The sequence below is a fragment of the Aeribacillus sp. FSL K6-2848 genome (genome assembly GCF_038004325.1).
Lineage (GTDB): Bacteria > Bacillota > Bacilli > Bacillales > Aeribacillaceae > Aeribacillus > Aeribacillus composti.
Window position 1 is genome coordinate 550,343 of record NZ_JBBOQQ010000001.1, and the last position, 57,671, is coordinate 608,013.

The 57,671-nt window shown below is 39.0% G+C and carries 56 protein-coding genes and 2 pseudogenes (1 of these 58 cut by a window edge); 41 read left to right on the plus strand and 17 right to left on the minus strand.

Annotated elements, in window-relative coordinates; genetic code table 11:
* Positions 1-382: 382 nt before the first annotated feature.
* The 3 genes from NSS70_RS02795 to NSS70_RS02805 all read left to right on the plus strand — a co-directional run bounded on the left by NSS70_RS02795 (position 383) and on the right by NSS70_RS02805 (position 1,765).
* Complete coding sequence (locus NSS70_RS02795) at positions 383-1,054, plus strand: ABC transporter ATP-binding protein (RefSeq protein ID WP_063387893.1); 672 nt, start codon at positions 383-385, stop codon at positions 1,052-1,054.
* Positions 1,051-1,212, plus strand: a complete 162-nt coding sequence (locus NSS70_RS02800) for a hypothetical protein (RefSeq protein ID WP_162877049.1) — start codon at positions 1,051-1,053, stop codon at positions 1,210-1,212. The genes NSS70_RS02795 and NSS70_RS02800 overlap by 4 nt, the downstream gene beginning before the upstream one ends.
* A gap of 244 nt (positions 1,213-1,456) precedes the next feature.
* Positions 1,457-1,765 (plus strand): hypothetical protein, encoded by a 309-nt coding sequence (locus tag NSS70_RS02805; protein ID WP_340807269.1) that lies wholly within the window; start codon positions 1,457-1,459, stop codon positions 1,763-1,765.
* Positions 1,766-2,261: 496 nt separating this feature from the next.
* Here the strand turns inward: NSS70_RS02805 and NSS70_RS02810 are convergent, their stop codons facing one another.
* A complete protein-coding gene (locus NSS70_RS02810; protein WP_340880896.1) occupies positions 2,262-3,197 on the minus strand; it encodes a DMT family transporter in 936 nt (311 codons plus the stop codon).
* A gap of 125 nt (positions 3,198-3,322) precedes the next feature.
* Between NSS70_RS02810 and pdxR the strand changes: the two genes are divergently transcribed.
* On the plus strand, positions 3,323-4,777 hold the full coding sequence (pdxR, locus tag NSS70_RS02815) for a MocR-like pyridoxine biosynthesis transcription factor PdxR (protein ID WP_340880897.1): 1,455 nt from the start codon (positions 3,323-3,325) through the stop codon (positions 4,775-4,777).
* A gap of 55 nt (positions 4,778-4,832) precedes the next feature.
* Here pdxR and NSS70_RS02820 read toward each other — a convergent pair whose 3' ends face one another.
* Complete coding sequence (locus tag NSS70_RS02820; RefSeq protein WP_063387889.1) at positions 4,833-5,735, minus strand: AEC family transporter; 903 nt, start codon at positions 5,733-5,735, stop codon at positions 4,833-4,835.
* 653 nt (positions 5,736-6,388) lie between these two features.
* Between NSS70_RS02820 and NSS70_RS02825 the strand changes: the two are divergent.
* Together NSS70_RS02825 and NSS70_RS02830 are read left to right on the plus strand one after the other, a co-directional pair.
* Positions 6,389-6,846: pseudogene (locus NSS70_RS02825) on the plus strand (XdhC family protein).
* Positions 6,847-7,061: 215 nt separating this feature from the next.
* A complete protein-coding gene (locus tag NSS70_RS02830; RefSeq protein ID WP_340880898.1) occupies positions 7,062-8,048 on the plus strand; it encodes a xanthine dehydrogenase family protein molybdopterin-binding subunit in 987 nt (328 codons plus the stop codon).
* Here NSS70_RS02830 and NSS70_RS02835 read toward each other — a convergent pair.
* The 8 genes and pseudogenes from NSS70_RS02835 to NSS70_RS02870 all read right to left on the minus strand — a co-directional run bounded on the left by NSS70_RS02835 (position 8,036) and on the right by NSS70_RS02870 (position 14,344).
* Positions 8,036-8,176 (minus strand): hypothetical protein, encoded by a 141-nt coding sequence (locus tag NSS70_RS02835; protein WP_212967284.1) that lies wholly within the window; start codon positions 8,174-8,176, stop codon positions 8,036-8,038. The genes NSS70_RS02830 and NSS70_RS02835 overlap by 13 nt on opposite strands.
* Before the next feature lie 38 nt (positions 8,177-8,214).
* Positions 8,215-8,695: pseudogene (locus NSS70_RS02840) on the minus strand (transposase); the annotation flags it as partial.
* A 22-nt stretch (positions 8,696-8,717) separates the two neighbouring features.
* Entirely contained in the window at positions 8,718-9,587 is an 870-nt protein-coding gene (vanY, locus tag NSS70_RS02845) for a VanY-A/VanY-F/VanY-M family D-Ala-D-Ala carboxypeptidase (protein WP_339198620.1), read from the minus strand.
* A gap of 89 nt (positions 9,588-9,676) precedes the next feature.
* Entirely contained in the window at positions 9,677-10,813 is a 1,137-nt protein-coding gene (locus NSS70_RS02850) for a sensor histidine kinase (RefSeq protein WP_306068156.1), read from the minus strand.
* Positions 10,806-11,501: a vancomycin resistance response regulator transcription factor, VanR-F/VanR-M family gene (gene vanR, locus NSS70_RS02855; protein WP_212967287.1), complete on the minus strand. Its 696-nt coding sequence runs from the start codon at positions 11,499-11,501 to the stop codon at positions 10,806-10,808. Before vanR ends, NSS70_RS02850 begins: the two co-directional genes overlap by 8 nt.
* 254 nt (positions 11,502-11,755) lie before the next feature.
* Positions 11,756-12,517: a metallophosphoesterase gene (locus tag NSS70_RS02860; RefSeq protein ID WP_339198627.1), complete on the minus strand. Its 762-nt coding sequence runs from the start codon at positions 12,515-12,517 to the stop codon at positions 11,756-11,758.
* A 266-nt stretch (positions 12,518-12,783) separates the two neighbouring features.
* Complete coding sequence (locus NSS70_RS02865; RefSeq protein ID WP_339198630.1) at positions 12,784-13,947, minus strand: MFS transporter; 1,164 nt, start codon at positions 13,945-13,947, stop codon at positions 12,784-12,786.
* A gap of 94 nt (positions 13,948-14,041) precedes the next feature.
* A complete protein-coding gene (locus tag NSS70_RS02870; RefSeq protein WP_339199948.1) occupies positions 14,042-14,344 on the minus strand; it encodes an ArsR/SmtB family transcription factor in 303 nt (100 codons plus the stop codon).
* 241 nt (positions 14,345-14,585) lie between these two features.
* On the opposite strand from NSS70_RS02870, the gene NSS70_RS02875 reads away from it, so the two are divergent.
* The 18 genes from NSS70_RS02875 (at position 14,586) to NSS70_RS02960 (ending at position 33,928) form a co-directional block, all read left to right on the plus strand.
* Positions 14,586-16,055 carry a xanthine dehydrogenase family protein molybdopterin-binding subunit gene (locus NSS70_RS02875; RefSeq protein WP_339198634.1) on the plus strand — a complete coding sequence of 490 codons (1,470 nt, stop codon included), beginning with the start codon at positions 14,586-14,588 and terminating at the stop codon, positions 16,053-16,055.
* Positions 16,042-16,854: an N-acyl homoserine lactonase family protein gene (locus tag NSS70_RS02880; RefSeq protein ID WP_339198637.1), complete on the plus strand. Its 813-nt coding sequence runs from the start codon at positions 16,042-16,044 to the stop codon at positions 16,852-16,854. The genes NSS70_RS02875 and NSS70_RS02880 overlap by 14 nt, the downstream gene beginning before the upstream one ends.
* Positions 16,844-17,230: a VOC family protein gene (locus NSS70_RS02885; protein WP_339198640.1), complete on the plus strand. Its 387-nt coding sequence runs from the start codon at positions 16,844-16,846 to the stop codon at positions 17,228-17,230. Before NSS70_RS02880 ends, NSS70_RS02885 begins: the two co-directional genes overlap by 11 nt.
* Positions 17,231-17,250: 20 nt before the next feature.
* Positions 17,251-18,192: an FAD binding domain-containing protein gene (locus NSS70_RS02890; RefSeq protein ID WP_340880899.1), complete on the plus strand. Its 942-nt coding sequence runs from the start codon at positions 17,251-17,253 to the stop codon at positions 18,190-18,192.
* A 604-nt stretch (positions 18,193-18,796) separates the two neighbouring features.
* Positions 18,797-19,297, plus strand: a complete 501-nt coding sequence (locus NSS70_RS02895; protein ID WP_063386354.1) for a (2Fe-2S)-binding protein — start codon at positions 18,797-18,799, stop codon at positions 19,295-19,297.
* Positions 19,298-19,773: 476 nt separating this feature from the next.
* Positions 19,774-20,772 carry a thiamine pyrophosphate-dependent dehydrogenase E1 component subunit alpha gene (locus NSS70_RS02900; protein WP_144597185.1) on the plus strand — a complete coding sequence of 333 codons (999 nt, stop codon included), beginning with the start codon at positions 19,774-19,776 and terminating at the stop codon, positions 20,770-20,772.
* Positions 20,759-21,763 carry an alpha-ketoacid dehydrogenase subunit beta gene (locus NSS70_RS02905; protein WP_340880901.1) on the plus strand — a complete coding sequence of 335 codons (1,005 nt, stop codon included), beginning with the start codon at positions 20,759-20,761 and terminating at the stop codon, positions 21,761-21,763. Before NSS70_RS02900 ends, NSS70_RS02905 begins: the two co-directional genes overlap by 14 nt.
* A 100-nt stretch (positions 21,764-21,863) precedes the next feature.
* The gene (locus NSS70_RS02910) at positions 21,864-23,075 is read left to right on the plus strand and encodes a dihydrolipoamide acetyltransferase family protein (protein WP_063386353.1); all 1,212 of its coding nucleotides are present in this window, start codon (positions 21,864-21,866) and stop codon (positions 23,073-23,075) included.
* Between the two features lie 517 nt (positions 23,076-23,592).
* Entirely contained in the window at positions 23,593-24,615 is a 1,023-nt protein-coding gene (gene moaA, locus NSS70_RS02915) for a GTP 3',8-cyclase MoaA (RefSeq protein WP_066246949.1), read from the plus strand.
* Positions 24,616-24,761: 146 nt separating this feature from the next.
* Complete coding sequence (locus NSS70_RS02920; protein ID WP_340880903.1) at positions 24,762-26,027, plus strand: molybdopterin molybdotransferase MoeA; 1,266 nt, start codon at positions 24,762-24,764, stop codon at positions 26,025-26,027.
* A gap of 24 nt (positions 26,028-26,051) precedes the next feature.
* Complete coding sequence (locus NSS70_RS02925) at positions 26,052-26,675, plus strand: nucleotidyltransferase family protein (protein ID WP_327856928.1); 624 nt, start codon at positions 26,052-26,054, stop codon at positions 26,673-26,675.
* Positions 26,676-27,597: 922 nt separating this feature from the next.
* Positions 27,598-28,542 carry a metal ABC transporter solute-binding protein, Zn/Mn family gene (locus NSS70_RS02930; RefSeq protein WP_066246945.1) on the plus strand — a complete coding sequence of 315 codons (945 nt, stop codon included), beginning with the start codon at positions 27,598-27,600 and terminating at the stop codon, positions 28,540-28,542.
* A 1-nt stretch (position 28,543) separates the two neighbouring features.
* Positions 28,544-29,305 carry a metal ABC transporter ATP-binding protein gene (locus NSS70_RS02935; protein ID WP_063386349.1) on the plus strand — a complete coding sequence of 254 codons (762 nt, stop codon included), beginning with the start codon at positions 28,544-28,546 and terminating at the stop codon, positions 29,303-29,305.
* Positions 29,283-30,203 carry a metal ABC transporter permease gene (locus NSS70_RS02940; RefSeq protein ID WP_340880905.1) on the plus strand — a complete coding sequence of 307 codons (921 nt, stop codon included), beginning with the start codon at positions 29,283-29,285 and terminating at the stop codon, positions 30,201-30,203. Before NSS70_RS02935 ends, NSS70_RS02940 begins: the two co-directional genes overlap by 23 nt.
* Before the next feature lie 2 nt (positions 30,204-30,205).
* A complete protein-coding gene (locus NSS70_RS02945; protein ID WP_063386347.1) occupies positions 30,206-31,093 on the plus strand; it encodes a metal ABC transporter permease in 888 nt (295 codons plus the stop codon).
* Between the two features lie 112 nt (positions 31,094-31,205).
* Positions 31,206-31,643, plus strand: coding sequence for a transcriptional regulator MntR (gene mntR, locus NSS70_RS02950; protein WP_063386346.1), 438 nt, complete (start codon positions 31,206-31,208; stop codon positions 31,641-31,643).
* Between the two features lie 232 nt (positions 31,644-31,875).
* On the plus strand, positions 31,876-33,285 hold the full coding sequence (locus NSS70_RS02955) for a processed acidic surface protein (RefSeq protein WP_340880906.1): 1,410 nt from the start codon (positions 31,876-31,878) through the stop codon (positions 33,283-33,285).
* 1 nt (position 33,286) lies between these two features.
* Entirely contained in the window at positions 33,287-33,928 is a 642-nt protein-coding gene (locus tag NSS70_RS02960; RefSeq protein ID WP_340880907.1) for a class D sortase, read from the plus strand.
* 220 nt (positions 33,929-34,148) lie between these two features.
* On the opposite strand, the gene NSS70_RS02965 is transcribed toward NSS70_RS02960, so the two are convergent.
* Positions 34,149-35,525 carry an amino acid permease gene (locus tag NSS70_RS02965; protein WP_340882461.1) on the minus strand — a complete coding sequence of 459 codons (1,377 nt, stop codon included), beginning with the start codon at positions 35,523-35,525 and terminating at the stop codon, positions 34,149-34,151.
* Between the two features lie 285 nt (positions 35,526-35,810).
* Entirely contained in the window at positions 35,811-37,061 is a 1,251-nt protein-coding gene (locus NSS70_RS02970; RefSeq protein WP_340733408.1) for an IS4 family transposase, read from the minus strand.
* A 553-nt stretch (positions 37,062-37,614) separates the two neighbouring features.
* Between NSS70_RS02970 and NSS70_RS02975 the strand changes: the two genes are divergently transcribed.
* The 5 genes from NSS70_RS02975 (at position 37,615) to NSS70_RS02995 (ending at position 43,286) form a co-directional block, all read left to right on the plus strand.
* Complete coding sequence (locus NSS70_RS02975) at positions 37,615-40,044, plus strand: PBP1A family penicillin-binding protein (protein WP_340880908.1); 2,430 nt, start codon at positions 37,615-37,617, stop codon at positions 40,042-40,044.
* A 425-nt stretch (positions 40,045-40,469) separates the two neighbouring features.
* A complete protein-coding gene (locus NSS70_RS02980; RefSeq protein ID WP_339210942.1) occupies positions 40,470-41,054 on the plus strand; it encodes a CalY family protein in 585 nt (194 codons plus the stop codon).
* A gap of 66 nt (positions 41,055-41,120) precedes the next feature.
* Positions 41,121-41,990, plus strand: coding sequence for an amyloid fiber anchoring/assembly protein TapA (gene tapA, locus NSS70_RS02985; protein WP_144597196.1), 870 nt, complete (start codon positions 41,121-41,123; stop codon positions 41,988-41,990).
* A 63-nt stretch (positions 41,991-42,053) separates the two neighbouring features.
* The gene (sipW, locus tag NSS70_RS02990; protein ID WP_094245061.1) at positions 42,054-42,641 is read left to right on the plus strand and encodes a signal peptidase I SipW; all 588 of its coding nucleotides are present in this window, start codon (positions 42,054-42,056) and stop codon (positions 42,639-42,641) included.
* A gap of 12 nt (positions 42,642-42,653) precedes the next feature.
* Positions 42,654-43,286 carry an LPXTG cell wall anchor domain-containing protein gene (locus tag NSS70_RS02995; RefSeq protein ID WP_094245062.1) on the plus strand — a complete coding sequence of 211 codons (633 nt, stop codon included), beginning with the start codon at positions 42,654-42,656 and terminating at the stop codon, positions 43,284-43,286.
* Between the two features lie 229 nt (positions 43,287-43,515).
* On the opposite strand, the gene NSS70_RS03000 is transcribed toward NSS70_RS02995, so the two are convergent.
* The 5 genes from NSS70_RS03000 to NSS70_RS03015 form a co-directional block, all read right to left on the minus strand.
* The gene (locus NSS70_RS03000) at positions 43,516-43,863 is read right to left on the minus strand and encodes a helix-turn-helix domain-containing protein (RefSeq protein WP_094246424.1); all 348 of its coding nucleotides are present in this window, start codon (positions 43,861-43,863) and stop codon (positions 43,516-43,518) included.
* A gap of 87 nt (positions 43,864-43,950) precedes the next feature.
* Positions 43,951-44,145: a transposase gene (locus NSS70_RS03005; protein ID WP_094246425.1), complete on the minus strand. Its 195-nt coding sequence runs from the start codon at positions 44,143-44,145 to the stop codon at positions 43,951-43,953.
* Between the two features lie 163 nt (positions 44,146-44,308).
* On the minus strand, positions 44,309-44,623 hold the full coding sequence (locus NSS70_RS03010; RefSeq protein WP_144597200.1) for a transposase: 315 nt from the start codon (positions 44,621-44,623) through the stop codon (positions 44,309-44,311).
* Between the two features lie 174 nt (positions 44,624-44,797).
* Positions 44,798-44,914 (minus strand): transposase family protein, encoded by a 117-nt coding sequence (locus NSS70_RS20750; RefSeq protein WP_144597273.1) that lies wholly within the window; start codon positions 44,912-44,914, stop codon positions 44,798-44,800.
* A gap of 741 nt (positions 44,915-45,655) precedes the next feature.
* Positions 45,656-46,003 carry a hypothetical protein gene (locus NSS70_RS03015; RefSeq protein WP_063386339.1) on the minus strand — a complete coding sequence of 116 codons (348 nt, stop codon included), beginning with the start codon at positions 46,001-46,003 and terminating at the stop codon, positions 45,656-45,658.
* Positions 46,004-46,336: 333 nt separating this feature from the next.
* Between NSS70_RS03015 and NSS70_RS03020 the strand changes: the two genes are divergently transcribed.
* The 12 genes from NSS70_RS03020 to NSS70_RS03075 all read left to right on the plus strand — a co-directional run.
* Positions 46,337-47,584 carry an NAD(P)H-dependent oxidoreductase gene (locus NSS70_RS03020; RefSeq protein WP_340789546.1) on the plus strand — a complete coding sequence of 416 codons (1,248 nt, stop codon included), beginning with the start codon at positions 46,337-46,339 and terminating at the stop codon, positions 47,582-47,584.
* A 36-nt stretch (positions 47,585-47,620) separates the two neighbouring features.
* Positions 47,621-48,046 carry a transcriptional regulator GutM gene (locus NSS70_RS03025; protein ID WP_339198660.1) on the plus strand — a complete coding sequence of 142 codons (426 nt, stop codon included), beginning with the start codon at positions 47,621-47,623 and terminating at the stop codon, positions 48,044-48,046.
* A 25-nt stretch (positions 48,047-48,071) separates the two neighbouring features.
* A complete protein-coding gene (gene srlA / locus NSS70_RS03030; RefSeq protein WP_066246929.1) occupies positions 48,072-48,599 on the plus strand; it encodes a PTS glucitol/sorbitol transporter subunit IIC in 528 nt (175 codons plus the stop codon).
* Positions 48,600-48,650: 51 nt separating this feature from the next.
* Positions 48,651-49,685 carry a PTS glucitol/sorbitol transporter subunit IIB gene (gene srlE, locus NSS70_RS03035; protein WP_327848374.1) on the plus strand — a complete coding sequence of 345 codons (1,035 nt, stop codon included), beginning with the start codon at positions 48,651-48,653 and terminating at the stop codon, positions 49,683-49,685.
* A 28-nt stretch (positions 49,686-49,713) separates the two neighbouring features.
* Positions 49,714-50,073, plus strand: a complete 360-nt coding sequence (locus NSS70_RS03040) for a PTS glucitol/sorbitol transporter subunit IIA (RefSeq protein WP_063386335.1) — start codon at positions 49,714-49,716, stop codon at positions 50,071-50,073.
* 88 nt (positions 50,074-50,161) lie between these two features.
* Positions 50,162-51,064, plus strand: coding sequence for a sugar-binding transcriptional regulator (locus tag NSS70_RS03045; RefSeq protein WP_339194163.1), 903 nt, complete (start codon positions 50,162-50,164; stop codon positions 51,062-51,064).
* Between the two features lie 345 nt (positions 51,065-51,409).
* Complete coding sequence (pdhA, locus tag NSS70_RS03050) at positions 51,410-52,390, plus strand: pyruvate dehydrogenase (acetyl-transferring) E1 component subunit alpha (RefSeq protein ID WP_340880909.1); 981 nt, start codon at positions 51,410-51,412, stop codon at positions 52,388-52,390.
* Between the two features lie 20 nt (positions 52,391-52,410).
* A complete protein-coding gene (locus NSS70_RS03055; RefSeq protein ID WP_063386333.1) occupies positions 52,411-53,394 on the plus strand; it encodes an alpha-ketoacid dehydrogenase subunit beta in 984 nt (327 codons plus the stop codon).
* 16 nt (positions 53,395-53,410) lie between these two features.
* Positions 53,411-54,742: a dihydrolipoamide acetyltransferase family protein gene (locus tag NSS70_RS03060; protein WP_340880911.1), complete on the plus strand. Its 1,332-nt coding sequence runs from the start codon at positions 53,411-53,413 to the stop codon at positions 54,740-54,742.
* A 14-nt stretch (positions 54,743-54,756) separates the two neighbouring features.
* On the plus strand, positions 54,757-56,139 hold the full coding sequence (lpdA, locus tag NSS70_RS03065) for a dihydrolipoyl dehydrogenase (protein ID WP_340880912.1): 1,383 nt from the start codon (positions 54,757-54,759) through the stop codon (positions 56,137-56,139).
* A gap of 230 nt (positions 56,140-56,369) precedes the next feature.
* Entirely contained in the window at positions 56,370-56,837 is a 468-nt protein-coding gene (locus tag NSS70_RS03070) for a PTS sugar transporter subunit IIA (protein WP_340789556.1), read from the plus strand.
* A gap of 53 nt (positions 56,838-56,890) precedes the next feature.
* On the plus strand, positions 56,891-57,671 hold the 5' portion of the coding sequence (locus tag NSS70_RS03075; protein WP_066246919.1) for a PTS galactitol transporter subunit IIC. The gene runs 605 nt beyond the window's last position; the window shows 781 of its 1,386 coding nt (coding positions 1-781); the start codon lies at positions 56,891-56,893; the stop codon falls past the right edge of the window.

Sequence of the window (57,671 nt, forward strand, 5' to 3'; positions counted from 1 at the left end):
CGCAATGAGTGCATTCCAAATTTACAACTAGGAAACAATTTTTCTTTCGCAGTTATTTTTATGTTAGAGAGCTATCAATGTTTGGAATTGGTTCGTTGACTTGATGGAAGATGACCGCAGTCACTTTGTTTTACAACGATTCTCATAGGGAAATCACGACTTATATGACCGCTGTCATGTAGGACTTACCTTTTTCTCACACAGTGCTTGAAATACCGGGACTATTTATTTTTTCAGTCAAAAGTACTTATCCCTTTATCTGATATTTCTGCTTTATTACGGAATAGTTTCTTACGCTAAAAGGAAGCAGAATAGGAGCTGTGGCGTATTGTCTCGCTTTATTGGATTATAAACTGTTTGTTGATTATTGGAGGATTTCTATATGGTTAAGCTTCAAGTTTCACAACTGGCTTTTCAGTATGAACAAACTGCAGAAAAAGGAGCATTGCTGGAAAATGTTTCTTTTCAATTACATGCAGGAGACCGAGCATGTATCATCGGAAAAAATGGCAGCGGCAAATCAACTTTGCTAAGGCTAATAGCGGGATTAATCCAACCGGATTCAGGAAATATTTTACTAAATGAAAAGTATAAGCCTGGAACAGATCGTTTTAAAGAAGCAATGGCCTATATTCCTGATAAACCACTTGTTTATGATGCATTAACTGGATTTGAAAATAAGGAGCTTATTCTTTCACTTTGGAGGATCAAAAAAGAAAAAAGAGCTGCATATGAAGAAAAATTCCAAGAGCTTTGTGAACAGTTTGATCTGACACATGCTTTGCAAAAGCCGGTCAAACATTACTCTCTAGGCATGAAATATAAACTATTCCTTATTAGTATGTTAGCAAGATCACCTGAGTTGATTATTTTGGATGAACCTTTTACTTCATTAGACGAGGCCTCACAAAAGCAGTCAATCATGATGCTGAAAGAAGCGTTCAAGGAACAATGCATTTTATTTACAAGTCACCAGCGATATATTTATGCCGAATTAGGCAGCCGATTTTTTCTGCTTGAAAACAGACAGCTAAAGGAGATGAACCTCATATGAAAACTTATTCTCTCATTATGATCGCAATCAGTTTAGTCATGATTTTGGCAGTATTTGTGCTGAAAATAACAGCATTGCTTGTCGGAAAAATTCTTCTAGCCGTTGCTGCTGCTTTTTTGGTCTCCTCACTGATTCGTTTAATAAGTCTCAAAAAATAAAACCTGTCCGACAGACAGCTTTTCGGAAATTCGTACAGAAACAGGTGAAGTTTTTTGAAGGCACTGCGGATTGCCTCCCGGATTCAACAGTGAAATCTTACAGAACTAAAGCAGATGGCAGCATCGAGGAAAAGAAATTGTTCGTTAAATAATCAAACAGAGGGGAAGAGAGAAAAACATTTTTGTTTTAAAATATTAAAACCAGGTACATAATGAAGAAAAGATGTTAAAGGGGCGTGAATACATGAAAAAAATCGTTGCCCTGACAATTTTTATTTTTATAAGTATTACCTGTTTATACATTTCCAGTGATCGTTCCAGTCATACTATAAATGCTGTACACGAAATTAGCGCCATCGATCATTTGGCAGAAAATTTTGCTCCAATTGATGGACCAGATATAGGAAAAGACTCTTGGTTTGATATTGCCAGTTACATTTTTATAGCGTTAAGCACCACTTATTTCTGCTATTGCTTTGTGCAATCTTTCAAAAGACGGTTTTTGCTGAATCCCGTCTTTTACGAATCGAATTATGTGGTCTCACCTGCTTGAATGAATCATAAACAAATCATTCAAAGGAGGATGAGTACCATGATTTGGTTACGTATGTTATTGACAGCATTTTTTTCAATTACAGCTCTCTCTTTATTGTCTTATCAAGGATTTGAAATTTTCAACGCGTTTATTGACTTTTTTAGAAAAAATTAATGGATTGAAGAGGGTTAAAAAGAACTCTCCTTTCCTATCAGCTTGCGGAGAAAGAAGTATTTTTTCTCTGCAAGCTTTTTTATTGTTGATAATAGCCCACTGTACACATAGATAAGTCGTCGTTCTTTCATTTGCCGCAACGTGGCCGATCTGAAAAAAATCAAGTAATGGGTAAATTTAAAACATATTAAGGGAGCTGTGCAAAGGAATCCGGCCAGCTTGTCCTCTGAATGAGAGAGGCAAGCTGGCCTCATTTTTTTAAATCGCTATGGATGAAATGGCACACTGAAAATTTTTGTCGCAGGGATTTAACGGCTTTTTTTAAAATATTCCAGAGTTTTCAATCAAAATTTTTTGAAGCGGTCCTGTGAAACAGCGCTCCCTTTTTCCAATACTCATAAAAAGTTGATCGATTAGTTAAAAATACACCAAATAAAATCAAGAAGGCGCCGATCAGCGTAATGGGTTTCATGATTTCATTTAATATTATGTAGCCGGCGATTAGCGCGACAAGAGGCGAAATGTAAAGCCAAGTTGACGGAAAAACCGGATTTGTTTTTGAAACAAGCCAATAATACAGCCCGTGGCCGACGATGGAGCCGATGATGATTAAATAGAGCAGTGATAACACCGTTTCATAGCTTGCCAGCAGCAGCCATTTGCCTTGTTCGCCCGTTAAAAAGGATACGGCCAATAAGAAAATGCCGCCGTAAAACATTTGTACGGCATTTGAAAGAAATGGCGAGATATCCGGATGTTTGCTTGTAAACATTTTTGCCCGAACTGTCCCAAGTCCATAAAACCACTCGCTTAATATGATCATAAAGCAAGCCAAAACCCACATGCCGGAGACAGACAAAGAGAACCCCGGTGAAGAGATCAGAAAGACGCCTATTAAAGCAGCCGCCATCCCTGCTAATTGTTCTTTTTTGATCGGTTGTTTATTCTCTCTTGCCTGATGGAGCAGCACCATCATCGGGCCTGTTGCAGATAATACAGCAGCTAGTCCGGACGGGATGAATTGCTCAGCCCAATATAATGAAGCAAAAGTGATAAAAGTTAAGCAAAAACCGTTAAACATGAGCGAAGAGGAAAATAAAACGGTTTTCAATCGATAGTTCCGCATTTTAAAGACGGCCATCATAATCACCCCAGCGGCAAAAAAACGCATTCCCGCTGAAAAAAACGGCGGTGCCCCTGCTTCAATTCCGATTTTGATAGCTAAAAAAGTTGTTCCAAAAATTAAGCATATAAAACAGTAATTCAAAATAACCACGACGAATAACTCCTTTTTGTTAAGTTTTTTGATATTATAACGACAACGGTATATAACAGTACAATGCACTGTATAACAGTTATGCGCTTTTATCTTTTGTCTTTTATGTAATGGGAGGGGAGACAATGCAATTATCGATTAATAAAAAATTAGGCACCCCATATTATGAACAAATCAGCAGGCAAATCGAAGAACGGATTCAATCGGGCATGCTTCTTCACGGTGAAAGGCTTCCTTCTTTAAGATCGTTAGCAAATGAACTTAATGTAAGCTTTCTGACGGTGCAAAAAGCCTACAAACTGCTGGAATTGAAAGGATATATACAGATTCAGCAAGGTAAAGGTGTTTTTGTTGCAGCGGGAAAGAAAAAATCATATGAAAAGCACTCTGAATCTTTCGGCTGGCAGCATCAGATGAAGATGAATGGAACAAGATCACAATATCTCGCCTATCGTGAAAAAGAGATTTATGACTTTTCCCAAGCAGTCGTTTATCCAAGGCTGCTTCCATCTCACTTCCTTGTTCAAGAAATGAAAAAAATATTGGAGCAGCATCCCCTTGTGTTGTCGACATATGGTCCTATTGAAGGAGATGAAGAATTAAGGTATGAAATTGCCAATTACTTATTTAACTTCCATCACTTATCTGTTAAACACGACAAAATGATCATTACAAGCGGTGCACAGCAAGGAATTGACTTAGTGGCGCAAACTTTGTTAAGTCCAGGGGATGTTGTGATGGTTGAAAGCCCTTGTTATGGTGCGGCCATTGATGTGTTTGTCAATAAAGGATTTCAAGTCGTATCGATTGGAGTAGATGAAGAGGGATTGAAAGTAGATGAATTGGAGGATAAATTGCAGGTGCATCAACCAAAACTATTATATGTAAACCCAACCTTTCAAAATCCTACTGGAACATGCATGCCGGAAAAGAGCCGCAAGCAATTGGTAGAACTAGCAGAAATGTACCATTTTTTAATTTTAGAAGACGATTCATTCAGCGAAGTTTCATTTGACAATATGACGGTGCCAAAGCCAATAAAATTCTTTGATAAAAACGGTCACGTCATTTACCTTAAAGGATTTAGCAAAACAACTGCGCCAGGCATTCGCATTGCGGCTGTCATTGTGGATGGGGTTTTATTCGATTGGCTGTACGGCACGAAAGCGACGATGGATATCGGAAGCCCGCTCTTACCGCAAAAAGCGCTGCTTCCCATTTTGCGGACGGAGCGGATGAAAAATCATATGGAAAAACTAAAAATTGCGCTTGAATTAAGAAGAAATACGGTTCTTGACGCATTCAAAAATTTAGAGGAAGTAATGATTTATAAACCAAAAGGCGGATTGAATGCCTGGATTAAACTTCCATCCATGATTCAGCCAATAAAATTGCAAGAAGCAGCTCGGAAAAATAAGATTTCTTATTTGCCCGGAAGCGCCTGTTTTCTTCATGAACCGAAACAACATTATATTCGCATCAGCTATTCTTATTTGAGCGAGCATGATTTGCAAGTCGGTATCGAAAAGCTGGTGGACATTTTGCAAAATATGATGGCAAATTATAAAAAAGAGATGTGACACATTTGACGCATTTGAGCTGCCGTTCATGTAATGCTGCTCGCTCGTTTCTTTTTTAAGAGAGCAGCGCAAGCAAGAGCGGCACTGTAGCAATGCTGGCCAGCGTCGTGGTTAATGTGCTGAATGAAACTAAATCTGGTTCTGTTTGAAATTGAACAGCAAACATTGTCGTGTTGGCTGCAGTAGGCATAGATGCAAGAATGATTAAAATTTTTGCAAGCAAGTCTTCAAGCGGAAGACAAAGAATAATACCAATTGAAATAATAGGCGATATGATCATGCGAATGATAAAGATGGAAGCGACGTCGCCAGCTTTTACACTTTTTAGCTGGATGTTGGCGAGCTGCATTCCGAGAATGACCATAATGGTCGGAATCGTTGCATCGGCAATCAAACCGACAGGCTGCATGATGAAATCAGGCACCGGAACATGCAGGATTTGAAGCAAAATGCCGGCAGCTGAACCGTATAAAACGGGCATTTTCACTATTTTCATAAGGGCGCTTTTTATGCTGCTGTCTTCTTTGCTGCCAATGGCAGCGTAGTAAAGACCGATCGTATTCATTAAAAAGGACTGGATAACCATCATGATGACTGCATAATCAAAAGCAGTTTGACCAAAAACAAACAATATAATTGGGGCCCCATAGTTGCCGCTATTCATGAAAACAGCTGATAACATCATGGCAGACTCTATCGATTGCGGCAATTTTTTTAATTTACTTACAATTTTTACGATAACCATTAATATGAAACATAAAAGCAAGCAAAATATAAGAATATAAAAATAATCAAGTGTAATTTTGTTTGTATAAAATGTCCGGAAGACAAGAAACGGATACATTAAGTATGTCGTCATGACCGAAATAGATTTAATGTCAAAGCCAATTGTTTTTTGCCCTACATATCCGACTGCAAAAATGATAAAAGCCGGCAATACAATCAGTACAAATTCCATAACCTTTTCACCACTCTGCGTAAAATGAACAAACAATAGAGCATTGAGCAGATGCCCAATGCTTTATCACGTAAAGTTAAAGCTGAAATATGAAAGCACGCCAATTCTTTTTTAGATAGTTGCAAAGTTCAAATCGGCTGCCACCTTGCCTGTTCCGTCCATATTCTTCTTACACAAAAGGATAAAATACCATTCTTCCTAAAAATACCCAAAACATTTGAAAGCCCAATTGTTGAGATCACTGTATTAAATTGGTATAAGCAACATCTATTTCAAATAATAAAGCAAAAGCCCAGTTATTAGCAACAAATTTAAAGATTCACAGAAGAAAGCCGAATAAAATGTAAAAGTTATATTGGTAAGGAAAATGAAAAACAACTTTATTTTTTGTCTCATCACCATATTCTGTGATGTTCACACAATTCCGGCAATAAGTTAGCGAGATTGATACTCAATCTAGAGTAGCTCCTTCGCTGGACAATAATGAATTACATCAATTCGTCTGCGATTTTTCGAAAAATCTATTACAAAGTACAAATCCAAAATCGGAAACAAAAACATTCACCTTATCAAACGGAGAAAAAGTCGATGTATTTTTTGATGTAAATATTCCTCCGATTGAATTAATCATTTTTGGTGCGGGTCATGATGCCATTCCTTTAGCAGAGTTTAGTGTTAGATTAGGATTTAATACAACCGTAGTCGATCCAAGATCAGCCTATCTAACAGAAGCTCGTTTTCAGGTGCGAAAAGAATTTTAGCAGATGCAAGCTCAATTCCCGAAAAGGTAAAAGTCAGTTCCAAATCGTATGTGGTCATTATGAACCATCATTTGGAACGAGATATAAATGTTCTGAAACATATACTTCATACGGATGCAAGGTATATTGGGATTTTAGGTCCGCGTTCTAGATGCCAAAAAATATTTAAAGCTCTTCAAATAGACGACATTGACCAATATGATCACATATTTAATCCCGTTGGATTAGATATTGGTTCGGAGTCTCCTCAGGAAATAGCGTTAAGTATTCTTGCTGAAATCATTGCTTTTCGAAACAAGCGTGCGGGCGGATTTTTGCGTAAGAAAAAAGACCGTCAGTTAGTATCATGAGCAACTCATAAATAAAATAATCATTTTAATATTCCTAATATTCCCAATATTCAAAATAGTTATCCCTCTTTAAGGAGGTGATTGCAAGGATTACAAGGACAAATGATCCTAATCAAAAAATAATTAAGAAATAAAAAAACAGAGGAGGCGACAAAATGGTTACTGTAAAAAAAGGTTTAGGTGTAAGTTTGAAGCGTAAAGAAGACATAAGACTTTTGACTGGTAATGGACAATTTACCGATGATATTGAAAAACCAGGCATGTTACATTTGGCCATTGTACGGAGTCCTCATGCTCATGCACGTATTGTAAATATTGATGCAAGCAAAGCGAAAAAACTGCCTGGAGTAGTAGCTGTTCTAACGGGAGAAGAGGCACTTCAATATTCAGGACCACTTGTACCGACGATCAATATATTTAACAAAGTACCAGAAGTGTATGCGATTGCCTATAAAAAGGTTCGCTATGTCGGTGAGCCAGTGGCCGTTATTGCTGCCGAAGACCGATATATTGCTGAAGATGCAGTCGATCTTATTGAAGTAGAATATGAGGTTTTACCAGCTGTTGTGACGATTGAAGATGCACTGGAGCCAAAGGCGCTTCTTTATGAAGAATGGGGCGATAATAAACAATTAGAATCGAGAACCACTATCGGTGATATAGACGATGCATTTGCCAATTCGGAATATGTCCTTGAAGAAACCATTACACATAACCGCTACACCGGAACTCCGATGGAGTCTCGTGTATGTATTGCCGAATATAATCCTGGATCTAAAAAGATGACAGTTACATGCTCGACACAGGCACCTTCTCAAGTACGTACGCTGATTGCCCAGACATTGCAAATGCCTGAGCATAATATACGAGTTATTGCCCCGGATGTTGGCGGCGGTTATGGCACAAAGTTGCAGGCAAATGCAGAAATCATTGCTTGTATCATGGCGCGCATGCTTGGCAAGCCGGTTAAATGGACGGAAGACAGAGTAGAGAATATTCTAACTGGAGTTCATTCTAGAGACTATACTTGCACGGTGAAAATTGGGTTCGACAAAGATTTTCGCATCACAGGACTTCAAGCGAAGCTGATTGGAAATATTGGGCCTGAACCCAATCGTCTCAAAACACGAACAAATCAATATTTGCGGGGGCATTTGATGTTTTTGACTACGTGTTTGACTACGTTTAATTATAATTCTTGAACACTTAAACCTTTAAACGCTCGTCCTAATGCTATTTCACCGATTTGTTTAATTGTGTTCCTTCCATCATTCATCGTATAGAATTTAACCCCTTTAATTTTTACATCTTCTGTTTCATCCTCAAACATGATTTCAGCTTCATGTTCATTTCGGCTTTCAGAGCCTACCTAACGCTATCCAAGGCTTGATTAGCCATACGGACAACGTGAAATTTATATACAACCACTTTAGCTTGTGGAAGAACGGTATATACTGCATCTTTATAAGGTTTCCACATATCCATTGTGACGTATTCAATGTAAAGTCTGTCTCCTATCTCTGTAAGGCGTTGAATGACTGTTTCCTTGTTACGATTAGGCTTAATATCGAAAATGGTTCTACGCTCTACGTTGGTCAATACAAGACGAGGTTTACGGATGATATATATTTCATCAATCCCAAGCCATTTAGGAGTCTCAAATTGGTATTGTCGTGGGCAAATCCATGATTAGTTGCTTTCGTGAGTCATGTTTGTAAAGTTTGTCAAATCCACATTCTGGACAACGTTCGGGTGGATCTATTGCTTCCACTTTAAACATCATATCGGTTTCATTTTCCTGCGATGGTTCAATTGCTTTAAGGTCTGGTAGAAATAATAGATCCGTCATTTTGTTTGTCCTTTTCTGTCCTTTAGTCGTACATAGTCACAATTATTCCATCCATATTGTCACCTGAAATCTTATACTCTTGATTTTTCGGTATATGAATAGTCATGTTTTCGGAAAACGAATGATAAGAAACGGTATATTTTTTACCATCAAATTCAGCAGTAACTTTCTTTTTCTCTTTGAGATAATCCAAATACTCTTCTAAAACAAAATTCTTTTCCTTCATAATCACGCTATGAGGTAAACCAACATAGCGAATATGCCAAGGTTCGTATTGAATTCCCGTAATGTCCGTTTTATCCTCTGGATAACGTAAAATGAATCCGTATTTCCAAGCATTTTTTTCTATCCATTCTCCTTCAGGTGCTTTATCCATCGTCGTTTGAGTAGTTCCTACATCAAGCGCTAACCCCATATTATGTTCGCTATATCCGGCAGGCAAAGCAACATCAGGGCCCAATTCTTCATAAAGTTTCCTTTGCTCATCTAAGGTTCGATAGCCACTAGTAATCCAAAAATTATCAACTCCCTCTTTTTCTGCGGCAGCAATCATTTCCGAAAATTCATGTGCTATATCCTCTGACAAATAAATATTGTTATATAACAATCCATATCCCTTCACCAATTCATTGTGTGTAAAAAGGTTCACGACATCTGTTTTAATACCTTCTTGGCGAACAGGATATTCACTATTGACCAAAAGCAGATTACCTTGATAGATTTGTTCTTCTGTAATCTTTATTGTTTGGATATTATCAAAATCCTCTCCTTTATCATTTTCCTGTTGAATATCTTCTCGTACTTCTACTTTTGGTTCAAAAAAAGAGCCATTAATTATGAAAACAAAACACAAGCCCACTATAAATAAAATTAAAAATCCCCACTTCTTCATTTTTAGCTTCCTCCTAATTCTTCCTTGTTTAAAAGAATAGCTAAAACTTTTTAAAAAAAGAGTGGGGTAAATCTTAAATTTTTCTTAAATCAAGTATTTGAATTTATTCCATCTCCATTATTTCTTAATGTTTGACTTCCCTTTGGTAAACGGACTTCAAAAACTGTCTGAGTTACACTACTTTCAACAGTAATTGAACCGTTGTGTTGCTCCACAATATTCTTCGCAATAAACAATCCAAGACCAGCGCTATTTTTGTTTTGAGTTCTTGCTTTGTCTCCAGTATAGAGCATATCAAATAGATGCGGGAGGTCCTCCGGAGGAATACGATCACCATAATTCACAACTTGTACAACAACTTCCTCCGACTCAATAAAGCCGTTAATGTCTACAAACTGACCGTCGTAACCATACCGAGTCGCATTCATCAAAAGATTTTCAAACACACGTGCTAAAAGCTCTCCGTCACCGATAATAGGTAAGTAGGGAGGCAAGTTCATTCGAGCGGTCAAATTATTTTTCGTGAAGACAGGATATAATTCTTCTTTCAATTGATGAAGGAGGTCACTTAAATTAATGTACTTTTGTTCAATTGGCAACATGCCATAGTTCATTCTCGTTATTTCGAATAATTCATCAATTAGACTTTCTAAACGTTGAGATTTAGTAAAAGCAATTGTCAAAAAATGTTTGACTTGTTCCTCCGTCAAATTCTCATCATTAAGGATTAAATCTAAATAACCTAATACGGAAGTGAGCGGTGTACGCAGATCATGAGCTAAATTTACGACTAACTGATTTTTACTGCTTTCCGAAAATTCCCCTTTTTCAATGGCCTGTTTCAATATTTCACTAGCCAAATTAATATCTTGCGCAATATCCCTAAATTCGTCATTTGAATGAATTTCAACACGGTGACTAAAGTTGCCATTAGCGAGATGATGAATACCGTTTGAAATCTTATTAAAGTAGGTCAAATAGCGCCTAGTGAGTAAAAAGAAGAACAATATCGAAAGTGGGATAAAAATTAGTAAAAAAAAGTTAATGTCCCCAATTTGTCTAATGATTTGGCGAAAATGGGCTAACGGACTTTCATAATCAACTACAGTGTAATAAAAAAATTGAAGGACTTTATAAATGATATACGTGATTGTACCCGAGAGAAACATACTTAAGCCAAATGTTATAATCATTTTTGCACGAAAACTTCTTGAGAATTTAGCCATTGAATGTATACCCAACGCCCCACACAGTTTTAATCCATTTGTTTGTTCGTTTATTTTCTCTAAGCTTTTTCCTTATTGTACGAACATGGACCATAACGGTATTACCGCCCTCAAAGTATGCTTCGCCCCACACCTGCTGAAAAATATCTTCTACACTGTAAACCTTCTTTGGATGACTAGCCAGTAAATACAAAATATCAAACTCCTTTGGTGTCAGCTCAATGTTTTCACCATATAGAGTAACCGTGCGTTGATCAAGGGAAATCACTAGTCCACCAAATTCCAAGTTCGTATTATTATCATTTTGGGGATGATTCAGCTTTATAAAGCGTCGTAACTGAGCATTTACCCGAGCAACCAATTCAATAGGGGTGAAAGGTTTTGTTATATAATCATCAGCTCCAATTACAAGCCCTTGTACTTTATCAAAATCAGAAGTTTTGGCACTTACAAAAATGATAGGCATATTATATTGTTCGCGAATACGACGAGTTACCTCATATCCATCCATTTTCGGCATCATAATATCCAAAATCAGCAACTCAAATGCCTGATTCTCCACAACACGAACTGCCTCTTGTCCATCTGATACTTTAACAACATGGTACCCTTCTTTTTCTAAATGGAACGCAATAAGATCAGCAATTTCCTCATCATCTTCAGCAATTAATATCGAAATATCTCTCATCTTCCCACTCCCTCTATATACTTCGTTTTTCTTCAAAATGCTCCTGTTTTCTTAGAATTGCTCAAACTTCGTTTTTTGAATGTATTTGTGGACAGAGCTTATGCAAAGAGTGCAGAATATTCAAACGGGGTTTAATCCATCCTAACAGCCAAATTGTGAACATTTGGTTGAAAAAAGATATGACCTTGCCCTATTCTCCACACAACTTATGGTCGCTCACCCTCCCATGTATCACGGGATGCGGTGAGACGCCGTTACACGTGATGCACCGTTATTTCGCTTCGGATTAAAAACCGGAAGTTAAAACCCGTTTGCCCGATGCCTTTAGAGATGTAGTACGTTCCGTACGCATTATGGTGCAAGCCTTTGTAAATCCCCATCGCCGGAAGCGGACCCATCGGCTTCAGTTTAAACAGAAACGGAATGTTAAACTGTTTTCCGTGAAAGTGGCCGGCCATTAAGTAATCAAACCGTCGGTTGATTGTCAACACGACATTCGGATCGTGGGTGATGACAACATTCGGTAAATCGCTGTCAACATTCCGAAACGATTGGTCCACATCACTGTGGCCGCTCACGAAATCGTCAATGCCGATCAAGGTGAACTCGTCAAGTCGAACCGATTCGTTTCGAAGCACTTGAATGCCGTATCTTTCAATTTGCTTTACTAAATTTCCCACGGAAGGCTGCTTATAGTCGTGGTTACCCAGTACCGCGTACGTCGGCCGTCCGCTTCCCTGAAACACCTCCAAGTATTTTTTCAATCGCGGCATCTGTTTTGCTTTTTTAGTAAAGTCACCGGTTAAAAAAATGAAGTCGGGATCTTCCCTTTGAATGATGTGCCTCAGTTTCTCCTGGCTGATTCTTAACCGTTCAACGTGAAAATCGCTAATTTGCAACACCTTTTTATTTAACCCGATCGGATGGCGCACGCGCTCAATTTTTAGCCACTGCGTCGGGAGAATGAACAAACAGTAAAATAACAGAATGACGATAACAAGTAAAAGGTATGACATGAGGGCTTCTTATCTCCCAACAGGATTAGGATGAGGTTCTCTAGTTAAATTATACCCACCCTAGCCTTTCGTCAAGACGGCCGAGCACGAATATCGTATGTACCAAGATATTTCCGGGCCGTATGCCGCCTTCATCCCGAACCGGGTTTACTGTTATAATACGCCGACAAAATATTTTTTCCTTCTCTTTTTGTTACGACGACGAAAAAGGCCATCCTGGACGGACAGCCCTTCCTGTGTCAATTATCGGAATACTCCCCGACAACTTACCGGCCGGCACTCAATCGCAGCTTCAACAACCACACGACCACGATCGCAATAACGACGCCAACCATCCCGACCCATGTAATGGATGACAGAGACACCCGGTCGACCACAACACCTCCGATTGCGGCGCCCGCAGCCATGGACAACTGCATCATGGATTGGTTCAGGCTCAGCATGATGCCGGAATAATTCGGTTCAATCCTAACGAGATTGGCTTGCTGCGTCGGGCCGGAGGACCATGCCGCGAACGACCACAAGATCAGGAGGATCACGACCGACAGCCACGATTGCATGTTGGCCGCGGTCAGCGAGAGGAGAATCAGCGCGATGACGTGCAGGAGCATCCCCCATGACAGCGTCGGGAATACCCCCCATTTATCCGTGCTGAAACCACCGAATTTGGATCCGATCAAGCTGGCGATGCCGAATGCGAGCAGCACGCCGCTCAGCATCTCTTCTCCCAACCCGGCAACCTCCAGCAAATACGGCGAAATGTAGGTGTAGGCGATTGAGTATCCGCCAAGCCAGAAAAAGGTGATCGCAAGCCCCAACGCCACATTTTCGTTTTTCAAGAAGGCAAGTTGCCGGGACAACGGCATCGGTTTATCCCCCTGAACCCGAGGGATGCTGGCGTACAGAACGATCATGGCCGCCAGACCGGCCAGTGCCAGCAGACCGAAAACAGCTCGCCACCCGAATTGGGCTGCAACGACGCGTCCGAGAGGCACGCCGATAATCAGGGAAGCCGTAAAGCCCATCACTACAGTGGCAATCGCGCTGCCTTGTTTGCCAGGGGCGGCAATTTTCGCGGCAATGTCCAAAGCGGTGACGACAGTCATTCCCGCGCCCAGCGCCATGATGACCCGAGCTGCGAGAAACGATGTATAGCCGGGCAAAGCGTAGGAAAGCACATTTCCCAATACGAAGACGCCAAGTGCCCACACCAGCAGTTTCTGTCGTTCCGACTTGGCCGTGAGCGCCATTAGGATCGGGGTGCCGATGGCGTACACAAAAGAAAAAATCGTGATGAGCTGCCCTGCTGAAGTAACGGAAATTTTCATGGTATCCGAGATCATATCCAGGATACCGGAAATAATGTACTCGGATGTCCCCACTAAAAATGAAACCAGTGCCAATAAATAAACTCTCCACGTGCTGGACAATGCATTCCACTCCTTTTTATATATACATATCCCGATATGTCGATTTAATGGGTCAAATAAATACTGAATACGTGTGAGGTATTCAGTCCGCTATTCAAAGATTCTGATTCAAGAAATTTGCCAATTCCTTTATTTTCTCTTCATTCCGTTTGTAGTACGTGTATTTGCCGATCCGGTTGGTTTGAATCAGTCCGGCCCGCTGCAGAATGGACAAATACTGCGAAACCGTCGACTGTGTCATATTCAACTTATCCGTCACCTGACTGACACACACCCCGATTTCCCGCATATCCACTCCTTCTTGGGGCACAAAATGTGTCTCAGGCTCCTTCAGCCATTGCAAAATCTGCAGCCTCGACTCGTTAGACAACGCCTTGAACACTTCAATCAGATCCATACCATTTATTATATCTACATTTCTCGATATGTCAAGTATGTTAGATCCAGCAATGTTAAATGTTTCAGCCCATTCTTTTCTAAACTCGCCATTAGCAACTTTCAAGCTATGTAAATCTGTAGAAACGACAACATTTTGACTACGTTTAAATGAAATGTATTGACATTCCATGAAAAAGAAAAAGTGCCAAATTCCTTTCATATCAAGGATTTTGACACTTGATGAAAATCAGTGAAACGATATGGTGGAGCATATTGGGGTTGATGGAACTTGCCATGCACCGGGAACCCCTGCTCTATCGGTTGCAGGTGCTTATTTTCCAGGTCCATATAAAGTGCCTGTTTATGACGTAGAAATCATTGGGGTCGTTTCAAATAAAGCGCCTTATGGTGCGCACCGCGGATATGGAAAGGATATTGCCAATTATCCTATTGAGCGGATGATGGATATAGCAGCTCGAAAACTTGGTATATCACCAGAAGAATTAAGACGTCGCAACTTTATAAAGAAAGACGAATTTCCTTATCAACAAATTTCTGGACCGCTTTATGATAGCGGAGATTTTGATAAACTTATGGATCTCGTAATGGATAAAATTGATTATCAAAACTTTAAAAAGAAACAATTAGAGCTTCGTAAACAAGGCAAGTACATTGGACTTGGAATCGCCGCTATGCTTGAGCCGTCTGGCGCTGCTGTCTTTAATGGCATATTTAATGGTTATCAGGCAGCAACTGTACGAATGACGCCTGAAGGACATTTCCAAGTATTAACCAGCCATCAGAACATAGGTCAAGGGGTTGAAACAACGATTCCACAAGTTGTTTCACAAGTTATGGATGTAGATATAGACGATATTCGATTTGTTTATGGAGATACGGATATTACGCCGTACGGATTAGGTCCATTTTCTTCCAGAGGTGCAACGTATACTGTTTCTGCCGTATATGAAGCTGCCAAGATGTTAAAGGAGAAGCTTTTAAAAATTGCCGTTTATCTGCTTAAGGAAGATCCGGAAAATCTTGAAATGGCAAATGGAACAGTAAGGGTTAAAGGGACGACAAATCCGGAAGCAGCCATCAGTTTAAAAGAAATCGGCAATAAAGTTTATCTATGGCCGGGACCTTATGCGACAGTGCCGGAAGGAATAGATTGCAATTTAGAAGCAACCTATACATGGACGAGTAAAGTAGTGAAGTGGGAGCCTGATGAACACGGGCGAGTCAATCTTTATACGACACATCCGACAGGAGTCTTTGTTGCTCTAGTAGAGGTTGACATTAAAACCGGGCTTGTGAAAGTAGACAAATTCGTTGTTTCCCATGATTGCGGCACAATTATCAATCCTATGATTGCAGATGGACAAATTGCCGGCGGCATCGCACATGGAATTGGCGGCGTGCTGTTAGAAGACCTTGCATATGACAGCAACGGATTCATGACAAACCCTGATTTTCAGCATTACTTATGTCCAACTGCAATGGATGTATCAGACATCGAAACCATTCACATGCAATCCCCATCACCTTTTACACCGCTTGGTACAAAAGGAATGGGAGAAGGCGGAACGATTCCGTCTCCAGCAGCAGTAGCGAATGCGGTAGAAGACGCTTTATCACCTTTTGGTGTAATTGTAAAAGATTTACCAATTACTCCTGAACGAGTTTTAGAATGGATTAAGCAAGGGGAAATGCAAAATGTCAAATCATAATTGGGAAATATACCCATTGGTGCTTGGAGAAGCAGATGTATCAAAGGTATTAGATACATTTTGGTCGCTGAGCCGTGACAAATCGATGGTAACGGTGCCGATTTTAGCCTGGCTTTTAGTTCCGACATTTAAGGAAGAGCCAATTTTAGTTGACACCGGTTTTCGAGATGCTGAACGCTGCCAGACCGTCCATGGCTTAGGTCCTCATCGGACAAAACCTGAATGGAGCCTTCGCACCCAATTGAAGAACCATGGCTTTACAGCTGAAGAGATAAAAAAAGTAATCCTAACTCACCTTCATTATGATCATGCAGGAGGATGCGCCGAATTTCCGAATGCAAAATTCATCGTCCAACGCACTGAATTGCAGGCTGCTGCGGCACCGATGGTTTCTTCACAGCTGGAAATAGGGGGAGGAGCGTTATTTTACGATAGAAAAGACATTGCAGAATTAATCGACCCTTTATGGCCTCAAGTTCATTTGATCGAAGGGGATACAGAAATTGCTCCTGGAGTGAAATGTGTCTTATTCCAAAACACTCATACGCCAGGCAGCCAAGCAGTTTATGTCCAAACGGAATTCGGCACCGCCGTTATTCTTGGAGACATTGCCAGAAATGTTGAATTAAATATTAATCAAGAAATTCCACCTGGATTATTTTACGATTTAGAGGCTACCTATCGAGCGATGATTCGAATTAAGAATGAGGCTGATATTGTTCTTCCTAGTCATGATTATGAAGTAGTAAAAAAATATAGGAACGGACTAAAAGAAGGGACGTCAGTTCATGAAAATTAAAGGAATTGAACGAGTGGCATTGCAGGTAAAAGACATCGATCAATCGATCACATTTTTTTCGAAGCTCTTCGGAACAACTTTTCAGCGGCAAAATGTGCAAATAAACGATTCCGTGATAAAAGTGGCTTTTTCTCCGCTAGGAATTGAACTTTTAGAAGAGACAGATTTAGAGAAAGAATCATTGAGAAGCTTTCACCTTCGTGTGGAGAACATACAAGACGTTCATCCTGCTGTTTTGGAAGCTGGAGGTGAGATTCTCGCGCACTTTACAGTGGGAGAAATGGAACATATGATTGTGAAAATTGGAGATTTTCGAATTGTATTTGTATCTTACGAAGGTAATGATTCTTTGAAAGCGTTATCTTCCGGAAAATGATAGGTTAGGGGGAAGAATGAATGAAACCAGTTCCATTTGAATATGTGGCTGTTAAAAGTGTAAATGAAGCGATAACCGCACTCGAAAAGTACGGAGACAATACAGTCATCATCGCTGGAGGACAAAGTCTGATGCAGGAAATGAATTTAAGGCAGGCTCGTCCTTCATGTTTGGTTGATATAAATGGGATCACAGATCTTGATTATATTGAAGAAACGGGTGATGCCATTAAAATCGGGGCATTAACAAGGCACCGCACCGTTGAAAAGTCTGAAATTGTAAAACGAAATTGTCCTTTGCTTCAGGAAGCCGTTACCCATATTGCGCATTTCCAGATCCGCAATCGAGGTACGATAGGAGGAAGCCTGAGACAAAATCCGCCAGGCGCTGAATACGGAGTCGTTGCTCGTGTGTTAAATGCTCAGTTTGTCATTGCCGGTCCTGATGGCAAACGCGTACTTTCCGGAGAAGAGTTTTTCGTCAGCCACTTTAAAACAGCAGTGAAGCAAAATGAAATCATTGTCGAAATCATATTCCCAAAATTAACAAAAGATACGGGATATGGATTTTTGGAAGTAACAAGAAGACATGGACATATTCCCATTGTTTCATCAGCGGCGACTCTTCAGTTAAATGAAGATGACACGGTGAAAGATGCGCAGGTAGCTTTAGGGAATGTCAGCCCTCAAGGTGTCCCTTACAAAGTGCAATCTGTTTCACAATTGATTGGGAAACCATTTACTCAGGAAATTCTTGATCAACTAGCAAACGATATAAAGAATGAAGTCAATCCAGATCCTGAAGCAGATGCAAAAGCTGGCTATACATTGCAGCTTTCGAGAATTATGGGACGCCGTGTTTCTGAAATTTCCAGTGCTGAGTATCGAAAAGAAGCGTCATCCGTATTGAGTATTCGGGCTTTACAAAAGGCATACCAACAAATTAAAGGAACATTTCAGTAATGAAGAAAAATAAAAAGTCCCCTTGGTTTTGATAAGGGTTTGAGGCCGTTTCCCTAACGAAAAACCAAAGAGGACTCACTTGTATTATAACTCGATGAAAAAATTAAGCAAATGACACTAGTAACAGTCATTACCTGCATTCATCTTTTCCGAAAAGAGCTCGAGATAATCGCTGCTCGTTTCATTTTCGAAAATTCAATCATTGACTTTGAACCATTGAAGAAAGGTCATTTGTAGGTGTTGAATCAGACAAAATGACCGCTATAAAAGGCTTGATCATACCGAGAGCCGGCGGTCTTCTTTTTACGAATGCTGTCACCACCGATCGCTGCGGCTTTAATTCGGAATACAGACGAATTTTTGTAAGTGTACGGAGAACATGTTCGCCTTCACTCGCGGTTACACCGAATGGTCCCAATAGAAGCGACCATGAGACAAATGTAAATTCAAGGGGGTTATAACGGGATGTTTCACTTCCTCATAGATAAGAAAACATCCCTTTACCCATATTTCTTCATATAGCATTTGTGCGGGGTTTGAAAAGTTTTAAAGAAAATGTGAGGAAACAATAAATAAATAATGAAAAGTAGGGGGAGGAATTTACATGATAGATAAAACTACTCGCAAAAAAATCACGGTCACTGTCAATGGAACGGTATATGAGCGTGAAGTGAATGTTCGGACATTACTAAGTGACTTTCTCCGGAGAGAATTAGGTTTAACGGGAACACATGTTGGTTGTGAACAGGGGGTATGCGGCGCTTGTACGATATTGGTGGACGGTCAGGCAGTCCGTTCCTGTTTGCTGTTAGCGGTTCAAGCAGATAATCGCTCCATTACCACCATTGAAGGAATAGGAACGCCTGATCACCTTCATCCGATTCAGGAGGCTTTTTGGGAAAATCATGGTTTGCAGTGCGGGTTCTGTACTCCAGGATTTGTGATATCTGTTTACGAATTTTTAAAAGAAAATCCTGATCCATCCGATGAAGAAATTCGTGAAGCGTTGTCCGGTAATTTGTGCCGTTGTACAGGATATCAAGGAATTATTAAATCGGTAAAAGCAGCTGCAGAAAAATTAAAACAATCGGAATTGGCTGGTTAAATAAATAATCAGGGGCTGTTCTGATGAGTTCCTAAAATGAAGGATTTGGGAGAAATACTACTGTGAAGGACAAAAATAATGGAATCAAATTTGTACATGTTCTCATAGAGGCAATGAAGTCCAACAAGAAGCAATTGTATGTGCTGAATGTCCGTTATAAAACTTTTGAAGAACTTAATTCAGAAAGAGAGCATAAGAAAAGTCCTTCATAAGCCTTCTGAAGGATATAAACAAGATAGGAAAAATGGTTCTGATAAGTTCCTAAAATGAAGGGGCTCCAAAAAGTCAGTTAACCCTGACCTTTTGGACAGCCCCGTAGTTTTTCAAACGACTAGGAAAATCGCCTCTGCTTTAGATGAGATTGTGACTCATTCTTAAAGCCTATCTATGTTCGTAATTGACTGTAACCATAATAAAATCAAGATTCTAGCAAAAGCATATTTGTATGGTGATGGAATACAAGGAGGTTTATGGAAATGCAAGAGCTGCTTCAAACATACCACTTAAATGAAAACAATTTCAATTGGGATAAAAACTGGTTCATACAAGCATGGCGGATTATGAACACGATACGTGTATTTGAAGAAAAAAGCATTCAAATTTACAAAAAAGGACTCATGGGTGGATCACTTCACTCATCTATTGGCCAAGAAGCTGTAGCAGCTGGAGTTTGTATGAATTTGAAAAAAGACGATTATATTTCCATTACGTATCGGGGGCGTGGTCAAGCATTAGCAAAAGGGGCCGATCCTTTTCAATTATTTTCCGAAATTTTAGGGAAGAAGACAGGCTATTGCAAAGGAAAAGGGGGCCCTATGCATATTACATCTCAAGAGCTTGGGATATTAGTAGCGAATGGCATCGTCGGTGCAGGTATTCCAATTGCTGTCGGAGCAGGTTTATCCATCAAAACGTTGAAAAAGAATCAAGTTTCTGTTGCGTTTTTCGGAGATGGGGCGACAAACCAAGGAGCATTTCATGAAGCTCTAAATTTGGCTGCGATCTATAAACTGCCGGTCGTTTTCGTTTGCGAAAACAATCTATATTCAGAAATGACGCCAATTAAAAATGCTGTATTAAATGAGCATTTAGCAGAAAGAGGACTGGCCTATCGCATTCCGTCGATCATCGTGAATGGAAATGATGTGCGAGCTGTATATGAGGTTGCAAAACAAGCTGTGGAACGGGCGCGTTCAGGTGAAGGGCCTACCTTTATAGAAGCCAAAACTTATAGATTGTTAGGACATATGATCGGTGATGCGGAGACGTACCGAACAAAAGAAGAAGTGGAGGAATGGAGACAAAAAGAACCGATCAGATATTTTCGGGATGTATGCTTAAAACAAAATGTATTGAACGAAAAAGAATTAGATGAAATACAACAACAAGTCATACAAGAAATTGACATTGCATATGAACGTGCGATGAAATCTGAAGAACCTGAAATGGAGGAGATCTTTAATGATGTCTACTAATAGAATCATCAGTTATGTCCAAGCAATCAATGAAGCTCTTAAAGAAGAAATGGCATTAGATGATAGAGTAATCCTTTTAGGGGAAGATATTGGTTCATATGGCGGCGTTTTTAAGGTGACAAAAGGTTTGTTTGATGAATTCGGAAAAGAACGAGTCATCGATACACCTATCTCTGAAACCGGATTTATCGGAGCAGGAGTTGGGGCAGCGATGACGGGGTTAAAGCCGATCATTGAGATTATGTGGATTGATTTTTCGCTAGTAGCGATGGATCAAATTATTAATCAGGCAGCGAAAATGGCCTATATGTCTGGAGGACAAACGAGCGTTCCAATGGTAATACGTACACAAGGCGGCGGGGGAAGAGGAAATGGCGCCCAGCACTCGCAAAGCCTTGAAACATTATTTGCACATATTCCGGGGCTCAAAGTCGTTGCACCTTCTACCCCTTATGATGCGAAAGGATTATTGAAAGCATCCATCCGGGAAGGAAGTCCGGTCATATTTATTGAACATAAAATGCTTTACTCTCAAAAAGGAGAAGTTCCGGAAGAGGAATACACGATTCCTTTAGGAAAGGCGGATATTAAAAGGTCTGGAAAGGATGTTACGATTGTTACGCTGTCAAGAATGGTACAGTTTTCGCTTGAAGCTGCAAAAGAATTAGAAAAAGAAGGAATCGATGCTGAAGTAATTGATTTGCGTACTCTTGTTCCTCTAGATATAGAAACAGTTAAGGAGTCAGTAAAAAAGACGAACCGAGTAGTTGTTGTGCATGAAGCGACTCGTTCTTACGGCTGGGGAGCTGAAATTGCTGCCAGAATTCAAGAGGAGGCTTTTGATGATCTGGATGCACCGGTACAACGAGTGGGGGCGGAAGATGTTCCTGTTCCATATAACTTAAATTTAGAAAAAGAAATGCTCCCACAAACGAAAGATATCATTCAAGGAGTAAAAAAATCTTTGTATTTACAAATGGAAACAGTGTAATGGCACAGTACAACAATTATTTGAAAGCATTTTGATAAATAATTGCAATTTATATACACAAAAAGATGCTATCTATGTGTTATGACGAAGGAGGAAAAAAGTGCGGCAGGAAATTGTACTTCCTAAATTGGATTCATCAATGGAAGAGGCTCGTATAGTTTCATGGGAAGTCAAAATTGGTGATACCATTAAAATAGATGACCCAATTTTAATTGTAGAAACTGAAAAATCCAGTCTTGAGGTTGAATCAGAAGTAGAGGGAACGTTAGAAGAAATTGTTGTGGATGAGGGTGAAACTGTACCAGTAGGAACTGTTCTTGCATATGTATCGAGTGGTAAACATTCCACCGATCAAAAAGGCAGTTCCGATCATAATCCTGTAAAAGAAGAGAACATCTCACTAGGAAAGACTGAAAGAATCCGAGTTTCTCCAGCAGCTAGAAGACTTGCAAAGCAACGCGGAGTAGATCTAACCAAAATTAAAGGTTCGGGACCAAGGGGAAGAGTGATTCTGAAAGATGTGGCGGAAGCTGCTGCAAATGTAGTGAATCAAAGTGTTAAAATAGAAAATAAAGTCATAGCATCGATACATGCTAAAGGGAAAAGGGTTAACCTTACAAGTATGAGAAAAACGATTGCGCAGCGAATGACCGCAAGCTTTATGAATGTTCCTCAATTCCAAATCAAGAAAAGAGTCGATGTATCATCCATTGTGCAATTGCGGCAGGCAGTAGTTTCAAGTATTGAACATTCGGCAGGCGTTCGTTTATCATTTAATGATTTTCTCATACAGGCGGTGGCTTTAACATTGAAGAAATTCCCGAGGGTAAATGCCTCATTCATAGATTCTGAAGGAGATCCTTATATTTTGGAGCATGAAGATATTAATATTGGTCTAGCGGTTGCTATTGATGACGGTTTAGTTGTTCCCGTCATCCATCAGGCAGATCAATTGTCCTTAATCGAGATTGCAGAAAAAAGAACAGAATTGGTTGAAAAAGCGAGAAAAGGCTTATTGAAGCCTGAAGAAATGCGTGGAGGAACTTTCACAATTTCCAATCTTGGCTCAGTTGGAGTTGACGAGTTTGTGGCAATTGTAAATCCTCCTGAAACCGGCATCTTAGCAGTTGGAAATATAATAGAACAGCCTGTTTTAACGAATCGTCATGAAACTTTGATAAAGCCGATGATCACATTAAATGCTTCATTTGATCATCGTACAATTGATGGCGCCTACGGTGGAAGATTTCTCGCTCAATTATGTGATCAGCTGCAATCAGGTCAATGGAATATCTTTTCAACAGTAAAATAATGAAATCATTAGGAAGAAAAGGACTTATTCGTTGCCATGATGAGCATTCGAACATTAAAACAATTTTTCTGAGAAGGACATTAAGCAAAGCTTTTAATCAAGCTATCTTTGACTCTGATCTGAGGAGCAGGAGCTGGTGCACACCGAAAATATTGTCTGAAGATTTAGAATGACTAGACATAATTTTCAACTTGATAGAAACATATAATAGGATTTCCGGCCATCTCCTTTTTATAAACCAAGGGCAGCAGGTTTTATAAGCAGTACCGGAGGCAGTACCAGAGTATCACTCGTTTTTGAAAATAAGCTTGCTTGAAAAATTGAAACAAATGACGGAGTTTTAGATGGAGTCTTCTCCATCCTCCGCCATTTATATTTTTAGGCGGTAACTAAAAAACGAGTGAGAACTGATTCATCAACGCCTGCATCAAAAAGTTTCAAAAATTCGGAACAACTTGAAATTTTCATGAGAAGCTTTTTCTCCAAAATAATGTTAGCATGATAGGAGAGTGTAAAAATGGGCAATATGAACAAAATAACCGATACCCTTCAGCGTCCTCTCCGTGATTTGCGCATTTCAGTTACTGATCGGTGTAATTTTCGCTGCCGCTATTGTATGCCAGCGGAGATTTTTGGTCCTTATTTTCAATTTCTCAAAAATGATCAGTTGCTCAGTTTTGAGGAAATAACTCGACTGGCTCGCATTTTTGCCTCACTTGGCGTCGAGAAAATTCGCCTATCAGGGGGAGAGCCGTTGCTGCGCAAAGAGCTGCCGAAGTTAATTGAAATGCTCGGTTCTATAGAGGGTATTTCTGACATTGCTTTGACTACGAACGGTTCTCTTCTTGCCAAACATGCGAAAGCGTTAAAGGACGCTGGTCTTCACCGTGTCAACGTTAGTTTGGACAGCTTAGATGATAAAGTTTTTCGCCAAATGAACGGCGGCCGCTGTGACGTCAAAACAGTTCTTGAAGGGATTGAAGCGGCCGCAAAGGCAGGTATGAAGGTGAAAGTGAATATGGTTGTACAAAAGGGGATCAATGATCAGGACATTGTGCCCATGGCGCGTCACTTCCGCGGGACCGGACATGTTTTACGCTTTATTGAATTTATGGATGTAGGAAATAGCAACGGCTGGAATCTTACACAAGTGGTATCTAAGCAAGAAATTTTCGAACGTGTGAACGCTGAAATGCCGTTAGAACCAATCCCGTCCAATTATTTTGGAGAAGTAGCCTCTCGTTATCGCTATCGCGGCACAAATGAGGAAATAGGCATTATTTCTTCCGTAACGGACTCTTTTTGTTCCACGTGCACAAGAGCTCGACTCTCAGCGGACGGCAATCTTTACACCTGTCTATTTGCCTCGCAAGGGACAGATTTGCGGGCGCAGCTCCGCAGCGGGGCAAAGGATGAAGAAATTAGGAATCTCATTCAGGATGTTTGGAGCCGTCGAGCTGATCGTTACTCTGAAGAAAGATTTAACAATACAACGATGCCGAACAAAAAGAAGATAGAGATGTACTATATTGGAGGATAAAACAGAGCGGGGGGAGAAAAGAACATATATTTCAGCTAATCGCTATGATAACAACGAAATTGTCGGTCGATTGAAGGGACAAAAGAACGTATTTTTCAACTAATGAAAGGCGCAGGATCATTTCAAAATATACAGGTGGTGATTGCATGTTATATATCCCGAATTCTTCCCCTATCCCATTTGAAGAAGCACAACGTCTTATTCTCTCTGTGATACGTCCCCTTCCGGTTATTACCATACCTCTGTCTAAAGCTCTTGGGTACTATCTAGCGGAAACGGTAAGGGCTGATCACGATGTCCCTATGTTTGACCGTTCCACTGTAGACGGTTACGCTCTGCGTGCGGAGGATGTGATCAATGCCAGCGCTTCTGACCCGGTAAAGCTGAAGGTTTTGGAAGAGATTCCCGCTGGATATTTACCTCAACAAAAAATTACCCAAGGTACGGCCAGCCGCATTATGACGGGAGCACCTATCCCCGAAGGTGCAAACGCAGTCGTTATGGTAGAGAAAACTGAGAATGCAATGGAAGATAGCGAAAGCGTTTTGGTTTATCAATCGGTTAAAATTGGCGATGCTATTGCCAAAAAGGGACAAGATGTTGAAGAAGGGAAGGACGTCCTCACACAAGGGACGCTTTTAGGACCAATTGAACTGGGTCTGCTCGCTACATTCGGGATTGCATCTGTTGCGGTTTATGCGAAGCCTAAGGTTGGTATTCTTTCAACGGGAAGTGAATTATTAAACGTAGATGAGCCGATCGTCCCTGGAAAGCTTCGTGACAGTAACGGCGTAATGCTGGCCGGTCAAGTGAGTCAAGCAGGAGGTGAACCGGTTTATTTCGGGATTGCCCCGGACAAAGTAGAAGAGCTAGAAAAAAAGATGCTAGAGATTCTACAGCAGGTGGACATTTTAGTAACAAGCGGAGGCGTGTCCATGGGCGAATATGACTTCCTTGGAAAGGTATTTGAAAAAATTAATGCGAAAGTGATATTCTGGAAAACATTAGCTCGCCCTGGAATGCCAGTTTTGTGCGGAGTATGGCAGGATAAGCCGATTTTTGCTTTGGCAGGAAATCCAGCTTCGTCTTACGTCAATGCACATCTTTATGTGCTGCCTGCTATACGCTATATGAGCGGTTCTAAGGATCCGCTGCCGAAACGGGTAACGGTTGTATGTGACGAGGCAATTGAAGGGAAGCAAATGCTTCACACCCGGTTTTTACGAGGATTAACGTACGTTTCTCAAACCGGTGAACTAAGAGTGAAAATATCAAAGAAACAAGCTTCTAATGTTCTGTCCAGCTTTCTGGAAAGCAATTGTCTCGTTAAAGTGCCTGGGGGAAAAGGATTTAATGCAGGTGAGAAAGCGGAAGTGTATTTGCTGGGTGCGATTGAGGAATTGAGACAGTGACAATGAGTCTGGGGGAGAGATGGTTTGAAAAAGGTTGGAGCAATTATTTTAGCAGCCGGAATGTCAAAACGGATGGGAAAACCAAAGCTGTTATTATCTCTAGGTGGGAAGCCATTATTTCGCTACTCTGTGAACACCGCTACCGCAGCTGGCTTAAAACCAATTGTATTGGTCGGCGGCAAACATATCGAAGAGCTGCGCAAACACACATCTGATTTAACCGAAATAGAAATCATTGAGAATCGGGATTATGAATCCGGCATGGCTTCCTCTCTTAAAGCAGGGATTCAGGCTTTAAAGGGACGAACGGATGCAGTCTTCGTATTTTTGGCAGACCAGCCCTTTGTACCTCCAATAGTTATAACTAAATTACTAGAATCTTATGATCAATATCGAAAAGAAGGTGTCCGCATTTTCCGCCCTAAGTATAATAATGTGCTTGGACACCCTGTATTGTTTGATGCTGAATTATTTGATGAATTTGAGCAAATTCAAGGTGATGAGGGAGGAAAATCAATTGTCCAAAAACATTATTCCAGCTTAATGGCTGTACCGTTTGAAAATTCAGAATGGGGATTTGATATTGACACCACAGAGGATCTGCTCAAACTAAAAAGGATTGCGCCAAAATATATTAAACAAAAATAGGGATAACAATAGATTCATTGTTGTCCCTTTTTAAATTTGTGTAACGGTCGTTGTACTTGAAGAAGTGCGTGGTCTTTTTCAATCAAGAATTTCCCGGTTCAACAAGATCGACCGAGACTTTAGAAAATTTATTGCAGGAGTCCCATATTGAAATCGATAAACAAACATCTCTGATGGGGTCTATATATAATTCGTATCTTAATAAGGCTCTTTATGATTGTTGAGAAAATTGTATCTTAGTTATCCGGTATTTGAAATTGCAAGCAAATCCTTCCTTGATCATCATTCATTAGGACACTTGTGCGAGTGGTCCTCATCTCTTTGCACCGCTGAGTACGAATGCGGTTCTTCCATTTCGTTTTAATTTCTCCCGTTCATTCAGATGGTTTATACTTGACAGTTTCTCAAAAATGGTATTAAATTTGCATTAAGGAAAAATATATGGTATAACAACAAAATTTAAACTCAATAAAATAAATATGTGTGAAGGAATTTTTTTTAACATAAAGTTTGCCCTTAGGCAATATTTATAACTATGGTAAAAAAGAAGGTGAAGGAATGGAAAAATTTCCTATTTGTGCAACATGAAGCCGGCAACTTTCTGTAAAGTATTAAGCCAAACGGTAAGCTGAATGGCGAAGCTGAAACAAATCAACTAGCGAAATGAAATTCATGTCTATAAGTGTTTTGGTATTTATTCATTGATTGCGTTTTTTTAGTTTTGTTTCTTCTCAGGAATAAAAACAAATTGAGGTTACATATAGGAGTTTTCTATAAAAAACGGACAATGTTTGATTCCTGAATTCACAATTTGCCAGAATGGTTGTCGATATTTAATAGAAATCGTTCACCAATAAACTAGAGAGATGGGCTGACTTAAAAATCAAATCAATTCATAAAAATAAAAGGAGAGTGCGAAAAAATGAAAAATGTTATGAAAAAAATGGGGTGCTTATTCTTAATTAGTGCCTTGCTGGTGTTAAGCGCGTGTAGTTCTGGACAAGAAGCATCCAAACGATCAAAAGATGGAAAAATTAATGTCGTCACAACGATTGCACAAATTGGCGAGCCGTTGTCTGTAATCGGCGGCGATCGTTTAAATGTCAAAAGTTTAATGGGACCGTCTGTAGACCCTCATTTGTATAAGGCTACTCAAAGTGACATGGAAACTCTTGAAGAAGCAGATATCATTTTTTACAACGGATTGCATTTGGAAGCGAACATGGTTGAAATATTTGAAAAGATCTCTGAATCAAAACCTGTTCTTGCAGTCGGTGAAACCATTCCTGAAGAATCTCTTTTAAAGGATGAAAAAGGGGTAGTTGATCCTCATATTTGGTTTGATCTGGACCTTTGGCAGCAGGCATTGGATGCTGCGGTTGAACAATTAAAAGAATTCTCTCCGGAAGACGCAGATTATTTTGAAGAAAATAAAAAGAAATATTTTGCTAGATTAGCTGATTTGAAAAAAGAAGCCGAAAAGCTTGCGGACATTCCAGAAAGTCAAAGAGTTCTTGTCACAGCGCATGATGCTTTCGGATATTTCGGACGAATGCACGGCATTAAAGTAGTTGGTCTTCAAGGACTTAGCACTGATTCCGAAATCGGTATTACAGATATTCAAGATACGATTGACATTATTAAAAAGTACAAAGTTCCTGCCGTATTTATCGAATCAAGTATTAATGAAAAATCGATCAAGGCTGTCATAGAAGGAGCGAAAAGTGAAGGAATTAACGTTACATTAGGCGGGGAGCTTTACTCTGATGCAATGGGTGAGGAAGGAACAGAAGAAGGAACTTATATAGGAATGTATCGCCATAATATCAATACGATTTATGAAGCATTAAGCGAAGGAGGAAAATAGCATGGCTGAAGCAGTGCTTCAAGTAGAGAATCTGTCCGCTTCCTATCGAAAAAATACAGTGCTCTTCGATGTGAATTTTGTAGTGCAGGCTGGTTCGCTAGTGGGAATCGTCGGTCCGAACGGTGCTGGAAAGTCGACGCTTTTAAAAACAATATTAAATCTTCACCCTTCCTTAACGGGATCAGTGAAATTTTTCGGATTGCCATTCAACAAGGTCCAAAAAAGGATCGGTTATGTACCACAGCGAGGTTCGGTTGATTGGGACTTTCCAACAAACGCATTGGATGTTGTCACTATGGGACTATATGGGCAAATCGGATGGCTGAAGCGGCCATCCCGATTGCATAAACAAAAAGCATTCGAGGCCTTGGAAAAATTAGGGATGGCTGATTACGCTGACCGTCAGATAAGCCAGCTTTCTGGCGGTCAACAGCAGCGTGTGTTTTTAGCACGCGCATTAGTGCAAAATGCCGACTTGTATTTTATGGACGAACCGCTGGCTGGTGTTGATGCAGCAACAGAACGGGCTATTATGACATTGCTGAAAGAATTAAAAGCTTTAGGAAAAACGGTCATGGTCGTGCACCATGATTTGCAAACAGTAGAAGATTATTTTGACCATGTTCTTTTATTAAATCGCACCGTCATTCAGTACGGAAAAACGAAGCAAATTTTTACTAGAGAAAATATTTCGCGAACTTATGGAGGAGACTTGCGCTGGTTGAGAGAGGAGAGTCTTCATGTTCACAATCCTATTAAATAGCAACACACAATGGGTGTTATTTAGCACGATGATTTTTGGGATTGCTGCTGGAACAATGGGCTGTTTAGCCTATTGGAAGCGGCAAAGCTTAATGAGCGATGCCTTAGCTCATGCAGCATTGCCCGGTGTTGTGATCGCCTTTCTTCTACTTGGAGAAAAAAACTTATTTGTCATGATCATTGGAGCATCCATCAGCGCTTTGATTGGAGCATCATTTATCCAATGGATACGTTCATCAACTAGAATTTCGGCAGATACGGCGATGGGAATGGTGCTGTCTATCTTTTTCGGCTTAGGAATCATGCTCCTGACAGTTGTGAATCGGACGTCAGGCGGAAATCAGAGCGGCTTGGACAGTTTTATTTTCGGTCAGGCCGCCTCGATGGTCAGATCAGATGTCACTACAATGTTAATCCTAGCTTTGGCGGTCATTTTGATTGTATTCATTGCATTTAAAGAATGGAAAATATATCTTTTCGATCCGGAATTTGCAAAAGGATTAGGACTGTCACTTAAATGGATGAACGGATTATATACAACGATTCTTGTCACAACGATTGTCATTGGGATTCAAGCTGTAGGAGTTATTTTAATTGCCGCCCTGCTGATTATCCCGTCTGTAAGTGCCCGCTATTGGACACAGTCTTTTCAACGGATGATTATCATATCAGCTCTGTTTGGGGGAGCGGCTGGCGCATTTGGAACATTCATCAGTGCATTGGGGAGAGGATGGCCTACAGGACCTTTTATCGTCATTGTGGCGTCCGCGCTGTTTTTCTTATCGCTTTTCTTTGGCAAAGAGAAAGGGATTCTGGTCAAGTATTTACAATTGAAAATGCAAAAAAGATTAGTGAATATTCATACCAGTAAGGCCTTAAGAACAAAAGGGGTAGAATGACCATGACTTATCATGCTATGTGGATTATCGTAACTGCTTCTTTAGTAGGGCTGTCCTGTGGCTTAATAGGTGTATTTCTGATACTCAGGAAAATGGCGATGATGGCTGATGCAATTAGTCATACGGTTCTGTTAGGAATTGTCATCGCTTTTATTATTACACGTGAATTAAGCGGAACTCATATGCTCATTGGTGCTATATTTGCAGGACTATTGACAGCTTTTTTAGTGCAGTGGCTTCATTCTTTAGACGTTCAGCAAGATGCAGCAATAGGAATTGTGTTTACGACGATGTTTGCTATTGGCGTTATTTTAATAGCGACTTCTGTAGGAAATGCACATTTAGATGTTCAACATGCTTTAATGGGGGAAATCACCTTTATACCTTGGAATAAAATGTCACTTCCTCTAATTGGCGAGGTTCCGAAGGCTACAGCATTGCTGGCTCTCGTTTTGTTTGTTGTTTTATTTGTTCTTGTCGCTTTTTATAAAGAATGGAAAATCACTTCATTTGATCCTGCGCTTGCTGCCAGCTTAGGGATTCCTGTTTTACTCATGCATTATGTATTCTTATGCTTAGTATCGATCACGACAGTTGCTTCTTTTGATGCGGTCGGCGCAATTATGGTCGTTGCGATGTTAATTACTCCAGCTGCCTCGGCTTATCTTTGGACAGATAGACTTTCTATTATGCTAGTATTAAGCGGATTATTTGGCGTAATATCTGCTGTAGCGGGCTATTATATAGCAGCTTGGGTCGACACTTCTATTTCTGGCTCAATGGCATTTGCCACAGGATTAGTGTTTTTCATAAGCTTTTTGTTTTCTCCGAAACATGGATGGATTGCGAGATATTTGCGATTGCATAAAACTGTAAAAAAGACAGGATGAAAATCGGCTATTAAATTGTCTTTCATAACGGTTGATCTCCTCCATACGCTTGTCTTATGGTGCTTTTATATAGTAAACTTTGTATGATGAAGATATTAATGGAGGATAACCAATGCCAACCCCGAGTATGGAAGACTATATTGAACAAATATATTTGCTAATTGAAAATAAAGGCTATGCGAGAGTGTCGGATATAGCAGAAGCGTTATCTGTACACCCTTCTTCCGTTACAAAAATGGTGCAGAAGCTCGACAAGGATGACTACTTAGTTTACGAAAAATATAGAGGGTTCGTCTTAACGCCGAAAGGAAAAAAAATCGGAAAACGCCTCGTCTACCGGCATGATCTGTTAGAGCAATTTTTGCGGATTATTGGCGTTAAAGAAGAAAACATCTATCGCGACGTGGAAGGAATTGAGCACCATTTGAGCTGGGATGCTATTGACCGAATAGGGGATCTGATTCAATTTTTTGAAAAAGATAAAAGTCGAATCATAGAATTGCAGCAATTGCAAAATTTGAATGAAGAAAATGAAGAAAACGACTTCTAACATTAAACGGGGCTGTCCAGAAAGTCAAATCCCTATTGAAAACCAAAAATCATTAACATCGATATTTCATAAAAGGGGGCCGTCAATAAGCCGAAAAAACGACTTATTAGACAGCCCCACTTTTTTTGTGCATGTAAAAATTTTTGTAAAAATTGTAAAAATTTTGTTGATTGATTCGTTATTCCTATTTATAATTTTCTCAAGAGATATAAAAAAAGAGGAAAAGAGGATTATGATGAAAAAATGGGGATTCATATTACTAGCTTTTATTTTGTGGATAGGAGTGATGCCAAAGCCGTCATCAGCTGCACAACAAGCATCTTTTGAGAAAGAACTGAATCAATATTTAGAGGAAGTAAGTAAACAAAGAGGTTTCAAAGTTACAAGAGAACATATCGAATTTTCGTTAGCTCAATATGAAGAAAAGATCGAAAATTTTGATTCTGTTGAAGAACTTCGTGATTTTTTAGGAGAGGTCATTCAAAAAGATTTAAGCAATTTAACCGAAATATATGACGAATTTAATTTAAATGAAGCCAGTTTGCGCCAGCTGCTTCAAGAACACGGTGAAGATCTAGATGAGTATGTGTTTGTAGAAAATTTGTATGATGCCGTCATGCTTTACATAGAGCGTGATCCAAATTTTGATAAAAATTTGCAAGACTATTTGGCGAAAATTAGTAGTATTAGAGGATTTCCTGTGACAATTGACCATATTAATAGATCTTTGAGTTTATATGAGAGAAAACTGGAAGACTTTAAAACCGTTAAAAGTTTAGAAAGATTTTTAGGAGAAGTTATTAAAAAGGATTTAAGCAATTTATCCTATATTTATGATGAATATGATTTAAATGAAAAGGAGTTGCGCCAGCTGCTTCAAGAACACGGAAAAAAATTGGAGGATTACGTTTTTCTAGATGATTTGGAAGAGGATGTTATAACATTTTTAAGTGAAGAATGGGATGCTGGTGTAGAAGACGAGTTCCTTTACGATTTATTAACGGTTTTTGAGCAGGAATACGGATTGACAAAAGAAGAAATTGAGCGGTTAAAGAACCATTTGCGATCAATTGAAGAGCATCTTATGAAAGAAGAGACAATTATAGCTTTGTTGGACTTGGCGGATCGGATGATGGCTTTTGAAGGGTTTGATGAAGCGACAGAGCTTACGAAGAGCCAAATCGAGGAGTTAATTTCGATTTTTAAAGATTTTCAACGTATTTTTAAAATTAAAGTTACATTTTCCCTTGTAAAAGATGGGTCTGAAAAGGAGCTTTCGCTGTTTGATCTATTTAACTTGAAAGAATTGATCAATGCAAATTTGAAAATCAACATATACAGTGAAAGTGGAGAATTTCTGGCTGATCTTCTCATTACCGGAGAAATCGTTGATTCAGATACGTTACATCGAACTGGCCAAACGATTCGTCACGGTGCTCAAGAAGCCAAAAGTGTGAAACAAGAGAAAAGCGTTTCGCAAAAAATAGAAAAAAAGATAAAATCTGTAAAGGGCAATGAGCATAAAACAGTTAAAGGTGCAAAATTGCCGAAAACAGATTCCGGCTATGGCATGAATGCTATGGTAGGATTGTTCATTGTTTTAGCGGGATTTTTAATTTTTAGACAAGCAAGGAAGGTTTAATATGCTGGAAACTACAAAAAGAAGCAGCCGAAACAAGCGGTTGTTTCTTCTTTTCTTTGCATCAATGATTATATTAGCCGGCCTATGGTTTTCAGCCGCAAACAGCTATAAACTTTTCAAAGGAATGCTACTGCCTGAGACCCATTCTGAAACGAAACAGAAGGCGGAAGCTGCACAGCCGGCCCCAGAGAAAAATACGAAGGCAGAAAAGGTTTTATATCCGACACGACCTAAAATTGGGGAGCAAATAGGAGAGCTGTTTATTCCAAAACTAAATGCAGTACTTCCGATATACCATGGAACGAACGAAGAAGAGCTTGAAAAAGGGGTCGGTCATTTTGCAGGAAGCGTATTGCCAGGAGAGTCAGACAATTCGGTTCTTTCCGGTCATCGCGACACCGTGTTTCGTAGGCTGGGGGAAGTAGGAAAAGGAGACGAATTAATCGTCACAACTTCAGCTGGAGAATTTACTTATAAAATCTATAAGGTTCGGATCGTTGATAAAGACGACCGGACCGTGATCGTTCCGAAACCGAGGCCCACGTTAACTGTCAGTACATGTTATCCGTTTCATTTTATCGGCTCCGCGCCGGAACGATACGTGCTCGTAGCATATCTTGTTTCCGAGAAGTTGAAAAAATAATCTGTTATCTTGACCTATCATAATGTTTCCTATTCCCGTCTTCCGGTGGGAAAACTATCATAAAAACGGCTTTAGCCCTGTGTTCTAAAGGGCTAAAGCCGTTTATAATCGACTGTCTGACAGGGGAAGGTTTCCCCCCTAAAATTTGTTATCATGTGAATTTTTCAAGACACTGCATTTTTTTGACAGAGTTACGAATGAGTCTTTTAATGTCCTTATTTTACGGACTTTCTACCATATCCTTGTTATTTTTATCGCTTTTTTCTTTTCTGTTTTTATTCATAAAAGAAAATATGATGAGCAGTGCTAAGATGACAAGGCAAACAGTAGAACCGATCATATTTTTTTTATTAAAGATAAAAGAGAAAAAGATGACCAATAATGAAACGGTGGCTACTATCGTTGTGTATGGGAACCATTTTACTTGGAAATATGGTTTCTCCTTATACTGAGAACGAAGCTTTAGCTGAGCCAGACAAATGCTTGTCCATAATAAAATAATCGTAAAACCAGGTATCGTCATTAAATAGCTGATGACTCGGTCTGGAGTCATATAAGCTAAAAATACCCCAAATAAAATACAGATAGCCGTAACTGTAATACAGTTGATCGGTATTCCTTGTTTGGAAATCTTTAAAAATCTTTTTGGCGCTTCACCGCTTTGAGCCATGGAATATAATGTTCTGGAAGTTGCGTAAATCCCTGAGTTCGCCGCTGATAAAACAGCAGTAATAAGGACAAAATTCATAATATGAGCGGCTCCAGGAAGCCCTGTGATGCTCAATACTTGGACAAATGGGCTGTCTTCCCCTGTCACTTGATTCCACGGCATTAAACCACAAATAATAAGAATAGGAAGTATATAAAAGAGAATAACTCTCCACATCGTTCCTTTAATGACTTTTGGCAAAACCTTTTCTGCATCTTTTGTTTCTGTGACCGCAACACCTATTAACTCAGCCCCGCCGTATGAAAACATGACGACTAAAAAGGCGCTTAACATTCCTCCAATTCCATAAGGAAAGAACCCGCCGTGTGCCGTGTAGTTAGAAAAAGGATCATCAATATTGCTCGGAATAATTCCAAACAAAATGCCAAAACCTAATAAAATGAAAGCGATTAATGCGAAAATTTTAATTCCTGCAAACCAAAACTCAATTTCACCATAGTACTTTACTTGAAACAAATTCATTCCAACGATTAAAACCATACAAAGGAGACTTAAAAGCCATAACGGTACGGTTGGAAACCAATATTTCAGAAAGCTTCCTGCTGCTAAAATTTCAACAACGGTGACAACAATCCAATTGATCCAATAAAGCCATCCTACAATAAAGGATATATGGAAGCCAAAAGCTTTATAAACAAGATGCTGAACGTTTAAGTTCGGATAAACAATCGCCATCTCAGCCAGTGCCGTCATGACAATAAATAATAAAAGGCCTCCTAATAAGTAAGCTATTACAACACTTGGGCCGGCAATATTTAATGTATCTGAGCTCCCTTTAAAAATTCCTGTTCCAATCATGCCTGCTAGCGCAATAAACTGAACATGTCGAGGTAATAACCCTTTTTTTAATGTTTGATCTTTTTCCATGGTGTTCATGCCTTTCTGTCCATTATGAAAAATATACTAGAATAACTGGCAGCATACTTTTTTACTTAATCGCTTTTCAGGTTTTACGCTTTTCTGCGTTTAAGTAAAAAAATAAATATGTTTCTAGTCAGTAGCGTTGCATAAAAAAATTTAATGTTTGTCAAGCTCAATAAAAATTCCAGTTATTTCATGTAACTGAATATTCAGACATACAATCTTTCTAAGCAAGCTTAAAAGGACAATGACGTCTTAATCGGCAGTCCATTTCCACAATTTGGTAATATATTACAGAAACATTGGATCATAAACTAAATCGTCTAGGTGTTCCACCTCCCCTTCTTCAAATTGGTACACGATGGTTTCAAAATCTTTTTCCCAATCGTATTTTTTCCGACCGTTGGACGTTCGAATTGGCTTTTTAAAAAGGGAGCGAACAAAACAGTCAAAACCTTTAAAAAGCAGATTCTGTAAAGTTCGCTTGATCTCTAATAAAGGACCATCGTGATTCACTTTTAATTGGAGCATGGCCTGTAAGCAATAGGTGATTAGGGCGATCCAAATTTGATTGTAAACGGCATTTTGACTTTTTCCATAAAATCTTTTTATCTTAAGGTGCTGTTTCATCCATTTAAAGAAGGTCTCTATCTTCCAGCGATATCGGTATAAATCTGCAATCTCTTCCGCAGAAAGATCAAAGCAATTGGTTATGATGATCACGGGATTCCCTTCGCTGTCGACCGTTTCGATCAATCGGAGAGGATGAGTCATTTTGGTATGATTACGGTCATTTCCTAAAATGACAATCTGATCCCTATAAATCAAACGTTCTGGATTGGGAATCCGTTCCGATAAAACTTCAATCTCTGCGTTCTTTTTAAGCCGGGTAATGAATCGCACCCCTTCTCGGCATAAGCGGTCGAACTGTTTGTAATCGACATACCCTCGATCAAACAAGTAAATCGCATTTGGATCGATTTCAATGAGTTCGTCCATCTGTGTGCGATCGGCATGTTTCGCGGGTAAGATAATCCCTTGATCCGGAACAGTGATATCCTTCGTTACAACAACCTTTAAATGGAGTCGAACACCAGCCTTTGTCTTACGAAAAGTTGCCCATGGATATTGGCTCAAACTCATGCTCATCGTGGTAGAATCAATGACCAGAAGACGACCAATGTTTCGGATGATCGGGGCATTTTTCATTTGCCCTTGGATCTTTAAGACCAGATATTTAAATACTTTTTCAAACAGTTGAGGGGATAATTGGCCTAATTTGCGAGAAAGTTGCGAAGTACTAATTGCATCAAATTCCAGATATGTCTGCAACTCTTCCTTGTCTTTCAAATGTTTGGCCAATTTTGTTAAGCTTTCCAATTCATTTATCTGAGCGATGATACAAAGTTGTAAAAACTTATACGCTGTTAATTTTTTAATGTATTTGTCAACGTCAATCACATTAATTAGTTTTGAAAAAGTTATTGGATCGATCTCTTTAAATAGTTCATTTATTGTGGATTCTGTGGTATTCTTATCCATAATGGTTTCTCCTTATTCTTAGGATTTGGATAGGACTGCCAATCCTAATTATAAGGAGTTTTTTTATATCCAAAAAGATGAAATTTAACATAAAATTGGGCTTGACAAATTAAAATTAACTTAATGCAATGCTACTGGTTTCTAGTATATAATATTCTTTCGATTCATCAAAGAATAATGAAAAAACTCATTGCTATAAAACTGTTACAATTTATGGTAAATAGCAATACTCTTGAACTTCGAAGATATTTACGGAGCAAAGATAAGGTCGATTCTTCCTCTATTTAGTAGGAACTTATTACGATCTGTTCGATAAAACACTTACTAAATGAAGAGGAATGTTATGAAGGTCCGCAAATCTTTTTCAAAACAGGGGTACTATTCTAAAAAGTGTTTTATTTTAAGAGTAGTTCAAATAAGTGTTATAATTTTTTTGTAAAAAAAATTGTCTGTTGCCGACAAATTCCACCACAAAAATCTTCTCGTCATCCGTATAATCTTAATCGTGTATTATTTATAGATTACCTTCTATACAGGTTAGGAGGAGACGGAAATGGGAGATCAATATCAGACGCGTATGGAGAAACGTCAAAAAAAGAAATCAGCTTCTAAAAAATCTCCGCTCATAAAAATCATGACAGCCTTTATTCTTGCGATTATCGTAATGATGACTGCGGGCGGTATCGTGGTATTGTCTTACATTATAAGCGCCCCTGCACTAGACCCGAAATTACTGAAAGATCCGTTATCCTCAACCGTTTATGATATGTATAATGAAAAAGTGCGAGATATTTCAGGAAGCGAACATCGGAAAATCATCAAAATCGAAAATATACCGAAAAATGTACAAAATGCGTTTATCGCAACAGAAGATGTGCGGTTTTTTGAGCATAATGGAATCGATTTTAAACGAATCGCAGGTGCAACCGTTGCGAATGTAAAAGAAGGATTCGGCGCTGAAGGCGGAAGTACGATTACCCAGCAGGTAGTCAAAAATTCATTCTTAACGCCTGAAAAAACGCTCAAGCGAAAAATACAAGAAGCTTACTTGGCTGTTCAGTTGGAACGACGCTACTCAAAAGAAGAAATTCTTGAAATGTATTTAAATAAAGTGTATTTCGGTCAAGGAGCATACGGGGTTGCGACAGCGGCAGAAACATATTTTAACAAATCCGTGAAAAAGCTGACGATTAGTGAAGCTGCGCTGTTGGCGGGGCTGCCGCAAAGACCGAGCGAATACGATCCATTTAAAAATCCGGATTTAGCTGAAAAAAGAAGAAATATAGTATTGTCGTTAATGAGGAAGTATGGCTTTATTACCGAAAAAGAAGAGCAAGATGCGAAAGCGATCCCGGTTGAGAAACTATTAAAGAAGAAAAAAGAAGGGCCGAAATATCAAGCGTTTATCGATCAAGTCATCAAAGATATAGTTGATGCCGGAATATCGGAAAAGGATATCTATACGGGCGGTTTAAAAATTTATACAACCCTTGATCCGGATGCTCAAAAATTTACAGAAAAAGTGCTGACAACTGATCAATACATTTATTATCCAGACGATCAGTTCCGGGCAGGAGTCGTGCTACTTGATACACAGACTGGCGCCGTCAGGGCAATTGGCGGAAACCGCAACTCAGATCAAGAAGTACAAAGAGGTTTTAACTACGCAACACAAACGAAAAGACAGCCAGGTTCGACGATTAAGCCGATCTTGGATTACGGCCCGGGAATCGAACATTTCAAATGGTCTACATATAAACAGTTCATTGACGAGCCGCTCACCATCCATGGCAAAGAAATCAAAAACTGGGACGGTCAATATCGCGGCAGTATATCGATGCGAAAAGCGTTACAATGGTCTTACAATATACCGGCTGTAAAAGCATTTTTGGAGGTAGGGGAAGACCGGGCAAAAGAATTTGCGGAAAAACTCGGAATCCCGCTCGATCAGATCTATCCTTCATATGCGATCGGAGGCTTTAATAAAGGTGTGTCCCCGCTTCAATTGGCTGGGGCGTATGCCGCTTTTGGAAATGAGGGCGTTTATCATAAGCCTTTTACGGTAAGGAAAGTCGTCTATCCAAACGGTAAAGAAATCGATCTTTCTTCCAAACCGGTGAAGGCGATGAGCGACTATACCGCCTACATGATGACCGATATGTTGAAAACCGTCGTGAAAGAAGGAACAGGGCGACTGGCGAACATCCCAGGACTTCCACTAGCAGGAAAAACAGGAACAACCAACTTGCCGGAAAATATACGAGGAGATGGAACATCTGATGCCTGGTTTGTCGGCTACACGACTCGTTATGCGGCTGCGGTTTGGACGGGATACGACCAGACGACTCAGGAAACGTATGTGACAAACGAGAAGGCGAAGATTTCAAGACTTATTTTTAAAGAAATCATGTCTCACGTTTCTGAAAAAATAGAAACACCTGATTTTGAAAAACCGGACAGTGTCGTCGAAAGAGTGGTTGGCGGCCGAACTGAATTATTTGTAAGGGGAACTCCAATCCCAGCAATTCCAAAACAAAAAGAAAAGGATAAAAAAGAGGATCAAAAACAGGATCAAGTAAAAGATAATGAACAGGAGCAAAAACAAGAAGAGGAAAATCAGGAGCCAAAAGAAGAGAACAATCAAAATGACATGGATAAAGAGCAGCAAGAAAATTCTGAGGACAACAAAGAGCAGCCTGAAGATAATAAAGAAATAGAGCAGCCAAATCAGCCTCCTGCCAATGAACAGCCGCAGCCACAACCGCCAGCTAACAACGGCAGCGACCAAGGAAACGGCCAAAAACCACCAGGAGGAAATAACGGAACTGACGGATCAAATAATAACGGAAACGGCGGCTCGAATAGCAACGGGAATGGCAGCGGATCAAGCAGTAATAATGGTCCAGGAAAAGGAGCCGGCACAACCAATCCGAACGGAAAATCACAATCTGAAAAGCAATCAACGGATAACGGCAGTCCATAAACAAAAGGGCTGAAAAAACATACTAACAATAGTAGTGCAGACCACGGCCATGGTTTGTGCTGCTATTTTTTTTATAGATTCTACGTGAATTATTGAGGTGCCCTTGCAGCGCGCCTCGTATGAAAGTTAGATCGCAAGCTGCGTTTATAATCCTTTTCTTGAATTGTTTGATTATCAGAATGGGAAATGAGCCTTAAAAATTAGTAAATAACCTTTTACTGATATACTTCTAATTTAATAGTTTTATTCAAGAGATAACTGCATTATTCTAACAATTCATTATAAAGAACGATTTATTTGTAAAAAAAAATAAAAATATTTTTAAAAAAGGGGTTTACAACATGATAGAGTTCAATTATATTTAAGTTGTGTTCGTTATAAAGAACGCAGTCTTAATTATATTTCTTATGAGGAGGATTTAAAAAATGGGTATTAAACAAAAGTTGGGAATGGGTGTAGCAACTGCGGCTTTAGGTTTATCTTTAATCGGGGGAGGTACATATGCCTACTTTAATGATGTTGAAACCTCCAATAACACATTTGCAGCAGGTACATTAGATTTAACTCTTGATCCGCAAACAATTATTAATGTCAACAACTTAAAGCCTGGGGATTGGATGGAGCGTGAATTCACATTAAAGAACAGCGGAAGTTTGGGTATTTCTAAAGTTCTTCTTGAGACAGATTATACTGTAACGGATGCGAAAAATGACAATAACGGCGATGATTTCGGCAATCATATTAAGGTGCAAATTTTAAAGAATGTGAGCAATAAGGAAGTTATTGTTTATGAAAAAACGTTGGCACAGCTTAAAAATCTAAAGCCGGATTTAGTGCAGGATAAATGGCTCTGGTGGAATATTGGCGGTTTAGATCCAAATGAAACGGATAAGTTCAAAGTTAAATTCGTCTTTGTAGACAACAATCAAGATCAAAATCGTTTCCAAGGCGATTCTTTAAAACTAACTTGGAAATTTGACGCGAAGCAAGAAGCAGGTGAAGCAAGATAGCTATCAATATAGGGGAGAAGGCGGGGAACTGCCAACTTCCCTTGATTGCTAAAAGTTGAAACGGTGGTGAGAGAAATTCGGTACTCACGAGTAAAAAAATTTGGGCAAAAGAAAATGCATTTGATAATAATGTTCAAAATCGTCGCAATTTGTTACTTTCTTTTCATAACATTCAACTTTGCTAGTTCCTACACCGGGGCCAGTTTTAATAAAACAGTAGCCATAACCGGTTTTCTTGCTGCAACAATTCCTGAAGAGGACAAATCCATTCTGCTGCGCTTTGTGGACGATAAAGACAAGGTCATTCAATCGTGCGGGAAAGTTCGAATATCTTCTGTTGCTCAAAATGAAGGGGATGATTTAGCGGAAGCATTGCATTATGAAATATATTTCATTGCTCAAGGAGATCCAATGAATGGAGAAAAAATAAGTCAAGGAAAGATTCCAGCATTAAAAAGTAAGAGTCAATTCCAATTAGCATACAATGCCGAAAAACCTGGAAATTATAAATTTAACGTTTTAATGAATACAAATGATGATGTTTGGAGCAAAAACATTCAAGTAATTTGCAAAAAGAACGAACAACTTGATCAACCTGCGAATGACTCAGATCAAAACCTTAATGAAGATAAGGCAGCTCAACCATCCGAACATTCGAAACAAGAACAAAAACAACTTCCAGTGGAAGAACCTATACGGGAAAATAATGGGAAAGAAAACGAAGTAAAGAAAGAGCAATCCAACGAAACGTTAATGAAAGAAAATGAGAATCAAGAAAATCATTCAAAAGATGAAATGAAAGAAAATGGAGCGCAACAAATAGAACAGAATAAAACCGAAACAAAATCAAATGACATTCACCTGAAAGAACAGCAATCAGCAAAACAAGAACAAGTTTCAAATGCTTTAGAGCAAAACGAACCACCTTTACAGTAAAGTGATTACAATTATTTCATTACGTTTTGTGTCTTGAGCAAAGCGAAAGGAATGGGTAAAAAAATGAAAAAAGTTGTTAAATGGATCAGCAACACGATATCGGTCATGCTGCTGGCTTCATTAATCATCATGTTATTCACAGTCATTTCGTCAAAAGCTTCAGGCGGGGAGCCTAAATTTTTCGGACATCAATTAAAAATTGTTCTTTCAGGATCAATGGAACCTAGTATACAGACTGGTTCCGTGATCGTTGTAAAACCTGAAAAAGAAACGGAAAAATACAAAGAAGGCGACATCATTACATTTCAAGCAGATGAAAACGTGTTTGTAACACATAGAATTATAAAGGTTGTCAAAAATGGCAATGAAGTTATGTACCAGACAAAAGGGGATAATAATGAGGAAGCAGATTCCGAACTTGTGTTAAGTAAAAATGTTGTTGCTAAATATACAGGCATTACCATCCCATATATTGGCTATTTTATGAATTTCGCCAATTCTAAACAAGGAAGCGTTATTCTTTTAATCATACCAGGCATTATTCTGTTCAGCTACTCATTAATCAGCATTTTTCGGGCACTTGCAGAAATTGATAAAAATTTGAAGCAATCAACTGCAAAAGAAGACTTCAACCATTCTCAAAATCAATAATGGAGGAAATACATGGTCAAATCAATTGGACGATGTTTCATATGTTTTTTATTTGTCTGGCTCATAATGCAAGTTCAAAATTTCAGCGCTGAAACACAAATAGGTATCGCTTTAAAAAATCTTCATTCAAACCATATGCTATTTCAAGTAGAAAACATGAAACCAGGCGATTGGGCTGAAAGAACGGTCATTATCGAGAATGTTGAAAATGCTGATATACAATATAATACTTTAATTGAAAATATAAAAGGATCAAAAAAATTATTTGATGCTTTAACTTTAGAGGTTAAAGATGGTCAAAAAAATCTTTTGTTTAAAGGATTGTTAAAAGATTTTAAAGGTTTTACACCGCGAAATATCCAAAGTTCCAAAGAAGACCAGTTGACATTTTTAATCACATTTCCTGAACAGTTAGGAAATGAATATCAAGGGTTAGAAACTTCTTTTAAAATTGTTTTTCAGGCAAATTCTTCTTTAGGCAGTATTCAAACGTATGGCAGCGGGAATAATGAAGGTTTACTTTTGCCAAATACTGCGACAAACTTTTATGCATTTATTCTTGTTGGGATAATGTTTTTCGCGATGGGAGCCATTTTTTTCTTTCAAAAACGAAATAAACATAAAGATCAGCTTCATGAGTTATGAAGCGCTTGGAGGAAGCGGTGTACAAAAAATATTGTCCTAATTGTCTGCGTTTTTCATATAGCAGCTGCTCTGAAAGAAAATGGTTGTGCCCATCATGTCGTTCTGATCTTACTTCCATGGAAGGAATATTCTGTCGCAATGTATTAAAATATTCTGCCGCCCTTGCGGAATATAAGCAAAAAAATCATAACCGAAGAGAGGTTCATTTTTCTAAACAAATATAAAAATTTTAGTTAACATTTAGATCTTTCTTTTCCTGTAATTTCCATTTTTTTGTAAATTCTAAAAACTGACGGAATTCTTCTTTCGATACTCCGGAATTCATTGCTTCCTGCACTAATAACATCCATTCAGGATCAAGAACATTCGTATTTTCTTCATTTTCCCCATTTATTAATGTATTAACAGGAACATCTAAAACGGATGATATTTTTTCCAAGAAATGGACAGAGGGGTTTGATTGAAGATTCCGTTCGATAGAACTTAAATAAGATTTTGCCACCCCTGCTTGTTCAGCCAGTTCAGATAGCGTAAGACCTTTGTTTTTTCTAAGCTGCTTTATGCGATCACCAATCATCATGATCATTTCACCTTCCTTTAACGGTTCTATGTCAATTATTGGGTGTACTTGATGTGAAGAGCACCTCTTTTATATGTATGAAAGTTAGATAAGTGAGCATAATATCTTATTTCTGAGTCGATCAAAGTTGCGAATACCATAAGAAATTCGTTTCATCACTTTAATTTTATTGTCAATCCCTTCTAAATAACCGTTGGTGTAGGGATAAATAAATGAATGGATAATTTCTTTTTCCCAGCTTTTAAAGATTCGTTTCTCATTCAGTCCCGATTTATCAATAGCTTAATACAGCAGTTCTAAGTTTGACCTTGCATTTCGCTCATTATTTTGTGTCATCTATTTTTTAAAGACTTCTATCACTTGGTAAGCTTTCCTTAAATCGGGGGCAACTCTAAATAATATTGAGAGTTCCTGTTTACGTGTGATGAGCTTTTTTTTCGATTTATGGAAGAGAAACCGCAACTTTTTCATCGAGTTTCGATCTTTGTCTTGGTTCGAGTGCCCAAAAGTTTTGGCGCGCATAATGGAATTGATCCACGATGATAATCGAATTTTGAAAGAGTTGTTGGGCCAAAATTTTATACGGCTGCCACATATCCATGACTACCATTTGAATACGATAAATCGGTAAAGAGCGAAAATAATCTTTTAACTTGGACCAACTTTCAGTCTTGAATGACATCCAATACCTTGTAGCCTTGAGGGTCACCAATGACACATTGATATGTTCCTTTTTCGGTTGTCCACTTGATCTCATCAAGGGCTAAAATTCGTGGTAATGAGTGGCTTTCATAAGTATCATAACGGTCAAAATATCGAATAACCGTTGAGTATCATCATCCAATATCTTTAGACACTTCCTTAAAATTGGCCGTTCTCCTTTTGATAAGAAGAGCTTGAAGGACAAATTTCGTATGACGCTGATAACGCCCTAAAAGGCATATAATTCAAAGAAACGTTTTCCGCAAGATGTACATTTATAACGACGCTTTTTCAGAATGAGGTACGCATACATTCCACGAAACTTGATATCTCGAATCTTCTGCAGACATAATCATGAATGGATCTTGCCTCTTCCAGCATTGAGGGCCATGTTGATAACAAGGTTTGGTTTCGAGAAAAATTCAAGGTGCGTATCTGTCTCCACAATCTTTGACGCCATTACATTTTCCAATCCAATCAGCTCTGGGATGCAAATAGTCTTGCATTTACGAAGTCTCCTTTTTAATGAGGTTTTGCCACTTTCATTATAAAAGAGAGCATTTCGTAAATGCTTTTTTATTTTTTAAGAAATTTCTTCTACCTCAACATTTGGTATAGAACCCTTTTAACCCAAATGTTTGTTTTTATTTAGAAACAACATAATCGCAATTAAAAAAAGTAAACGTAAAAGTCCAATTTTAAATCAAATTCATTTGCAAATGCATGAAAATACAAAATATTAATAAGGGAAAGCTCCATTCCGAAGAAATGACTAGAAAACATGTTTCCCCTATTCAGAATCATTTTACATCACTAAGTCGAACCATGTCTACTTATGCCGAATAAATCTTTGGCTATTCATACTTATTATATTCTCTTCTAAAAGCTGCTACCCCTTTTTTATTAATTCAAAATTAACGTTTTCTGCTCGTCAAGCTAAATGGGGGAAAATGGAGAAAAATTTCGTTGAAATTGCCGTATTGCTTTTTTATTAACTACCGGCAATTAATCGGCATAAATCCAGGTAAAGAGGCTGTAAACATTTAAGGGATTCGGAGATTTAAACTGCATGGAAAGCCGAAAAAAGCTACTTTTTCCGTTTTTGCTTCTCTTTAAATGTTTTGAAAACATCTCGTGTTTGCTTCATATATTTATAAATGCTGTAAGGCTTTTTTATGATCCGGATCGGAAGGGAAAGCAAAAATTTACTGAGGTCATTCCGGTATTCCTCTGTAATCTCAGCCGGTTTATGAACAATTTTTTCATACACCTCATGGTAAAATTCGTTTAATAAATCAATTTTTATTTCAACTGTGTGATGGCAGTTTGCACATTCTATCCTTGAAATTTTATCGTTAATGTAAGTAATGATGTGATCTTGTTCCTCATTGCAATGAATACAAAATAACGTTGCTTCCATTTCTTTAATTTCCACGTTCTTCACCTCTTTTTATGAAGGATGAATTCTCCAAAATCCTTCTCTACACTAAGTATATTATTCAAAGCTGCATTCATTTCCTTCTATAAAAATGTTTCTAAATGCCAACAATTGATAAAACATCTTCAACGATTTAAATCATTATAACCAAATTTTAATATGTATTTCAAAGTATAAAAAGTTTGAAAAATACTTTCAAGAATTTATTGACTTTTTAAACATCTGGAATATAATAAGGATTACAAACGATTAACAAATGTTATAAGCCGTAACAAATGTTACAGGGTACATGCACATACGACAAAAAATTGCCTAGAAGGAGCTGGAAACATGTCTATTTATCAAGAGTTGCTTTCACGGGAACGTGACGGCCAGCCAATTAAAGTAGGTGTTGTTGGTGCAGGTCAAATGGGATTCGGTCTGATTTCCCAAATCTCACGCATACCTGGCATGGTAGTCAGAGGGATTTGTGATGTCAATATTGAAGCGGCAGAAAGAGCTAGCAGCTATTATCAATCGAAATTAACGAAAAAACATCCTGTTCTTGTCAGCAGTGATTACCGAAAAGTGATTCAATCTGATGAAGTAGAAGTCATTGTAGATGCTACAGGGGTTCCTGAAGTTGGTGCAAACATTTCACTGGAAGCATTAAGATCTAGAAAACATTTAGTACTGCTTAACGTTGAAGTAGATATTACAATTGGATCAATTATGCACAATTTGTTTACATCAGCCGGATTAGTTTATACAGGATCTGCGGGAGATGAACCGGCAGCAACGCTTGAACTGTATGAGTTTGCGAAGACAATGGGTCTTGAAGTGCTTGTTGCTGGGAAAGGGAAAAACAACCCGTTCATACCAAACGCCAATCCGGATACATGCAAGGAAGAAGCTGCTCAAAAACATATGAGCGCCCATATGCTTGCAGCGTTCCAAGACGGCACAAAAACAATGGCTGAAATGAATTTATTAAGCAACGCTACAGGCCTCATTCCAGATAAAGTTGGTATGCACGGCGTGGAAGCAAATTTGGAAACGGTTGCCGACAAGTTGAATTTACAAGAAAACGGCGGTGTTTTAAGTCAATTCGGAGTAGTTGAATATGTAAACGGATTAGCACCGGGCGTGTTTGTCATTGTGAAAAGCGAATTAGAACCTGTAGATGCAGAATTAAGATATTTGAAAGTTGGCAAAGGCCCTCATTACGTTCTTTACCGGCCTTATCATCTAGCAAGTTTAGAAACTCCTATTACGATTGCAAAAGCAGTATTGCAACACGATACATCGATTCATCCATTAGGGGCGCCAGTTTCAGAAACAGTCGCTGTTGCCAAGCGCGATATTCAAGCAGGAGAAGCCATTGATGGCATCGGCGGCTACTCAGTAAGAGGCGTGCTTGAAACTCATCAAGAGATGAAGAAAAATTCACACATCCCAATCGGTTTAATCAGTGGAAACATTGTTGCAAAACGTTCCATTAAACAAGGTCAATTTTTAACATTAGATGATGTCGAGTTAGATCCATCTACAACCGTTTGGAAATTAAGATCTCTTCAAGATCATCTTTTTTCTAACTAAAAATGCATTTGTGCGGCGCAAAGGGGGTGATTCTTTTTGAAGCTTGCAATCATTTTATCCATGATTTTGCTCATTCAATATGTGGCGACGATTATACAAGTCAGACATTATAAAAAATATGTCGACAAAATTGTAAGCCATTACAAAGGCAAAGAAGGGTATTTTTTGTACTCAGGCATGAATCGGCGAAAATTTAGTCCCGGCGCTATGGCAATGATTGTAGTGAACAAAGATTATGTTATAGAAGATTGCTATATTCTAAAAGGTATTTCAGTTTTCTCAAAGTTTAAAAAATATGAAAAATACATTGGCCATCATGTAGCTGAAATTTTGGATGATCACCATGAATTCACAGAAAATGCTGCAGGAAGGAAGAGGAAAATCCCTTCATTTTTGGCGGCTTTATCAATGGCGGCCGAAAATGCTATCGTTTCCATTTCAAAGAAAAAGCTTTCAATATAAAATGTGCTGAAAGGAGAAGTGAAAGATGGAATGGTTGAAATGGATTGGTGAACATTTTATCGGAATGTTCCAGGCTGGCGGAGAAACGTTTATGGGTATGTTTACAGGCATTATCCCGACTTTGGTTGTTTTGCTTACATTTACTTATGCAGTTATTAAATTTATTGGTGAAGAGCGGGTTAATAGAGCGATACAATTTGCTTCGAAGTATATGCTGTTACGATATACTGTCATGCCGATATTATCAGTATTGCTGTTAACAAACCCGATGTGTTATACGTTCGGACGCTTTTTGCCAGAAAAGCAAAAACCGGCGTTTTATGATTCAGCTGTATCGTTTGTTCATCCGGTGACGGCGTTGTTCCCGTATGCAAACGCAGGAGAATTATTTGTCTATTTAGGAATAGCCAACGGAATAAAAGAAGCCGGCTATTCTATGTCAGAGCTTGCTGTCCGTTATTTTCTCGTAGGGATCGTAGTTATTTTATTGCGCGGAATTATTACGGAATATATAACAAAATTTTTGGCGCGCAGAATGGAAGCGAAATCTTAAATTTTGGACAAAGATGAAAGCGAGTTCAAATTTTAAAGAGGAGGAGAACATATGTCAAAACGAGCTGTTTTTGTTGCAAAAGGTTCTGGCGGCTGGGGAAAGGGTTTGCGCATTGAGCCAAAAGGAAAGAAACAAAAAGTTGTATCTATTACAGGCGGCGGCATCCATCCTGTGGCAGCGAGAATAGCCGAATTAACTGGTACAGAGGCTGTAGATGGTTTTAAAAATTCAGTTCCGGAAGATGAAATGATGTGTGTCGTGATTGACTGCGGCGGAACAGCCAGAATTGGTTTGTATCCTATGAAAAGGATCCCAACCGTTGATATTCTCCCGTCTTCACCTTCTGGTCCTTTGGCAAAACATATTACTGAAGATATTTTTGTGTCGGGTGTTACTGTGAAGGATATTTATCTTGCGGACGAAGCAGAAGAACAAAACATTCAGACGGATGCTTCGGAAACGGAGCAGCAAGAAGACAGTCCAAAATTCAATGTGAAGGATAAGGAAGCATTTAAAGCTCAATACGAACAAGTAAAAAAGGAACACCGTGAAAACAATGAAAATATATTAATGAAGTTTTCAAGAGGAATAGGAAAAGTAACTGGTACTTTTTATCAGGCGGGACGCGATTCTGTTGATATGCTGATTAAAAATATTATTCCATTTATGGCTTTTGTTAGTATGTTAATAGGTATAATTAATTATACGGGAATCGGTGATTTGATCGCTAATACTCTTTCTCCTCTTGCCAGTTCTTTATGGGGATTGATCGTCATCGTTATCGTATGTACAATCCCGATTCTGTCACCGGTGTTAGGTCCTGGAGCTGTTATTGCGCAAGTCATTGGGGTATTAATTGGAAGCCAAATTGCAGCGGGCAACATTCCGCCTCAATTTGCTTTGCCGGCTCTATTTGCCATTAATGGCCAAGTTGGTGCGGATTTTGTCCCTGTCGGTTTGTCTCTTGGAGAAGCGAAGCCAGAAACGATTCAATACGGTGTGCCAGCTGTATTGTACAGCCGTTTAATCACAGGAGTTCTTGCAGTTTTAATCGCATATGCCGCAAGCATCGGCATGTATCAATAATGAATAGGATTTCAAGGAGGATCAGAAGATGTCGAAAACGATTATTCGTGAAATCGGTACTCTAGTCCCATCATTTGAAGAAGAAAAAGTTTTAATTCTCTTTGGGCCTAATGCTCCTCAAGAGCTTAGAGAAGTATCTGTTATTCATGAATTTGAAGGCGATGTGTCGGATGAGCCGCTTGTTGAGGGCGGAAAAATTATATGGGGCGATCAAGAATATTTCATCACAGCAGTCGGCTCGGCAGCAAACAAAAATTTAAAGGAATTAGGCCATATTTCGATCTATTTTTCCAAACCAAATGAACATGTGCTTCCAGGAGCTGTTTTTGTCGAGCCTTTTACTTTCCCACATATCGAAGTTGGAAAAGAAATTCGCTTTGAAAAATAACAATTTTCTTTCTGTTACCATTATAATTTAATACGAACCTAGATTTTATAGAAAGAAGTGGGAATTATTGGAAGATAGAAGGCTGCTTGTGAAAATTTCTCATATGTATTATGCGGAAGGAGCTACACAATCAGAAATCGCAAAAGTGTTCGGTGTAAGCCGGTCGCTGATCTCAAAATATTTATCAAAAGCAAGAGAATTGGGAATTGTTGAAATTAAAATTCATGACGGCTCCCATCATCCTCTCATGAATATAGAAGCAAGAATTGAAAAAAAATATGGACTTCGGGAAGTCATTTGCGTTCCGAATCTAGGAAACGGACCGGATTTGGAAAATATCGGGGAATATGCGAGCAAATATTTATTAAGGATATTGAAAGACGGACAAATTGTCGGGGTTTCTTCTGGCACGACATTGCTTTCTGTTGCGAAGCAGATGCCAGCTAACCTTAATTATTCCTCCACGACCTTTGTTCCGATTGTAGGAGGAATGGGGGATGAACGGGTAGATATACATGCCAATGTTCTTGTTTCGATGTTTGCTGAAAAATTGAAGGCAAATTATAAGCTTCTCCATGCCCCTGTGATGGCTGACAGCAAAAAAGATAAGGAATTGTTTATGACCCAAACATCTATACAAAGCATTTTTAACCTTGCCGAAAAAGCGGATATCATCCTTGTAGGAATCGGCGGTTCACCTAAACACTCAACCATTACGAGATCAGAGCTGGGAAAAAAATATAGACAATATTTTAATGAACTCGATGCTGTTGGCGATATTTGCTATAAGTTTATCGATGAAAACGGAAGCGCCCCTTCAAATATTTGGAATGATAAAATCATTTCTTTTAATATTGAAAAATTAAAAGAAATTCCGTTTGTGATTGGAGTGGCAGCAGGACTGGAAAAAGTCGATGCGATCAAAGCCGTTTTAAAAGGGAAGTTAATAAATGTGTTAATTACAGATGAAAAAACAGCGGAAATGCTTTGACCTAAAAAAATTAATCATATGTGTAAGATGGGGTTCGATAAGTCCCTAAATAAATCAAGTAAAAAACAATAAACCGTTTTTCTCTGGTTGATTTCGATTTTGTCTAAAAGAGCTGAGCTGCCATAACTACAAATTGGCAGCCATTTTTTTTGCATAAAACATGGTTGCAGCCCCTCGATTATCTTTAGTTTACCAAACAAAAGAAAGAAGCTTGAGTACTTCCACTATTTTGAAAGACTCCAATAAATAAGCTTATATAGATATTCCTTGACTATTTTCGGAAAAAACTCTATATTTATTACAAAAGTAACTATAAAGAACAAATGTAAAGGAGAGGTGGAAGAAATGAGTAATCATGCACTTCCAGCATTTATAACGGATGAAAGATTAGTTGAATTGTATAAACAAATGTGGCTGATTCGATATTTTGATGAAAAAGTCGACCAATTTTTTGCAAAAGGGATGATTCATGGAACGACTCACCTTTGTGTAGGACAAGAAGCAACAGCAGCAGGAGCCATTGCTGTTTTACAAGAGAAAGATAAAATTACCAGCACGCACAGGGGTCACGGCCATTGCATTGCTAAAGGTGCAACAGTCGATAGAATGATGGCCGAACTGTTTGGCAAAGTGACCGGATACTGTAAAGGGAAAGGCGGTTCCATGCACATTGCAGATGTGGAGAAAGGAAACCTAGGGGCAAATGGAATTGTCGGCGGCGGCATACCACTGGCAGTCGGTGCGGCATTAACTTCAAAGATGAAAAATGAAGGATATGTTGTATTGTGCTTCTTCGGAGATGGTGCAGCAAATGAAGGAAGCTTCCATGAATCGCTAAACCTTGCTTCCATTTGGGATCTTCCAGTTGTGTTCTTTTGTGAGAACAACCAATACGGAATGAGCGGATCTGTGAAAGAAATGTTCAATATTGAAAATATAGCGGATCGTGCACAAGCATACGGTATTCCAGGAAAAGTAATCGATGGGAACGACATGCTTGAAGTGATGAATACAGTTTATGAAGCGGTTGAACATGCCAGATCAGGGAAGGGCCCTGTGCTGATTGAAGCAAAAACATATCGATGGAAAGGCCACTCAAAAAGCGATGCAAAAAAATACCGCACTCGTGAAGAAGAGCAAGAGTGGAGAAAAAAAGATCCGATCAAACGGTTTAAAGAGTACTTGATTGACAAAGGAGTATTAACAGAAGAAAAGGCTGAACAGCTGAGAGAAGAAGCATTCCAGGAAATTGAAGACGCTGTTAAATTTGCGGAAAACAGTCCAGAACCGTCTGTTGATACATTGCTTGAAGACGTTTATGCGTAAATTTAGGGAGGGGAAAAGCGATGAGAGAGATCACTTATTTAGAAGCAGTTCGAGAAGCAATGAGTCAAGAAATGAGAAAAAATGAAGATGTTTATATATTAGGCGAGGATATCGGGGTTTACGGCGGTGCATTTGGTGTCACGCGGGGGATGATCGAGGAATTTGGTCCGGAACGCGTGAGAAATACGCCAATTTCTGAAGCGGCAATCGCTGGTGCGGCTGTCGGATCAGCGCTGACAGGCATGCGGCCGATTTTGGAGCTTCAATTTTCAGATTTCATCACAATCGCTATGGATCAGCTTGTGAACCAAGCTGCAAAGCTCCGATACATGTTCGGAGGTAAGGGGAAAGTTCCGATGGTTGTAAGAACTCCTGCCGGATCAGGTACAGGCGCAGCTGCCCAGCATTCTCAAAGTTTAGAAGCTTGGATGGCGCACATTCCGGGGCTGAAAGTCGTACAGCCGTCAACAGCTTACGATGCAAAAGGATTATTAAAAGCAGCGATTGACGATGATAATCCAGTTATTTTCTACGAACACAAACTCCTTTACAAAACAAAAAGCCACGTTCCAGAAGAACAATACTCGATTCCATTAGGAAAAGCGGATATTAAACGGGAAGGTAAAGATGTGACGATTGTTGCAACAGCGATTATGGTGCATAAAGCATTAGAAGCGGCAAAAGAGCTTGAAAAAGAAGGAATTGACGTCGAAATTGTCGATCCAAGAACACTTGTCCCGCTGGATGAAGAAACGATCGTCGAATCTGTGAAAAAGACAGGTAGAGTTGTAGTCGTCCATGAAGCTGTAAAACGCGGAGGATATGGCGGTGAAATCGCTAGTGTCATTGCAGAGAGCGAGGCCTTCGATTATCTCGATGCCCCAATCAAACGTCTTGGCGGGCTACCTGTCCCTATTCCTTATAATCCGAATCTAGAAAAAGCAGCTGTCCCGCAAGTACCGGATATTATAAAAGCAGTAAAAGAAACGGTTCAATTTAAATAAAAAGGGGGGAGAACCGATGGCAAAAGAAATTTTTATGCCGAAGCTGAGCAGTACGATGGAAGTCGGCACACTCCTTCAATGGTTTAAAGAAGAAGGAGAATCCGTTGATATCGGCGAACCGTTATTTGAGATAATGACCGATAAAATCAATATTGAAGTTGAGGCATATGACAGAGGGATATTGTTGAAAAAATATTTCCAACCGGATGACCAAATTCCGGTCAATCAAGTGATCGGATATATCGGCGAACCGGGGGAAAAGGTTCCTGACGAGCCGCCGGCTTTATCAGAGGAATCAAACGAACAATCCGGTGAAAAGACTGAACAGTCTGAAACAAAAGAAGACGCTGTCGAAGTAAAAAGCAATGAGAATGGTAAAGTACGAGCCACACCTGCCGCAAGACGTTTAGCAAAAGAAGCGCAAGTGGATCTTCGAAACATTGTAGGAAGCGGGCCAAAAGGACGCATACACCTTAAAGATGTGAAGCAATATTTAGAAACAGAAAAGGCACAACCGAAAGCATCGCCGCTGGCAAGAAAAATTGCAGAGCATGAGAATATAGACTTGAAGGCGCTTCAAGGCTCAGGTGCAGGAGGCAAGGTGATGAAACAGGATGTTATCAACGCCATTCAAGCATCAAGTCAGAAAGCTCAGCAGCCTGAAGTCCGGAAGAAACTATCCGGATTGCGGAAAGTGGTTGCCGACAGAATGGTGCAAAGCGCATTTACTGCTCCACATGTTACATTGGCCAGCGATATTGATATGACAAAAGCAATCGAAATGAGAACAGCGCTTCTTCCGGTTGTCGAAAAACAAACTGGATTCCGTTTAACTTATACAGACATTATTATCAAAGCAGTCGGTACAGCTTTATCACGATTCCCTGAAGTAAACGTTCATTTGGAGCATGATGAAATCATTTATAAAAATGAAGTTAATGTTGGAGTGGCAGTTGCGGTAAAAGACGGTTTAATGGTGCCGGTAATTAAACAAGTTGAGCAGAAAGGATTGGCCGCTATTTGTGCAGAAGCAAAAGATTTAAGCAAACGTGCAAGGGAACAAAAACTCCGGCCTGACGAGCTTAAAGGCTCTACCTTTACGATCAGCAATCTCGGCATGTATCCGATAGATGTATTTACACCGATTATTAATCAGCCGGAAATAGCCATTTTAGGTGTTGGTAGAACCCAAGAAAAACCTGTAGTAGTCAACGGGGAAATCGTCATTCGGCCGATGATGACAGCCAGCCTGTCTTTTGATCACCGTGTAATAGATGGAGCACCTGCTGCAGAATTTTTGGCTGAAGTAAAACGCATTCTTGAAAACCCGTATGAAATGATCTTATAAGGAGGGGGCTCAATTTGACAAAATCGTATGATATTGCAGTAATTGGCGGTGGACCAGGAGGCTACATGGCAGCACTTCATGCAGCTCGGTTTGGAAAAAAAGTAATGCTAGTCGAAAAAGATTTTTTGGGCGGCACATGTTTAAATAGAGGTTGCATCCCTTCCAAAACATGGTTGAAAAACGCTGAAATTATTGAGGCAATTGAATTATCAAGAGAATGGGGAATTCAAACGGACAACATCACGATTTCATTAGACAAAATGAAAAAGCGCAAAGACGAAGTCATCTCCCGTCTCAGAAACGGTGTTATGTTTTTGTTAAAGCAAGGGAAAATTGATGTATATGAGGCAGAAGGCTTTGTAGAAGAAGGAAATATTGTAAAAGTAGTTTCGGATAAAAAAGAGGAACGTGTTCAAGCAGACAAAATTATTGTGGCAACCGGTTCATCCCCTTCCGTTCCCCCAATAGATGGACTGGGCTCTGCGTCTTTTTATACAAGCGATACCATTTTTGATATTGAAAAAATACCAAGCTCCCTAACCATAATTGGCGGCGGAGTCATTGGGGTGGAGTTAGCGACTATTTTTTCCAGTCTAAAAACTGATGTAACGATCATTGAAATGGGCGGACGGATTATTCCAACTGAAGATGCTGACGCCTCCAAAGCGCTTGCTAAATCGCTGCAAAAAAAAGGAGTCCAAATTTTAACAGATGCGAAAGTAACAAGCGTGAAACAAAACGGAGACAAAACCATTGTCGAATGTCTAAATGAAAAAGGCGAATCGGTATCGGTAGAAGGGGAGGCGCTTTTAGTAAGCGTTGGAAGAAAACCTAATTTATCTGCCGTTCAGGCATTACAGCTAGAACAAAACGGGCCTTTTATTAAAGTAAACGAAAAAATGGAAACGAGCTATCCGAATATTTATGCTGTCGGCGATGTCATAGGAGGATATCAGCTGGCGCATGCGGCGTATATGGAAGGAATTGTTGCCGCATCGAACGCAGCAGGCTGTGAACGGAAAATGGATGAAAAAGTTGTTCCCAGGTGCATTTTTACGCTTCCAGAAGTAGCTAGTGTTGGCTTGACAGAAGAGGAGGCCGAGCGCAAAGGGCTGCAAGTAAAGGCTGAAAGATTTGATCTTGCCGGAAATGGAAAAGCGCTTGTTTCTGGCGACACATCAGGATTTATAAAAATAGTGTATGATGAAAAATATGGAGAAATAATTGGAGTCACAATGGTTGGCCCACACGTGACCGAAATGATTTCAGAAGCTTCCTCTTTCATATCCCTGGAAGGCACTGTAGAAGAACTGGCCAATATGATCCATCCTCACCCAACCATATCTGAATCGTTTTTTGACGTCGCAAGAAACATTATAGACAAAAGTAAAAAATAATAGCGTGATGTAAAAAGGGCTTATTTACAATTGTTATACTAATTAACATTTAGTAAAACAAATTTGTAAATAAGCTCTTATTTTTTCTAATTTAATTAAAAAGTATTGACTCGATAATTCTAACAATTTAAAATATTATTAACAAATGTAATATTAAAGAACTTTTGGAAAGGGGATGAGAATGTTCCAAATGATTGTCTTTCCTTATAAAGAAATAGGGAGATGGTTTTATGGAGAAGTTTGTACATCTAGATGAAGATATCATTTGCTTGGATGTCGACAAAAAAACGAATGAAGATGTAATTACTTATATGTTTGAAAAAATGAAAAAAAAGAATTATGTGAAGGAATCGTTTCTTAAAGCTGTTTTAAGTAGGGAAAAAGTATATTCTACTGGCTTACCTCTTGAAAATATGGGGGTAGCGATTCCACATACGGATCCCGAACATGTTAACATTCCAACTGTTGGTGTTGCAGTTCTTCGTGAACCTGTGACTTTTCAAATGATGGGAAATCCATCTCAATCTGTAGAAGTAGAAATAGTTTTTATACTAGCAATTAAAGATCCTAGTAAGCAGCTAACAATGTTAGAAAAATTGATGGAAATGTTTCAAAATAATGATGAAATGTTTAAATTAAAAAATGCTAGAGAAAAAGCTGAAATATACAAAATATTAGATAATAAATTCAATTTTTAATATTTTAAAATGTAAGCGTTTTAAATGTTTATTTATTACAGGGGGTGGGTGAAATGATTAAACAAGCTGTTGATTTTATTCTTGATTTAGGACCATCCATCATGTTGCCTATCATAATGACAATTTTCGGATTGATTTTAAAACAAGGATTTAAAAAATCATTTCGGGCTGCTTTGACAATTGGAATTGGTTTTGTTGGAGTAAACCTTGTCATTACTCTTTTAACTAATTCATTAGGTCCAGCTACAGAGGCAATGGTCAAAAAACTTGGTTTGGAGTTGGGAATTTTAGATGTTGGCTGGCCGATAGGTGCAGCTATTTCATTTGGTACTCCAGTCGCTCCACTTATGATTCCTTTAGTACTAATTTTAAATGTTATTTTATTGTCGATTAATTTTACTAAAACTTTAAATGTTGATATTTGGAACTTTTGGCATTTAATTTTTGCAGCTTCTGTTACTTATTATGCTTATGACAATATGATACTTGCATTGTTTGTGGGTTTAGTGGTTTCTGCGATTACATTAAAACTAGCCGACTGGACAGCACCAGCTGTTGAACACCATTTTGGCTTAAAAGGCGTGTCTTTAGCACACTCGGAAACGGTCAATTTTGCCCCAATCACTTACGCAACAAATAGAATATTGGACAAAATACCGGGAATTAACAAAATTCATGCAGATCCTGAAACTTTAAGTAAAAGATTTGGAATATTTGGGGAACCGTTGATGATGGGGCTAATTTTAGGAATGCTAATTAGTATCCTTGGAGGCTATGATTTAAAGGGAATTTTAACACTTGGCGTACAAATGGCAGCTGTGTTAGTTCTTTTGC

Coding starts and splice junctions, on each gene's coding strand:
- NSS70_RS02795 (WP_063387893.1), top strand. CDS start 383: ATGGTTAAGCTTCAAGTTTCACAACTGGCTTTTCAGTATGAACAAACT.
- NSS70_RS02800 (WP_162877049.1), top strand. CDS start 1,051: ATGAAAACTTATTCTCTCATTATGATCGCAATCAGTTTAGTCATGATT.
- NSS70_RS02805 (WP_340807269.1), top strand. CDS start 1,457: ATGAAAAAAATCGTTGCCCTGACAATTTTTATTTTTATAAGTATTACC.
- pdxR (WP_340880897.1), top strand. CDS start 3,323: ATGCAATTATCGATTAATAAAAAATTAGGCACCCCATATTATGAACAA.
- NSS70_RS02820 (WP_063387889.1), bottom strand. CDS start 5,735: ATGGAATTTGTACTGATTGTATTGCCGGCTTTTATCATTTTTGCAGTC.
- NSS70_RS02835 (WP_212967284.1), bottom strand. CDS start 8,176: ATGTTTGAGGATGAAACAGAAGATGTAAAAATTAAAGGGGTTAAATTC.
- vanY (WP_339198620.1), bottom strand. CDS start 9,587: ATGAAGAAGTGGGGATTTTTAATTTTATTTATAGTGGGCTTGTGTTTT.
- NSS70_RS02850 (WP_306068156.1), bottom strand. CDS start 10,813: ATGGCTAAATTCTCAAGAAGTTTTCGTGCAAAAATGATTATAACATTT.
- vanR (WP_212967287.1), bottom strand. CDS start 11,501: ATGAGAGATATTTCGATATTAATTGCTGAAGATGATGAGGAAATTGCT.
- NSS70_RS02860 (WP_339198627.1), bottom strand. CDS start 12,517: ATGTCATACCTTTTACTTGTTATCGTCATTCTGTTATTTTACTGTTTG.
- NSS70_RS02870 (WP_339199948.1), bottom strand. CDS start 14,344: ATGGATCTGATTGAAGTGTTCAAGGCGTTGTCTAACGAGTCGAGGCTG.
- NSS70_RS02875 (WP_339198634.1), top strand. CDS start 14,586: ATGGTGGAGCATATTGGGGTTGATGGAACTTGCCATGCACCGGGAACC.
- NSS70_RS02880 (WP_339198637.1), top strand. CDS start 16,042: ATGTCAAATCATAATTGGGAAATATACCCATTGGTGCTTGGAGAAGCA.
- NSS70_RS02885 (WP_339198640.1), top strand. CDS start 16,844: ATGAAAATTAAAGGAATTGAACGAGTGGCATTGCAGGTAAAAGACATC.
- NSS70_RS02890 (WP_340880899.1), top strand. CDS start 17,251: ATGAAACCAGTTCCATTTGAATATGTGGCTGTTAAAAGTGTAAATGAA.
- NSS70_RS02895 (WP_063386354.1), top strand. CDS start 18,797: ATGATAGATAAAACTACTCGCAAAAAAATCACGGTCACTGTCAATGGA.
- NSS70_RS02900 (WP_144597185.1), top strand. CDS start 19,774: ATGCAAGAGCTGCTTCAAACATACCACTTAAATGAAAACAATTTCAAT.
- NSS70_RS02905 (WP_340880901.1), top strand. CDS start 20,759: ATGATGTCTACTAATAGAATCATCAGTTATGTCCAAGCAATCAATGAA.
- moaA (WP_066246949.1), top strand. CDS start 23,593: ATGGGCAATATGAACAAAATAACCGATACCCTTCAGCGTCCTCTCCGT.
- NSS70_RS02920 (WP_340880903.1), top strand. CDS start 24,762: ATGTTATATATCCCGAATTCTTCCCCTATCCCATTTGAAGAAGCACAA.
- NSS70_RS02930 (WP_066246945.1), top strand. CDS start 27,598: ATGAAAAATGTTATGAAAAAAATGGGGTGCTTATTCTTAATTAGTGCC.
- NSS70_RS02935 (WP_063386349.1), top strand. CDS start 28,544: ATGGCTGAAGCAGTGCTTCAAGTAGAGAATCTGTCCGCTTCCTATCGA.
- NSS70_RS02940 (WP_340880905.1), top strand. CDS start 29,283: ATGTTCACAATCCTATTAAATAGCAACACACAATGGGTGTTATTTAGC.
- NSS70_RS02945 (WP_063386347.1), top strand. CDS start 30,206: ATGACTTATCATGCTATGTGGATTATCGTAACTGCTTCTTTAGTAGGG.
- mntR (WP_063386346.1), top strand. CDS start 31,206: ATGCCAACCCCGAGTATGGAAGACTATATTGAACAAATATATTTGCTA.
- NSS70_RS02955 (WP_340880906.1), top strand. CDS start 31,876: ATGATGAAAAAATGGGGATTCATATTACTAGCTTTTATTTTGTGGATA.
- NSS70_RS02960 (WP_340880907.1), top strand. CDS start 33,287: ATGCTGGAAACTACAAAAAGAAGCAGCCGAAACAAGCGGTTGTTTCTT.
- NSS70_RS02965 (WP_340882461.1), bottom strand. CDS start 35,525: ATGGAAAAAGATCAAACATTAAAAAAAGGGTTATTACCTCGACATGTT.
- NSS70_RS02970 (WP_340733408.1), bottom strand. CDS start 37,061: ATGGATAAGAATACCACAGAATCCACAATAAATGAACTATTTAAAGAG.
- NSS70_RS02975 (WP_340880908.1), top strand. CDS start 37,615: ATGGGAGATCAATATCAGACGCGTATGGAGAAACGTCAAAAAAAGAAA.
- NSS70_RS02980 (WP_339210942.1), top strand. CDS start 40,470: ATGGGTATTAAACAAAAGTTGGGAATGGGTGTAGCAACTGCGGCTTTA.
- sipW (WP_094245061.1), top strand. CDS start 42,054: ATGAAAAAAGTTGTTAAATGGATCAGCAACACGATATCGGTCATGCTG.
- NSS70_RS02995 (WP_094245062.1), top strand. CDS start 42,654: ATGGTCAAATCAATTGGACGATGTTTCATATGTTTTTTATTTGTCTGG.
- NSS70_RS03000 (WP_094246424.1), bottom strand. CDS start 43,863: ATGATTGGTGATCGCATAAAGCAGCTTAGAAAAAACAAAGGTCTTACG.
- NSS70_RS03010 (WP_144597200.1), bottom strand. CDS start 44,623: ATGAGATCAAGTGGACAACCGAAAAAGGAACATATCAATGTGTCATTG.
- NSS70_RS03020 (WP_340789546.1), top strand. CDS start 46,337: ATGTCTATTTATCAAGAGTTGCTTTCACGGGAACGTGACGGCCAGCCA.
- srlA (WP_066246929.1), top strand. CDS start 48,072: ATGGAATGGTTGAAATGGATTGGTGAACATTTTATCGGAATGTTCCAG.
- srlE (WP_327848374.1), top strand. CDS start 48,651: ATGTCAAAACGAGCTGTTTTTGTTGCAAAAGGTTCTGGCGGCTGGGGA.
- NSS70_RS03040 (WP_063386335.1), top strand. CDS start 49,714: ATGTCGAAAACGATTATTCGTGAAATCGGTACTCTAGTCCCATCATTT.
- pdhA (WP_340880909.1), top strand. CDS start 51,410: ATGAGTAATCATGCACTTCCAGCATTTATAACGGATGAAAGATTAGTT.
- NSS70_RS03055 (WP_063386333.1), top strand. CDS start 52,411: ATGAGAGAGATCACTTATTTAGAAGCAGTTCGAGAAGCAATGAGTCAA.
- NSS70_RS03060 (WP_340880911.1), top strand. CDS start 53,411: ATGGCAAAAGAAATTTTTATGCCGAAGCTGAGCAGTACGATGGAAGTC.
- NSS70_RS03070 (WP_340789556.1), top strand. CDS start 56,370: ATGGAGAAGTTTGTACATCTAGATGAAGATATCATTTGCTTGGATGTC.